The organism is Buttiauxella sp. (assembly GCF_035271705.1).
Lineage (GTDB): Bacteria > Pseudomonadota > Gammaproteobacteria > Enterobacterales > Enterobacteriaceae > Buttiauxella.
Map to the genome: position 1 here is coordinate 1 of NZ_DATERI010000140.1, position 41,715 is coordinate 41,715.

Consider the following 41,715-nt stretch of genomic DNA (forward strand, 5'->3'; position numbering starts at 1 on the left):
TTTTAGTGCATTAACGGCTTCTTCCAGGTATCGAAAGGAGCCGTTTTTTTTGGATCTTATTTCAGGAAATCTTCACGCACTGGCGTAAAGGTATCCAACAATGTGCCAGCAGCCAGGCATACGCAGCCGTGCATCACGTGAGGTTCTTTATACAATGTGTCGCCTGCGGTAACTCGGTGTGTTTCTTCACCGATAGTGAATTCAAATTCGCCGGACAGCACATAAGTTAACTGTTCATGTGGATGATTGTGCATCGGGCCGATGGCGCCTTTTTCAAAGTTAACCTGCACCGCCATCATTTTTCCATCGTGCGCCAGAATACGGCGGCTCACGCCAGCACCTAAATCTTGCAGTTGAGTATCTTTAATAAAAGTGAACATTTCTCGATCCTTTGTTATGTGAAACGCCGTTTCATTTAAATAATCGTATCCTGAAAAGCCCCTTTACGATAGTTCGCTCCTGATATTTGTAATACCGATCACGCTTTCACATTCAATAATCTCTCTGATATAACCAATGAAATGATTATAAACCGGTGACACGTGATGAAAACAATTGGTCTGCTAGGTGGGATGAGTTGGGAATCGACAATCCCCTATTATCGTTTGATCAACGAAGGGGTGAAGACCCGTTTAGGTGGGTTGCACTCGGCAAAAATCGTACTGCACAGCGTTGATTTTCATGAAATTGAAGCTTACCAGGCCAGCGGTGAATGGGATTTAGCAGGAGATATGTTAGCGAAAGCGGCACTCGGCCTGCAAAAAGCTGGAGCTGAGGGCATCGTGCTGTGTACCAACACCATGCATAAAGTGGCACATCACATTGAGTCACGTTGTTCGCTGCCATTTTTACATATTGCCGATGCGACGGGGCGCGCCATTATCGAGCAAAATGTGCAGCGTGTTGCGCTACTGGGCACACGTTACACCATGGAGCAGGATTTCTATCGCGGCCGCTTGAATGCCGAGTACGGCATTGAATCGTTGATCCCAAATGAAGAACAGCGCTTGCGTATCAATCAGATAATCTTTGAAGAACTGTGCCTGGGGAAAATTAGTGCTGATTCAAAGCATTATTATCAGCAGGTGATTGTAGCGTTGCAGGAGCAGGGTGCGCAGGGTGTGATTTTTGGCTGCACTGAAATCGGCTTGTTGCTCACTCAGCAAGATTGCCCGTTACCGGTGTTCGATACCGCGGCTATTCATGCGGCTGATGCAGTGAATTTCATGTTGGCAGAATAGTCTTTTTTTATTTTAAATTTCAAATGGTTAATGAGTAAAATAAAGTATCCTTAGTACGCGTCGGGTCACCCCCGGCGTTTTTTGTGTTATTAATTTGTTAAGCAGCGCACAGTTTTTCAAACAAGCTGCACCTCTGACATCCCCGTAATCTGGCGGTTGAGCGGCGCTCTCCCGCCTTTTGTTATTTCTGCAACCTGGAGTCATTCCATGCCTATTTCCTTACTCGCGCTGGCGATGAGTGCGTTTGCCATCGGCACGACGGAGTTCGTTATTATGGGCCTGCTACCCGAAGTGGCGGGGGATCTGGCGATTTCTATTCCCTCGGCGGGCTGGCTAATTAGCGGTTACGCGCTCGGGGTGGCAATCGGCGCACCAATCATGGCGTTACTGACGGCACGACTGCCGCGCAAACTTTCTCTCGTGCTGCTGATGGTGATTTTTATTGTCGGTAACATCCTGTGTGCCTTAGCGTTGAATTACCAATTCCTGATGCTGGCTCGCATTATTACGGCGCTGTGCCACGGAGCCTTTTTTGGTATCGGCGCGGTGGTGGCTGCCGGCCTGGTCGCACCAAATCGCAAAGCTTCGGCTGTGGCATTGATGTTCACCGGCCTGACATTAGCGAATGTATTAGGCGTGCCGATTGGCACCTGGTTTGGGCAATTATATGGTTGGCGTTCAACGTTCTGGGGTGTGGCCATTATCGGTGTCGTGGCATTTGTGGCGCTGATTGTGAATCTGCCTTCGCAAAAAGAGGAGACACCTACCGACCTGAAACGTGAAGTCAGCGCCCTGGCAAATGGCAAGCTGTGGCTGTCTCTTTCCATGACGGTGTTTTTTGCCGCCGCGATGTTCGCTCTGCTTAGCTACATTGCGCCGATGCTGCTACAGGTCACGGGAGTGACGCACCAGGGCGTGAGCTGGACGCTATTTCTGATTGGCGCGGGTTTAACGGTTGGGAACATTCTCGGTGGGCGTCTGGCCGACTGGCGCGTTTCTTTCAGTTTGATTCTGAGCTTTAGCCTGATTGCCATCTTCTCGTTGTTGTTTCGTTGGACCAGCCATGGCATGTGGCTTGCGGAAATCACGCTGTTTCTCTGGGCGATGGCGGCATTTGCGACCGTGCCTGCGCTGCAAATTAATGTCGTGCTTCACGGCAAAGATGCGCCCAATCTGGTTTCCACGCTCAACATTGCTGCTTTTAATGTCGGCAATGCATTAGGCGCGTGGGTTGGCGGTTCTGTCATTGCCCACGGTTTTGGCCTCACCGCCGTTCCGGTTGCCGCAGCTGGGCTTGCCGCCATCGGGTTGGTTATTTGCCTGATTAACTTCAGTAATGGCACCGGGCATCAACAATCCGCGACCGAGCAGTAACTCAGGCATCAAGCAGCGAATCCAGCGGTTTGATGTAGATTTGCATACTGTTTTGCAGATGTTCGCTGAAAGCGCTGACCAGCGCGGAAGCAGGGCGATGCAGTGGCCTAATCAGGCTCACGGTAAACGGTACCGCCACGCTAAAACGGCGTGCGACAACGCCACTTGAAGCATAATCCAGTGCGGTCAAAGGATTGACCACTGACACACCGACTCCCGCCCGCACCATCGCACAAACCGATGCTGCACTGTGTGTTTCCATCACCATCCGCCGCTTAACGTCGTGCTCCTGAAACAGCGAATCCAATAGCTGACGATAGCTATCGGTGCGCGACAGGCTGATGTAGTTTTCCCCTGCGAAATCCTGTGGCGTGAGAACGTCTTTGTGTGCGAGGCGGTGCCCGGCGGGTAACACGCAGACTTCGTTAAGTGTCAGCAATGTTTGGCGCTCCGTTCCCGCGGGGGTTACCGTATTTTCAGTCAACCCTAAATCGTGGCGCTGGGCTGACAGCCACTCCTCTAACAACGGGGATTCTTGCGGCACAATATTCAGGCTCAGTTCCGGGTATCGTGCCAGAAACGGTTGCACTAACACTGGCAGGAAGGATTGCGAAAACACCGGCAGACAGGCAATCGACAGCTCGCCCTGGCGGAATTCGCGCAGACTTTCAGCGGCACTCAGAATTCTATCCAGACCATACCAGGATCGCTGTACCTCTTCGAACAACCGCAAGCCCTGAACTGTGGGGTGTAACCGCCCACGGCTGCGTTCGAATACTTGCAGACCAATCAACTTCTCAAACCTTGCCAATTCACGGCTGACAGTAGGCTGCGAGGTATGCAGCAGCCCTGCGGCCTCGGTGAGGTTGCCTGCGGTCATGACTGCGTGGAAAATTTCGATATGGCGTAGCGTAATTGCGGGCATGATGGTCTCCTTTATCCATATCATATATGAATAGACTTACGAGAAATCGATATTTTTTCTTCATCTCACACTATGGCGTAATGAGGGAAATGAATGATTCCCGGAGTCCACCATGCCACGCCCACTCAATAACCCTAACACTGCTTTGAACGCGCAAAATCTACTGACACTGCCTGCTGAATTTGGTTGCCCAGTCTGGGTTTACGACGCGGATATTATTCGCCAGCAGATTGCCCAATTGCGCCAGTTTGATGTGATTCGTTTTGCCCAAAAAGCCTGTTCGAATATTCATATTTTGCGCTTGATGCGCGAGCAGGGTGTGAAGGTCGATTCGGTTTCACAGGGCGAAATTGAACGTGCGTTGGCGGCAGGATATCAGCCGCTGGAAAACCAGGATGACATCGTTTTCACGGCCGACATGATTGATCAACCTACGCTTGCGTTGGTGGCAGAGCAGCAAATTCCGGTTAATGCCGGTTCCGTCGATATGTTGCAGCAACTTGGCGAAGTCTCCCCGGGGCATCGTGTTTGGTTGCGCGTCAATCCAGGCTTTGGCCATGGACACAGCCAGAAAACCAACACCGGTGGTGAAAACAGCAAACATGGTATTTGGCATGCGGATTTACCGCAGGCGCTGGAGGTTATCCAACGCTACCAACTGCATTTAGTCGGCATTCACATGCACATTGGTTCGGGTGTTGATTACGGTCACCTGGAACGGGTTTGTGGCGCAATGGTGCAGCAGGTGGTTGATTTTGGTCAGGATCTGGAAGCAATTTCAGCAGGCGGTGGATTGTCGATCCCTTATCGTGAAGGGGAAGAAACAATCGATACCGATCACTATTACGGCTTGTGGAACGCGGCGCGTGAAAAGATTGCTCAGCGTTTGGGGCATCCGGTAAAACTCGAGATAGAACCCGGCCGTTTCCTGGTCGCGGAATCGGGTGTGCTGGTGGCTCAGGTTCGTTCAGTTAAGAATATGGGGTCGCGCCACTTTGTGCTGATTGACGCTGGTTTTAACGATTTGATGCGTCCTTCAATGTATGGCAGCTACCACCATATTTCTGCTTTGGCGGGTGACGGGCGTGAACTGGGGGCTCTACCACTGGTCGAGACCGTCGTTGCGGGGCCATTGTGTGAGTCGGGCGATGTGTTTACCCAGCAAGAAGGCGGTAAAGTGGAAACGCGCAAGTTACCGCCAGTGCAGGTTGGCGACTATCTGGTACTGCACGATACCGGCGCGTATGGTGCGTCCATGTCGTCCAACTACAACAGCCGCCCGCTGCTCCCTGAAGTGTTGTTTGATAATGGCCAGGCGCGACTGATTCGCCGTCGCCAGACGATTCAGGAGTTGCTAGCGTTAGAATTGTAGGGTGGATAAGCGAAGCGTCATCCACCATTTTCGTCAGAGCTAATGCGGCTCGTAATGCGGGCCAGGCCCTACTGATTCACGCAACACCAGCTTGCCAACAAACGGTGGAATGGCTTCGAGCGATTCACCGTTTGCCAGTTTTACTGCCTGATCAATGGCTGTGGTTATCATGTTATCGATAGGCAAGTAAACAGTGGATAATGCAGGCTCCAGCCACTGTGCGCTTGGTGCATCGTCAAAACCAAACAACGAAATATCCTGTGGGATCCGCCTACCTGCCTGATGCAGCGCTTTTGACGCGCCAAGTGCCATATCGTCGTTGCAAGCGAACAATGCGGTAAACGGCACGCGGCTTTCCAGTAAATCCTGACACAGCTTGTGGCCGACCGTCATGGTCGAATCACCGTATCTGACGCGGTCTTCGTTAAAAGCAATGCTATGTTTTTGCAGCGCTTTTCGATAACCCATCAATCGAGCCTGGCCCGTTGGTGTAGAAATCGGCACCGTGATACAGGCAATTTCGCGATGCCCTTGCTCAATTAAATAGTCGGTGGCTTTAAATGCGGCATCTTGTTGTTCGAAGAAAACGCAGCGATCGCGCGCCTGGCTCACGTCGCGGTTAATCACCACCAGCGGCACTTTGATGCTATTCATTAGCGACAATAATGTACGTTCGCTCATAAAACGGGTGTACAGCACGATTGCATCGCAATGACGGTCTACCAGCATTTGAACGGCTTCGAGTTCTTTTTGCGGCGTGTCGTGCCCGTCAGTGACAATCAGCTGTTTGCCCCATGCTTCAGTTTGACGTGAGGCTTGTTGAAGCAAGCGCCCAAAGTAAAACCCATCAAAAGTCGACACCACCAGGCCCACGCTATTACTGCTGCGATTCGCCAGCGATCGCGCCAGAAAATTAGGCCGATAGCCTAACTCTTCCATGGCGTTAAATACCTGTTCGCGGGTGCTCTCTTTAACTTGTCCAATTCCATTGAGCACGCGTGATACCGTTGCTTTGGAAACGCCTGCGCGGAGCGCGACATCCAGCATTGTGACCATCAATTCATTCCTGATTAAGACGCTGCCGCGTGGTCGCATAATTTCGCTAGTTTACCATGCTGCGATTGCGAAACATCGGGCTTGCGGTTTCGTTATGCTATTTGTCGTACCAGATCACGGTTTTATAACCTTCATACTTCAAGTTGCAGGTGTGTGGGTTGCTTTCAGTCACCCTAATCACTGACTTGAGTCAGCTCATCGGGATTCCTTCTTTTTCTGCCTTCCTGCTACTCGACGTATTTAGGGTCTATTTTTATTTGGCATACCAAAATGACGAGATTGGTCACCACTGGAATTCCAAAATAGCAATGTGGGACTTTTATCACGGAAATATTCAAGGGGAGCTACTATTTTTGGTATACCAAATCGTTAGTTACCCTTCGCTCTAAATAATAAAAAACGACATAACTGAGGTATACCCTATGGCATTGCAGGAAAAGTTAATCGACTCGCTGGGGAGTTTTGCCACTAAATTCAACAGCTACCGCTACATCATGGCGATCAAGTCCGCGTTCATTACTCTGATGCCAGTGATTATCGTCGGGGCATTTTCAGTACTGATTTCAAACATGGTATTGGATCCTAAAAATGGTCTCGCCAGTTTTTCTGCACTGTCGTTTCTGGCGCAATTAAAACCGATTACGGCGGCGATTAACTACGCCACACTGAACTTCCTGAACATTGGCGCCGTCTTTCTGATTGGTATCGAACTGGGGCGAATTAACGGCATTAAAAGCCTGTTCCCTGGTTTACTGGCGGTCATTTGTTTTATTTGCGTCACCCCAACAACCATTGAAATGATGGTCGATGGGCAAATGCATATGGTGAAAGATATTCTGGCACGCCAGTTTTCTGACACTCGCAGCCTGTTCCTCGGCATGTTTATTGCCATTTTGTCGGTTGAAGTCTACTGCTGGCTGGAAAAACGTGAGGGGCTGAAAATTAAGATGCCTGACACCGTTCCACCCAATGTTTCCGCTTCGTTCTCAGCACTAATCCCATCGATTATTACCGTCACCGGAATTGCGACCTTTGGCTTCGTCTTCCACCAAACCACCGGGATGTATCTGTATGACGCGGTATATCAGGTCGTGCAGCAACCCCTGGAAAAAGTGGTGCAAAGTCTACCGGGGATCCTGTTGCTGATGTTTGTTGCGCAACTTTTCTGGGTCATCGGTATTCACGGCAACCAGATGATTAAACCTATCCGCGAACCTCTGCTACTCGGTGCGATAACCGTCAACATGAGCGCGTTTGAGCAGGGTAAAGAGATCCCCAATATCATCACCATGCCTTTCTGGGATGTGTACATGAGTATTGGCGGTTCGGGGTTAACCATCGGCCTGCTGATCGCCGTTATGATCGCCACTAAACGCAAAGAAATGAAAGAGATAGCCAAGCTCTCTTTTGGTCCTGGGATCTTCAACATTAACGAGCCGGTGATTTTTGGTATGCCGATTATGCTCAACCCAATTTTGGCCATTCCCTTCATCATCACGCCGCTGGTCACGGGGTCTATCGGGTATTTCGCAACGGTGATGGGTTTTGCTGGCAAAGCGGTCGTTATGGTGCCGTGGACCACTCCACCATTGATTAACGCCTGGCTTTCCACTGCGGGTTCGATGGGCGCGGTAGTGACACAATTGGGCTGTATTCTGGTTTCCGTTCTGATTTACCTGCCGTTTGTGAAAATTGCCTCTCGCCGTGCAGAACAAGCGCAGTTGCAGGCCGAACAGCAACAACAAGCCAATAACGCGTGAGGAAGGCATGAGCAACGTAAAAGTCACCATTCCAAAAGATTTTATTCTCGGCGCAGCGGCTTCGGCCTGGCAAACTGAAGGCTGGAGCGGCAAAAAAGAGGGGCAGGATTCCTGGCTGGATGCCTGGTACAAAAATGACAGGCACGTTTGGCACGAAGGCTATGGTCCAGCAGTCGCCACAGACTTCATTAATCGTTATCGCGAAGACGTGGGGCTGATGAAACAGGCGGGGCTGACGCATTACCGCACGTCGATAAATTGGTCGCGTTTTTTCACCGATTACGAAAATGGCATCGTCGATGAAGAGTACGCGCAGTATTACGATAATTTGATCGATGAAATGCGCAGAACCGGCATTGAACCGATGATCTGCCTTGAACACTACGAACTCCCCGCCACGTTGTTTGAAACTTATGGTGGCTGGGCCTCGAAAAAAGTGGTCGAGTTGTACGTGTTGTACGCTGAAAAAGTCTTTGCGCGTTATGCCCATAAAGTGAATCGTTGGTTTACGTTTAACGAGCCAATTGTGGTGCAAACACGCGTTTATCTTGATGCGTTACGCTGGCCATACGAGCAAAACACCCATAAATGGATGCAGTGGAATCACCATAAAAACCTCGCCACGGCGAAAGTAGTGAAACTGTTCCGTGAGAAAGGTTATAGCGGAACCGTCGGCTGTATTCTCAACCCAGAAGTCACGTATGCGCGATCCAGTGCGGCGCACGATCAGCAAGCCGCACAGATTTACGACCTGTTCTACAACCGCGTATTTTTAGACCCGCTGGTGCTTGGAGAATACCCGCAACAGTTAATCGAACTGTTGGAAAAACATGATGTGCAGTGGGATTACACCGAACAAGAGCTGGATATCATTCGTGAAAACACGGTTGATGAGCTGGGCATTAACTTGTATTACCCACACCGTGTTAAAGCGCCGTCGCGAGCCTGGAACCCAGACACACCATTCCATCCGGCGTATTACTACGAACCGTTTGAGCTGCCTGGGCGACGCATGAACAAGTCGCGGGGTTGGGAAATTTATCCGCGCATCGTTTATGACATGGCGATGCGGATAAAATCCGAGTACCGCAATATTCCGTGGTTTGTCGCAGAAAGTGGGATGGGGACAGAAAACGAAGCGCAGTTCCGCAATGGCGATGGTGTGATTGAAGATGATTATCGCATTGCGTTTATCGGCGAACATTTATATCAGACATTGCGTGCTCGTGAAGACGGCGCAAACTGCCAGGGTTACATGCTGTGGGCGTTTACCGACAACGTTTCACCGATGAACGCGTTCAAAAACCGCTACGGTCTGATTGAAATCAATCTACAAAATAACCGCGAGCGTCGTGCGAAAAAATCGGCCCATTGGTACCGGGCATTAAGTGAATCGCGCACCTTAGAGATCAATATTGATGATGAATGGAAATAGTCTTTTCAGATGGATAGTTTGATAAACTAGAAGGTATGAATCAGCGGCAGGACACTATGCCGCTGAGAATCAACAATGCGGGTGATATTGTGGACAAGGTAGTACTTTCGCCAGATAAAAAACAATACCAGGAAATTGGTGAGGATCTGCGCGCACAAATTATGCAGGGATTGTATCCAGTCGGCTCACGTTTGCCGCCTGAACGTAATATTGCTGAGACCTACGGTGTCAGCCGCACGATTGTTCGTGAAGCGTTGCTGATGCTCGAGTTACAAGGTACGGTCGATATTCGCCAGGGATCGGGGGTGTATGTCACTCGCGTTCCGGCAGAAAACGAAGCGGAAGAAGAGGCTTTTTTCAGTAGCGATATTGGCCCGTTTGAAATGCTACAGGCGCGTCAGTTACTGGAGAGTAATATTGCGGCGTTTGCCGCAAAAATGGCCACCAAAGCCGACATCGACAACCTCAAGCGTATTCTTGAACAAGAACAGCGCGCTATTGCGACAAACGACCTTAGCCAGGATAACTGCAAGATGTTTCATTTGGTTTTGGCTGGCGCTTCGCAAAACCAAATGTTGCTGGCGACGGTGGAAAGTATCTGGCGCCATCTTGATAGCAGCCCGATGTGGCAGCAATTGCGCGCACATATCGACACCCGTAGTTATCGTCTGAAATGGCTAGGCGACCTGCAAACGATACTGGCTGCGCTGCGTCGCCGTGATGTTATGGGGTCGTGGCAGGCAATGTGGCAGCATTTAGAAAACGTCAAAAATAGCCTACTTGAACAGTCTGATTCCGATGCACCAGATTTTGACGGCTACCTGTTTGAATCAGTTCCCATCTTCCAGGGGAAACTGATGTGAAAATTCTGCCGCTTTACGCCGCTCCTCAGTATGCACAGCTCGTCACCGACTGGCTGTATCAGGCGTTTGGCACCGCAGACAGCCGTGATTTTTTTACCTCGATTGTCGAAAAAAGCCAGCGGGAAGGGGAAATGCCGCTGACATTTGTGGCTGTTGACGGTGAGAAATTGGTGGGAACAGTAGGGCTGTGGCGCTGTGATTTGATTAGCCGGCAGGATCTTTATCCGTGGCTCGCTGCGTTATACATCGATGAAAACCAGCGTGGGCGTGGGCTCGGAGCCAAACTACAAGAACACGTTATCGACTATGCTCGCCGGCTCGGCTACCCGCAGCTTTATCTCTATTCCGCCTGTAAAGAGTACTACGAGCGATTTGGCTGGCAGTACATTGGTGATGGTCTGGATTACCCGAATAAGCCAGTTCACCTCTATCGATTTAATCTTTAAACGTCATTCACCAGAATATGAAATTACCGAATGGCGGCGTACAAGCGTTGGGCTAAACATATGTGTTATCTCGGGTAATTCACGCTTTTCAGCCAGCGCCAGCGCTAATTCTGCGGCTTGCTCGGCCATAGTGATTATGGGATAACGAACCGTGGTCAGGCGCGGGCGTACATAGCGTGAAATCAACACATCATCGAATCCAATCAGTGAAATCTCTTTTGGAACATCAATACCGTTATCGTTAAGAACGCCCATCGCCCCTGCGGCCATGGAGTCGTTGTAACATGCTACCGCACTGAAATGTCTTCCGCGTCCTAACAACTCCGTCATGGCTTGCTCGCCGCCACTTTCGTCGGGTTCACTGTAAGTGACTAGCCGATCGTTGACCGATAAACCGTGTTCGGTTAGCGCGTCGTAATAGCCTTGCAAGCGGTCTTCGGCATCTGAGATTGGGTGGTTGGAACAAAGGTAACCAATTTTGGTATGGCCTTGTTGAATCAGATGGCGCGTCGCAAGCCATGCACCGTAGCGGTCATCCAGTGCGACACAACGCTGCTCGAAACCGGGAATAATACGGTTGATAACGACCATGCCAGGCATCTGTTTCATTAATGAAATCAATTCGCTATCAGGGATTTTTTTTGCATGAACCACCAGTGCCGCACAACGATGACGAATGAGTTGTTCAATCGCCTGACGTTCTTTTTGTTCGTTGTGATAACCGTTACCGATTAATAAAAAATTGCCGGTACGATAGGCCACTTGTTCGACGGCTTTGACCATTGCGCCGAAGAAGGGGTCGGAAACATCTCCCACAATCAGGCCAATTGTTTCAGTGGTTTGTTGGGCAAGCGCTCTCGCATTAGCATTGGGATGGTAATTAAGTTCTTCCATCGCGCTGTTCACTGCCTGACGCGATGCATCGCTGGCTTTCGGTGAATCATTAATGACACGAGAGACCGTGGCAACAGAGACGCCTGCTAGCTTTGCTACATCCTTTATTGTCGCCATCGAAAGTGTTCCTGAGGGGGTAAACGTTTACACAATTTTAAGTGTTACGGAAAAGCCTCGCTACTTCAAGGGTCCAACTGTAGTCGCCGTCGCAAACTCATGCAAAATGCAGCCATTTTAAGTGTAATCGTTACACTTATATTATCCCGAAATTCAAGCGCAGCGGCATCAAGAGGCATGTTCTGGATTTTTAAAGATTTCAGACCAAATCTTTGCTTACAGTTTGCATCCCGCTGTTGCTATTTCGACATGGCGAATAATCACAAGTCACTGCTACATTTGAAGTCCCAGAGGTATTGATAGGTGATGTCAGCATCTAATGCTGATCACAGTAATTACACCAACCTGCGCAGATGCGCAGGTTTTTTTTGCCCAAAATTTTCCCTTGTGTAACAGGAACAGACGTTTTAAACACCTGGTTGCACTTTCCGCTAATTCCCTTGCTTTTTCTCACTGGTGAGCCTGTCCAGAGTGCGCCACAATTCAAATCCCAGAGGTATTGATTGGTGAGAATTCTCGGTACGTTATTAAGTACAATTCTTTTGCACCAACCTGCGCAGATGCGCAGGTTTTTTTTTGCCCTGTTTCTGCCCCTGTTTCACTCTCGCGCCATCAAGGTGACTCGTGTAATCTGCTGCAACTACACTCAAGTGTCTGCACAGACTCACGACAAAGGGAGTTGCTATGCTATTTGGTTTTTTCCGTACGCTATTTCGTATTTTGTTCAGGGTGCGACTTTATGGCGATCATCAAGTCCTCTCCCAATCACGCGTTTTGATCGTCCCCAATCACGTTTCATTTATTGACGGGATTTTGTTAGCGCTGTTTTTACCGGTGCGCCCGGTTTTCGCCGTCTATTCTTCCATTAGCCAGCAGTGGTATATACGTTGGCTGAAATCACTGATTGATTTTGTGCCAATAGACCCGACAAAACCGATGTCGATTAAACATCTGGTGCGTTTGGTGGAGCAGGGCCGTCCGGTGGTTATCTTCCCCGAAGGGCGTATTTCGGTTTCTGGTTCATTGATGAAAATCTATGAAGGAGCCGGGTTTGTTGCCGCAAAATCGAAAGCGACCGTTATTCCTATTCGCATTGATGGTGCTGAACTGACTTTTTTTAGCCGCCTGAAAGGGCTGGTAAAGCGCCGCTTATTCCCACGTATTAGCCTACATATTTTGCCTCCGACCTCGGTTCCGATGCCAGACGCACCTCGTGCACGAGAGCGCCGCAAAATGGCCGGAGAAATGCTGCATCAAATAATGATGGAAGCGCGAATGGCGGTGCGTCCACGTGAGACATTGTTTGAGGCATTACTCGCCGCGCAGTATCGTTACGGCGAGCGTAAAAACTGTATCGAAGACATTAATTTCAAACCCGACACATATCGTAGTTTGCTGACCAAAACGCTGTTTGTCGGGCGTATTCTGAATAAATACACCGCTCCTGGCGAAACGATTGGCCTGATGTTGCCGAATGCGGCCATCAGCGCGGCGGTAATTTTTGGTGCGTCGTCGCGCGGACGAATTCCGGCAATGATGAACTACACAGCCGGTGTGAAAGGGTTGACCAGTGCCATCACTGCCGCACAACTCAAAACCATTTTCACTTCGCGTCAGTTCCTCGATAAAGGCAAGTTATGGCATTTGCCGGAACAACTCACTCAGGTGCGCTGGGTGTTTCTGGAAGATTTAAAAGCCGATGTTACGCTTGCTGATAAAGCATGGATTTTCAGCCATTTATTGCTGCCACGCCTGGCTCAGGTTAAACAGCAGCCCGAAGATGCGGCGATGGTGCTGTTTACCTCCGGTTCGGAAGGTAATCCAAAAGGCGTGGTACATAGCCATAAGAGTTTACTGGCGAATGTTGAGCAAATTCGTACCATCGCGGACTTTACCGCCAACGACCGTTTTATGTCGGCACTGCCGCTGTTCCACTCGTTTGGTCTGACGGTCGGCTTATTGACTCCGTTGTTCACTGGTGCTGAAGTGTTCCTCTATCCGAGCCCGCTGCATTATCGCATTGTGCCGGAACTGGTTTATGACCGTAACTGCACCGTGTTGTTTGGCACCTCGACCTTCCTCGGCAACTATGCACGTTTCGCCAATCCCTATGACTTTTACCGCCTGCGTTACGTGGTAGCGGGAGCGGAAAAACTCCAGGAAAGCACTAAGCAGCTGTGGCAGGATAAATTTGGCCTGCGCATTCTGGAAGGTTATGGCGTGACGGAATGTGCGCCAGTGGTTTCAATTAACGTTCCAATGGCGGCAAAAGTCGGCACGGTGGGGCGTATTCTGCCGGCGATGGATGCCCGTCTGATGGCGGTACCGGGTATTGAAGACGGTGGGCGGCTGCAACTGAAAGGGCCGAACATCATGAAAGGCTATCTGCGTGTCGAAAACCCAGGCGTGCTGGAAGCGCCGAGTGCTGAAAATGCGCAGGGTGAAGTGGAGCCGGGCTGGTATGACACGGGGGATATTGTCAAATTTGATGAGCACGGTTTTTGTGTGATTCAGGGGCGCGCTAAACGCTTTGCCAAAATTGCCGGTGAAATGATTTCACTGGAAATGGTTGAGCAACTGGCACTGGGTGTTTCACCTGAGAAAATGCATGCAACTGTTATCAAAACTGACGCGGCGAAGGGTGAAGCTTTGGTCATGTTCACCACGGATAACGAACTCAATCGTGAAAAACTGCTGCAATATGCTCGCGCCAATGGCGTGCCTGAACTGGCCATACCACGCGATATCCGCTTCCTGAAACAGTTACCTGTATTGGGCAGCGGTAAACCTGATTTTGTCAGTCTCAAAACGCGGGTAGACCAACCGGAGACAGAGAATGCGTGATAGCGCCGTGGAAGATACCTCTATTTGGTCCAGAGGCATGATGGCAGTCACCTGCGCGCAGTTTTTATCGGCGTTTGGTGATAATGCTTTGCTGTTTGCCACACTGGCGGTACTGAAGCAGCAGTTCTATCCCGACTGGAGCCAGCCAGTTTTGCAGATGGTGTTTGTTGGTGCTTACATTTTGTTTGCTCCGTTTGTCGGGCAGGTGGCTGATAGCTTTGCCAAAGGGCGAGTGATGATGTTTGCCAACAGCCTCAAGCTAATCGGCGCGGCGGTAATCTGTTTTGGCCTCAATCCCTTTCTTGGTTACACGCTGGTGGGGATTGGTGCGGCGACTTATTCACCGGCTAAATACGGGATTCTTGGCGAACTCACGACCGGTGACCGTCTGGTGAAGGCAAACGGTCTGATGGAATCATCGACCATTGCCGCAATCTTGTTGGGTTCGATGGCGGGTGGGGTGCTGGCAGATTGGCATCTTGTTGCGGCACTTGGCGTATGTGTGCTGGTGTATGCTGGCGCGGTAGTCGCTAATATTTTTATTCCGAGGCTTGCGCCAGCCCGTCCAGGGCAGTCCTGGCGCTTGACCCCAATAACCCGCAGTTTCTTCACGGCTTGCCGTACACTTTGGCACAATGGTGAAACACGCTTCTCGTTAGTTGGCACCAGTTTGTTCTGGGGGGCGGGCGTGACGTTGCGTTTCTTACTGGTTTTATGGGTGCCGGTGGCACTGGGAATAACCGATAACGCGACGCCCACTTATCTGAATGCCATGGTTGCCGTGGGCATTGTGGTGGGTGCGGGAACAGCCGCAAAACTCGTTACGCTTAAAACCGTGGCGCGGTGTATGCCTGCAGGCATTTTGATTGGTGTGGGCGTGTTGTTTTTTGCCATGCAAAACGCATTGCTGCCATCCTACATTCTATTAGTGCTTATTGGTTTCATGGGCGGGTTCTTCGTGGTTCCACTCAATGCGTTACTTCAGGAACGGGGTAAACATTCGGTGGGGGCGGGCAATGCCATTGCGGTGCAAAATCTTGGTGAAAATACCGCGATGTTGCTGATGTTGGGGCTTTTCTCTCTGGCGGTAAAGATCGGCGCACCGATTATCGGCATTGGGATTGGCTTCGGGGCGGTGTTTGCGCTGGCTATTGCTGGGTTGTGGGTTTGGCAGATTCGTCAGAAATAGAATGTATTCCCCTCTCCTTCAAGGAGAGGGGATTGATATATCAAGGTGCCGGGTAGGTATAAACGCGGTTCACTGCTTCCAATTCTTCAAGCACCTCTTCGCTCAAATCCAGATGCAAGCTTTCAAGGTTAGTTTTCAACTGCTCCAGTGTGGTGGCACCTAACAGCGTGCTGGCGACAAATGGCTGGCGACGAACAAACGCCAACGCCATTTGTGCTGGGTCGAGATTATGTCGCTTGGCAATATCGACATAAGCGGCGACCGCATGTTGAGCTTGTTCACCGCTATAGCGCGTGAAACGGCTAAACAATGTGTTGCGCGCACCAGCAGGTTTGGCTCCGTTGAGATATTTACCGGTCAGAGTACCGAACGCCAGGCAAGAATAGGCCAGCAACTCCACACCTTCGCGCTGAGTGATTTCCGCCAGCCCCACCTCAAAGCTGCGGTTCACTAGACTGTACGGGTTCTGGATGGTGACGATACGCGGTAAATCATGCTTTTCTGCTAATTGCAGATAACGCATTACGCCCCATGGCGTTTCGTTGGAAACACCGATGTAACGAATTTTCCCAGCGCGCTGGAACTCAGTCAGTGCTTCAAGGGTTTCAAGCAGCGTGACCGGGACGGCGTTATCGGTCCACGTATAACCCAGTTTGCCAAAACAGTTAGTGGCGCGTTGCGGCCAGTGAACTTGATAGAGATCGATATAGTCGGTTTGCAGACGTTTCAGGCTGGCATCCAGGGCATCACGAATATTTCTGCGATCCAGTATCTGATTAGGGCGAATGCCTGCGTCGTTATTGCGGCTTGGGCCGCTGACTTTGCTGGCAATAATCAGCTTCTCGCGATTCGCACGCTTTTGTAGCCAGTTGCCGACATAAGTTTCGGTTAGCCCTTGTGTCTCCGGACGTGGCGGGACGGGGTACATTTCAGCAACATCAATGAGGTTAACGCCCTGCTGGACGGCGTAATCAAGCTGTGCATGCGCGTCGGCTTCGCTGTTTTGCTCACCAAACGTCATGGTTCCCAGCCCTAGCGTACTTATTTCAAGAGAGCTGTGGGGGATACGGTGATATTGCATAGCCGCTTTCCTTATTCTTCTGACTAATCGGTCAGGCACGTGCCCGACAAAAAATGGACTAATACCCAAAATAATCCGAGCTGCATCGCGGCGGCAAGATAATGAATCCCGATGAGCTTACATAAGTAAGTGATTCGGGTGAATAAACGTAGCCAACAATGATGCAGCTTGAAGTATGACGGGTATAAACATGGCAGAGCGGAGGCAAAAGCGGAAGAGGGTAAGCGAAGAAAAAGTATTACAGGCCAGCGAGGCGCTGCGCGTCTGGTGCCCAATATATTTCAAACTTCAGGAAGGCGGCAAACGAGTCAATCCCGATGAGCTTACTCTGGTAAGTGATTATTCGTCCCATCCATGGACTTCACCCCTTCGGGACGCTGGTAACGGCGTTCAAATCTGCTCCCGGCAGATTTGTCGGGTGAGCGAGAGCAGCCAACGCATCTGCAGCTTGAAAGATGAAGGGAACCCTAGCGTTCAATGATTTGTGAAACATCATCGCGATTAATCTGCATCTCGTTGCCTTGCTGATCGCGATAGCTGACTAAGCCTGTGTCGTCATCGACTTTGGGTTTACCGTCGGTCAGGATCATACGGCCATCTTTGGTCGCCATTACGTAATCACTGCTACAGCCGGAAACCGCAAATGCCAGACCGACCGCGGAAATAAGAACTGCCCATTTTTTCATTGTTATTCGCCTCGTGTGGTATGGAATGACATATACAGTCTAGTAATAACTCGGCTTGATGAAGATGATAAGCAGTAAATTCTTAAAAGAAACAGAGGGGAAACGAGAAAGCTTCCCCTGTGTAGGTTACAGCGGGTTCTTTTTGTTGCGAATCAGGTTCAATGTTTCTACGGCGATTGAGAAGAACATCGCAAAGTAGATGTAACCTTTCGGCACATGAATATCGAAGCTTTCAAGCATCAGCGTAAAGCCGACCAGCAGCAGGAATGCTAGTGCTAACATTTTCACCGACGGATGACGTTCAACGAAATCGCCAATCGGTTTTGCGGCAAACATCATCACCATCACCGCAATCACTACCGCTGCCATCATGATGAAAAGATGATCAGACAGGCCGACGGCGGTAATCACTGAATCGAGGCTGAAAATAATATCCAGCAGCATGATTTGCACGATGGCGCCAAAGAAAGAGTGAACGTTGGTTTTTATCCCTTCTTCTTGACCTTCGATGGATTCGTGAACCTCTTTGCTCGCCTTCCAGATTAAGAACACGCCACCCAACAGCAAAATCAGGTCTCGGGCAGAGAGTTCATTGCCCAACACGCTAAACAGGGGTTTGACTAAGTGCGTCATCCAGGCGATAGACGCCAGCAGAACCAGACGCATAATCATTGCGGCACCCAGCCCCAGGCGTCGAGCTTTGGCCTGTTGAGCGATAGGAAGCTTCGCCACGATTAACGAGAGAAAAATGATATTGTCGATACCCAGAACGATTTCCAGAATCGTCAGAGTACCCAGCGCCATCCACGCATTAGGATCGGTAATCCATGCAAACAACATTAAAAAATCCTGCCTGAAATTTATAAAACGCCAATTATAAACGTCAGTCAGTAGCTGGGTGCAAGTTAAATGAATCTACAACAAGAAATGATTAGCCAGCAGAGCAGCCGTAAAGTTCTTTTTCAGGTAAAAACCGCGAGGCAACGTCAGGATGGGTGCGCCATCGGCACCGATTGCATCGGTTAGCGCTTTGCTGTTGGCGGCTTTCGGGCGTAACTGCAACACTTCCCCATGGCGGGCAGTAATGCGTTCGACCTGGCCCAGCACAATTAAATCCATCAACTCTTCCCAGTCCATACGCAACTGACGCTCTTCTGCTGCCGAAGGTGCCCAAAGTAACGGTGAGCCTATATGTCTTTCAGCCAGCGGTATTTGCCGCTCCCCTTCAACAGGGATCCACAGCACACGTTTTAACTTGTGGCGCACATGGCTGGTTTCCCAAATCACCCCAGTATTGCCCGTAAGCGGGGCGACACAGACAAAGGTGGTTTCCAGTGGGCGACCCGTTCTATCAACAGGGATCGTTTTTAACTCGATACCCAACGCGGCGAAATCTTGCTCGGGTTTGCTTCCGGCGCTGGCTCCTAGCCACAATTCGAGCAAAACGCCGATCCAACCTTTGTCGCGTTTAAGATCTTTTGGGATCGGTAAATTGGCTAACGCCGCTAATTCACCCAGCGTATAGCCAGCCAGTTTCTGGGCTTGAGCCAGTAAGATCTGTTCGTTTTCTGGAGGGGTAAGTAAAGGACGAAGTGCTTCCATTGTGCCTGACTGCTGATCGGTTAAAAAACGAACGTGGTTTGCCCACAAGATGGAAATAGTTTAGCGTGTCGGGGATAAGAATGACAATGTACTGATTTTGAATCATTTTTATCGCCAAAAATTCTCAATTTTCAATTGGGCAAAAACCTTTTCCCATTCTGGTCACCGGCAATGAACAGGATCTTACACCGGGTTATCCACAGAAAAATGGGATAACTGATAAAAAAGCTCACTACTGGTTCGATTTACAGCCTTGACTGGGGGGTAAAACCCATTTTTTCACCAGTTTGTGACTAACTTGTTGGCACAATCTGTGGATAAAAACGTCATTGGTCGATCTTTCATCAATGAGAGATCCTGGTATGTGACGATCATCACACTACCGAGTTCAAAAGTCATTATTAACTCTTTATTTAATTGAAAGTATTGAGTATTTTATTTATGAGTTGTGGCGGGGTTTTAGAGTTATCCTAAGTTGTCCCGAGAGTATTAGGTAGTTCTTCACAGTTATATCCACAGAAAAAGTGAATAAACTCCCTGCTCCAAACGGCCTAATGTTTATAACTCGGTCATATTTTGTGAGTTATTCAATTGTTATTCCTTCTGGCAACCGTTACACAGTGGTTTACCGTCTAGCGCTTGTATGAAACAATCGCCCTAATCTAAGTTTGTTTTGAGGTAGTCCGGTGATCGATGATGATGGCTACCGCCCGAATGTTGGTATCGTAATTTGTAATCGGCAGGGTCAAGTGATGTGGGCCAGGCGTTTTGGTCAACATTCCTGGCAGTTTCCGCAAGGTGGCATCAATCCTGGCGAATCCCCGGAACAGGCAATGTACCGGGAGCTTTTCGAGGAAGTGGGTTTACAGCGAAAAGATGTCCGAATACTCGCCTCGACCCGAAATTGGTTACGTTACAAGTTACCTAAACGTTTGGTGCGTTGGGACACAAAGCCGGTTTGTATCGGCCAGAAACAAAAATGGTTTCTCTTGCAGTTGATCAGTAGCGATAACGATATCAATATGCAAACCAGCAGTACCCCAGAGTTTGATGGATGGCGCTGGGTTAGCTATTGGTATCCGGTTCGTCAGGTTGTCTCCTTTAAACGCGATGTTTATCGTCGGGTGATGAAAGAGTTTGCAAGCGTTGTAATGCCGCTGCAGGAAGTTACGCCACCACGTAATAGCGCGCCTGCTTGGCGACGTAAAAGAGGTTAAGTCACGCAAAAATGCTCACCCGTTTGCGAGAAATAGTCGAGAAGGTTGCCAGTGCTCCGCGCCTCAATGAGGCGCTGGACATTCTGGTTACAGATATCTGCCTTGCGATGGACACCGAGGTATGCTCGGTTTATCTCGCAGATCATGATCGACGTTGTTTTTACTTGATGGCAACGCGCGGCCTTAAAAAGCCGCGTGGTCGCACCGTCACACTCGCATTTGATGAAGGCATCGTCGGGTTAGTTGGCCGTCTTGCAGAACCGATAAACCTTGCCGATGCGCAAAAGCACCCCAGCTTTAAATATGTTCCAGCAGTAAAAGAGGAACGTTTTCGAGCCTTCCTTGGGGTGCCAATCATCCAGCGACGCCAGTTGCTGGGCGTGCTGGTGGTGCAACAACGTGAGCACCGACAATATGATGAAAGCGAGGAGTCCTTCCTCGTCACGCTCGCCACACAAATGGCAGCCATCCTCTCTCAATCACAGTTAGCCGCCTTATTTGGCCAGTTTCGTCAGACGCGTATTCGGGCATTGCCTGCATCGCCTGGTGTTGCGATTGCTGAAGGGTGGATGGACTCAACGCTCCCGTTAATGGAGCAAGTGTTTGAAGCGTCGACACTTGATACCATACTTGAGCGGGAACGTCTTACTGCAGCACTTGAAGAAGCGTCCAACGAGTTTCGTCGTTACAGCAAACGTTTTGCGGCGGGAGCCCAGAAAGAAACTGCGGCTATCTTTGACCTCTATTCGCACCTGTTAACCGATGCTCGTCTTCGTCGAGAATTATTCGAAGAAGTGGATAAAGGCTCGGTGGCGGAATGGGCGGTTAAAAAAGTTATCGAAAAGTTTGCTGAGCAATTCGCAAGCCTCACGGACAACTATTTAAAAGAACGTGCAGGCGATTTACGTACCCTCGGCCAACGCCTGTTATTCCATCTTGATGACACCATCCAGAGCCCAAACACCTGGCCTGAACGCTTCGTGTTGGTGGCGGATGAATTATCCGCGACGACCCTTGCCGAACTGCCGCAAAACCGCCTGGTTGGGGTGGTGGTGCGCGATGGTGCGGCGAACTCACACGCAGCGATTATGGTGCGTGCGTTGGGTATCCCAACGGTTATGGGGGCGGACATCCAACCTTCGGTGCTACATCGCCGTACTTTAATTGTGGATGGCTACCGTGGTGAATTGCTGGTTGATCCGGAAGCGGTTCTGTTGCAGGAATACCAGCGGCTTATTACCGAAGAGAACGAACTTAGCCGCCTGGTCGAGGATGGCGTTGATAGCCCCGCTGCGCTGAAAAGCGGTGAGCGTGTGCAGGTGATGTTGAACGCGGGTTTAAGCCCAGAACATGAACAACTGCTTGGCAGCCGCATTGATGGCATCGGTTTGTATCGCACCGAAATCCCCTTCATGCTGCAAAGTGGTTTCCCATCGGAAGAAGAGCAGGTCGCCCAGTACCAGGGCATGTTGCAGATGTTTAACGAAAAGCCCGTCACGCTGCGAACGCTCGATGTTGGCGCGGATAAACAACTGCCGTACATGCCAATCAGTGAAGAAAACCCATGTCTTGGCTGGCGTGGGATCCGTATCACGCTTGACCAACCCGAGATTTTCCTGGTGCAGGTGCGCGCCATGCTGCGTGCAAATGCCGCCACTGGCAACCTGAGCATTCTGCTGCCGATGATCACCAGCATCGACGAGATAGACGAAGCGCGTCGGCTGATAGACCGCGCTGGGCGCGAAGTAGAAGAAGTGCTCGGCTACGAGTTACCCAAACTACGTATTGGCATAATGGTTGAAGTCCCATCCATGGTGTTCATGTTGGGGCATCTTGCCAGTCGCGTTGACTTCATCTCTGTCGGCACTAATGACTTAACGCAATATTTACTGGCAGTCGACCGTAACAACACCCGCGTTGCAAGCCTCTATGACAGCCTGCACCCAGCGATGCTGCGCGCATTGAATCATATTGCTAAAGAAGCTGAACGTAACGGTATCGATCTCTGCCTTTGCGGTGAAATGGCGGGCGACCCAATGTGCGTTGCGCTGCTCATTGGTTTGGGCTATCGCCATTTGTCGATGAACGGCCGTTCAGTGGCGCGTGTTAAATATTTGCTGCGCCACATTAGTCTGGATGAAGTGCAAATACTGGCACAGCGGAGCCTTGAAGCGCAGCTAGCGACAGAAGTGCGCCATCAAGTCGCGTCCTTCATGGAGCGTCGTGGTATGGGCGGTTTGATTCGCGGCGGACGCTAGTACCTATTCCATTAGGCTATTTCATTTGTCATTTTGAAGCTGGGCAGTGCTCACAATCCTCACGTACTACGTGTACGCTGCGGTTGTTGCGCGCTGTCCGTGTTCAAATGCCTGTAACAATAACGCCTACTGGAAAGGTGCTAAGGCACTCGTCATTTCATTTCCACCTTCGTTATTACATATCTTTTACAACTTCCGCGACTTAACCCCTGAGCCCTTTGTGCTATGATCCGCTGCTTTCGGAGCGCATTCGCACAGATGCGTACTTGCAACCCATCGTCGACTTTCGATGGGGTAACAATGGTTTGTGGTGACAGATGAATAGTGGCTATCTGCATTTCCCTGAATTTGACCCGGTGATTTTTTCCATTGGGCCAGTCTCTTTGCACTGGTACGGAGTCATGTACCTGGTCGGCTTCGTGTTTGCCATGTGGCTTGCCGGTCGTCGTGCCAAAAAACCAGGCAGCGGTTGGACGAAAGACGAAGTCGAAAACCTGCTGTATGCCGGCTTCCTGGGTGTATTCCTCGGCGGGCGTCTTGGTTATGTATTCTTCTACAACCTGCCTTCTTTCCTTGCTGATCCACTATACCTGTTTAGAGTCTGGGATGGCGGTATGTCCTTCCACGGTGGGCTGGTGGGGGTTATCTGCGTGATGATCTGGTTCGCGCGTCGAACTCATCGCTCCTTCTTCCAGGTTGCTGATTTCATTGCACCACTGATTCCATTTGGCTTGGGTGCCGGTCGTCTTGGTAACTTCATCAATGGTGAGTTGTGGGGCCGTGTTGATCCTAACTCCCAGTGGGCGATGCTGTTCCCGGGTTCGCGCGGTGAAGATATCAGCCTGTTGGCGACGCACCCTGAATGGCAGTCGTTGTTTAACGCCTACGGTGTCTTGCCACGTCATCCTTCTCAGCTTTACGAAATGGTTCTGGAAGGTATCGTACTGTTCATCATCCTTAACCTGTATATCCGTAAGCCACGTCCAATGGGGGCTGTTTCCGGCCTGTTCATGATTGGCTATGGCGCTTTCCGTATCATCGTTGAATTCTTCCGCCAGCCGGATTCACAGTTTACCGGTGAGTGGGTACAGTACATCAGCATGGGGCAAATCCTCTCGATTCCGATGATTGTGGCCGGTGTGATTATGATGGTTTGGGCGTATCGTCGTCGCCCACAGCAACAGCTTTCGTGAGGAAACATGCAACAATATCTTGATTTGATGAAACATGTGTTGGAAAACGGCACACCAAAAAATGACCGTACGGGTACGGGTACGCTGTCGATTTTCGGTCATCAGATGCGCTTCAATTTGCAAGATGGTTTCCCTCTGGTGACCACTAAGCGCTGCCATTTACGCTCCATCATTCATGAACTGCTGTGGTTCCTGAAAGGGGATACCAACGTCGCATACCTGCACGAAAACAATGTCTCAATTTGGGACGAATGGGCAGATGAAAATGGCGATCTTGGCCCAGTTTATGGCAAACAGTGGCGCTCCTGGGCAACCCCTGATGGTCGTTACATCGATCAGTTAACCACGGTGATTAACCAGCTTAAAAATGATCCAGATTCGCGCCGCATTATTGTTTCGGCGTGGAATGTGGGTGAACTGGATAAAATGGCTTTAGCTCCGTGCCATGCGTTCTTCCAGTTCTACGTGGCTGACGGCAAGCTTTCTTGCCAGCTTTACCAGCGTTCGTGTGACATCTTCCTTGGCCTGCCGTTTAATATCGCCAGCTATGCGTTACTGGTGCATATGATGGCGCAACAGTGCTCTCTGGAAGTGGGTGACTTTGTCTGGACGGGTGGCGATACTCATTTGTACAGTAACCACCTGGAGCAAACGCGTTTGCAGTTAACGCGTGAACCCCGTGCTTTACCAAAACTGGTTATCAAACGTAAACCTGAGTCCCTGTTTGACTATCATTTCGATGATTTCGAAATTGAAGGCTACGATCCTCATCCAGCAATCAAAGCCCCTGTCGCTATCTAACGTGTGACAGCCTGCCATAACCGGTGCCACTTGTGCGCCGGTTTTTTTTGCTCGCGTTATGGTGTTGCGAGTCTCCTTCCAGCACTTCTGAAACATTCAGCAACAGCACAACTTTCCTTCGAGACATCCCGAGAATCCAACCTTCTTCAGTAGCGAAGAATTTGGTGGCTGGCACACTGCCGCCATGAAGACAAAACAACATGGATTTAGCTTGATAGAAATGATGGTGGTGATGGTTATTGTCGCAACGCTTAGCGCAGGGGGTGTGTATGGCTGGCAACAATGGCAGCAACAGCAGCGAATGTGGATTACCACCCAACATATTCGTCATTTTCTCGAACAGCTTCGCAGCGATGCCAATTGGCATAATCGTGACCATTTGCTCGCGGTGAATCGCCCCGGGAAAACGTGGTGCCTATCCAGCAAGCTAATTGAAGCAAACCGATGTTTGTCTGAAGGGCGCTGGAGGTTGATTCAACCTTTTGCAGATGTCGATATTACCGAGGCAACGGCAGGACTAGGATTTTACGGTCTTAGAAATACCGCCTGGCCGGGCCATATCACGTTGCAAAGTGCGGCAGGAAAATGGCGCGTGGTGCTCTCAGTTCAGGGACGAATCCGTGTTTGTGAGGTTATCGGGAGTAACAAATGCAGTTAAACCAGCAAGGATTTACTTTACTTGAAACGCTCATCGCGATGGCATTAAGTAGCATGGTTCTGCTGGGTGCAGGTCGATTATTTCCGGTTCTTCAACGTGCTGTGTTGCAGCAGTATCAGAAAGAAACAGTGCAAGAATCGTTGTGGCAATTAGCGTTCAGTTTGGGAAAACAGTTACAGCGTGCAGGCTATTGCCACGGAAACTGCTCAGGGCAAGGACTGGTGTTGAGCAAAGGTGGGGAATGCGTTTTGTTGCAATGGGATAACAACAGCAACGGTCGCTGGGAACCTTCCAGCCATACTGAAACAGAGCAAACAGGCTTTCGGTTGAACGGTACCGATCTTGAAGCTTCGCGTGGAGCGACTCGTTGCGAAGGCGGTGGTTGGGAGAAATTATCTGACCCTGCCATGTTGGTCGTAGAGAAATTTATGGTGACCCGTTTGGCGCGCCATGGCATGTCACCCTTGTTGATTATCGACCTGTCTGGGGGCTCTAAAAATGGTCAAAACCCGGTGTCACTGCGCCATACTGTAGTGGGATATAACCTGTGAGCAGGCCATTGGAGCGGGGAAATATCACCCTTGGGTTTGTGTTGTTGCTGTTCGCTTTGGGGACCTTAATGTTGAGCGGATTACAGCAGCAGTTAAGCCATCAACGATTTCTGGTGGCCAGTGAAGTGGGTTTCCTTAAACAATATATCAGTGCTGTTTCCGCTCAGGCTTGGGGAGGCCAGTTATCGTGGCAATCTCAGCAATCCCAGCAATCCCAGCAATCTCAGCAATCCTGGCAGTGCCAGCAGCAGCCAGGAAAAGGCTGGAAAAGTTGTGTGCGGGTGGTTGAGAACAATGAAGCTGTTATGGCGGCATTCGGTATGGTATCGGGGCAAAAAATGCCGCTGATTCTTTGGGAATGGGGGACTCTGGTTAACTCGCAGTGGTCATCCGCGGCACATGGCTGGCTGGATTTTTGCCCTTTTACTGAGGTGTCACAATGTCAGCTTCCCCAGTGAAACCATCGCAGCGTGGATTTAGCCTGGTTGAAGTGCTTTGTGCTATGGCATTGTTTTCGGTGGTGATGTTGGCTCTGCTTGGCTATCACCGGGTTTTACAGCAGGGTTTTCAGTCTCAGTGGCAATTTCGGCAACTTTGGCGGCTTGCGGTGGAAATGAGTGAACCCGAATCCCCTTTACCTGCTGATGAATGGAAAGTCAGTCGGCAGCAGACATCGGTGGCTGGATGTGTCAGCATCGATGTTACGATTAAGAGTCCGGCAGGGCGAACTGGGCAGTTGTCACGGTTACATTGCCTGCAGAAAGAGAAAAGTCAGGAGTAGCGATTCTATGTTGCGTGTTTACCATTCCAACCAGCTGGATGTGCTTGAAGCAATTATGGAATTTATTGTGGAACAGCGACCCTTGCCAGATCCCTTCGAGCCCGAAGTGGTATTGGTACAAAGTACTGGTATGGCGCAATGGCTACAAATGACGCTGGCGCAAAAATTCGGTATCGCCGCCAACATCAGTTTCCCGCTTCCGGCGAGCTTTATATGGGATATGTTTGTGCGTGTGCTGCCGGATATCCCGGAGCAAAGTGCGTTCAATAAACAAAGCATGAGCTGGAAGTTAATGACGCTCATCCCGACCATGTTAGAACAGCCTGAATTTGCTTTGCTCAATCAATATCTTGAAGAAGATGAAAACGGCCGAAAACTCTCACAACTCGCCTCAAGAATTGCTGACCTTTATGACCAGTATTTAGTTTATCGTCCAGATTGGCTAAGCCTGTGGGAAAAGGGTGAACTTGTCGACAATGTGGGCGAAGCCCAATTGTGGCAGGCTCCGCTATGGGCGGCACTGGTTCGTCATACGCAAGAACTTGGGCAGCCTGAATGGCACCGTGCAAATCTGTATCAGCGCTTTATTAAAACCCTTGAATCTAGCAGCACATGTCCGCAAGGTTTGCCTTCCCGCGTCTTTATTTGTGGGATTTCAGCACTACCACCGGTTTACCTTCAGGCGCTGCAAGCACTGGGTAAACACATTGATGTGCACTTACTGTTTACCAACCCTTGCCGTTACTACTGGGGCGATATTAAAGACCCGTCTTATCTTGCTCGGTTAATCAACCGCCGCCGACGTAAACATGCTCAGGAAGACATTACATTTCCGCTATTTAAAGACGGCAATACTGCCTCTTCACTGTTCAATGACGAGGGTGAGCAAGATATTGGCAACCCTTTACTGGCTTCATGGGGGAAATTAGGGCGTGACTACACGTTCTTATTGGCCGAACTGCAACAATTCGAAGAAATTGACGTTTTCGTTGATATCGAACCCAATAATTTACTGCGCAATTTGCAGTTCGATTTGCTTGAGTTACAAAACAATGCGGTGACGGGGCTTACCCTGGAAGAGTTTGAGCACAGCCACAATAAACGTGTACTTTCACCGGAAGATCATTCCGTCACCTTCCATGAGTGCCATAGTCCTCAACGCGAAGTCGAAGTGCTGCACGATCAATTGTTGGCGATGTTGGATGCCGACCCCACGCTCACCCCGCGCGACATCATCGTGATGGTGGCAGATATCGACAGCTACAGTCCGTTTATCCAGGCTGTATTCGGCAATGCCGTAGGTGAACGTCGGCTGCCGTTTGCGATTTCTGACCGGCGTGCAAGACAAGCTCACCCAGCTTTACAAGCATTTATCTCCTTACTCTCACTGCCTGATAGCCGCTTTGCCGCGCAGGATGTTCTTGCTCTGCTTGAAGTTCCCGCACTGGCGGCTCGCTTCTCCATTAATGAAGAAGGGCTGCGCTACCTACGCCTGTGGGTCAATGAATCGGGGATCCGTTGGGGTATTGATGACGACAACGTCCGTGAATTGGATCTTCCCGCTACCGGGCAGCATACCTGGCGCTTTGGTTTAACTCGCATGTTGCTGGGCTATGCAATGGATAGCCAGGCAGGAGAGTGGCAGTCGATCCTTCCTTATGATGAATCGAGCGGTTTAATCGCTGAGCTTGTAGGGCAACTCGCCGAGTTGTTAATGCAGCTGAACAATTGGCGTCGCGAACTCTCTGTGGCGCGTCCATTGGCCGAATGGACTACCGTTTGCCGTGATATGTTGGCGAGCTTCTTCCTGCCTGATACGGAAACCGAAGGTGCGTTGGCGCTGATTGAACAACAGTGGCAAGACATCATTAAATATGGCCTCGAGTCACGTTATCAGGAGAATATCTCCTTAATTTTATTGCGTGAGGAGCTGGCGCAGCGGTTGGATCAAGAGCGTATCAGCCAACGTTTCCTGGCAGGGCCTGTCAACTTCTGCACCCTGATGCCGATGCGTTCCATCCCGTTCAAAGTCGTTTGCTTGCTTGGCATGAATGATGGCGTTTACCCACGCGCATTGGCCCCTCTCGGGTTTGATTTAATGAGCGAGAAACCCCAACGTGGCGACCGTAGCCGCCGGGATGACGATCGGTACTTGTTCCTTGAGGCGCTTAACTCAGCACAAATACGCTTCTATATCAGTTATATCGGGCGTTCTATTCAGGATAACAGCCAGCGCTATCCTTCCGTATTGGTTGACGAACTGCTGGATTACATCGCACAGAGCCATTGTTTGCCCCAGGACTCAGAACAAACCTGTGATGAAAGCAGCGAGCGTGTGAAAAAATATTTGGTTCAACAACATAATCGCACCCCATTTGAAGCGGGGAATTTTATCCCTGGCATAACGGCACAAAGTTACGCCAGGGAATGGCTGCCAGCCGCAAGCGGGCTAGGGAATCCACAGGTTCCGTTCATTCAACCCTTGCAGGAAGATAAGCAGAACGTCATTACGTTGGATCAATTACAACGTTTCTGGCGACATCCGGTTCGTGCCTTTTTCCAGATGAGTTTAGGTATCAATTTCCGTCTTGAAGAAACTGACCTCCCTGATGCGGAACCTTTCACTTTAGATAGCCTCGAACGGTTCCAGATGAATCAGGAATTGCTGAATACCCTGGTGCAGGAAGGTGACTCCCAGCAGTTATTCCGCCGTTATCGAGCTGCGGGTATCTTACCGTATGGCGCTTTCGGTGAAATTTTATGGGAAAGCCAGCTAACAGAAATGGAAGAACTGGCGCAAAAAGTGAGAGCCGAGCGACAGAATGGTAATAGCCAGGAAGTGTCGTTGCTCATTGATGGAACAAGTCTGGAAGGTTGGTTGTCGGATGTGCAGGAAGATGGCCTGCTGCGCTGGCGGCCTTCAATTCTCAACTCTGCACATGGTTTGCAATTGTGGATTGAGCATGTGGTTTGGTGTGCGATGGGGGGAAGGGGTGAAAGCCGTCTCTACGGGCGTGATTCAACCGAGTGGAAATTCCCAGCCCTTGACGCTGAACAGGCAAAAAACTATCTCCAGCAACTTATTGATGGTTATCGGAATGGATTAGTACAACCTCTTCTCCTGCTCCCAATAAGTGGGGGGGCGTGGATAAAAGCCTGTTACGAACCAGCGAATGATGCCATTTTATGGGATGAACAAACGCAGCAGAAAGCCAAAAGTAAGCTATTGGCGGCCTGGGAAGGGAATCAGAGAGTCGACGGTGAAGGGGCTGATATGTGGCTACAACGCCTGTATCGAACGCTGGATCCTGACTATTACGAAGCTATCATCACCGAGGCTGAGCGTTACTTACTGCCTTTGTATCGTTTCAACAAAGCTTAAAGATTAGTATAAAAATTGCACAATCCGGTCGGTTCATCTATGATGCGCAACTTGCTCAGGATTGGCGAAAAAAGCATCAGTAATAATAACAAAATTGTTTGAAATTTGTTAATGATGAGTGAGCTATACCCTGAGAACGTCAAGTTGCAGCCACACTCTGCAACTTGACGTTCTCAGGGTATAGGAAGTTTCGTGATTATGAGGTTCGTGAATGCCTAAATGCAGCACCTGGTTGAAACCGCTTTTCTTGTTAGTCGCTCTTTGGGCACCATTAAGTCAGGCAGACACGGGTTGGCAACCCATCCAGGAAACTATCCGTAAAAGTGAGAAAGACAATCGTCAATATCAGGCTGTACGTCTTGATAACGGTATGACGGTCCTGCTGGTCTCTGATCCGCAAGCTGTTAAGTCATTGTCGGCATTGGTTGTTCCGGTTGGATCTTTAGAAGATCCCGACGACCATCTTGGCCTGGCTCACTACCTTGAACATATGACGCTGATGGGGTCTAAAAAGTATCCTGAACCGGATAGCCTGTCGGAGTATCTCAAAAAGCATGGTGGCAGCCATAACGCCAGCACTGCAACTTATCGCACCGCGTTCTACCTTGAAGTGGAAAACGATGCACTGGAAGGTGCGGTCGACCGTTTGTCAGATGCTCTCGCTGAGCCAAATCTCGCCCCTGAATATGCCGAACGTGAACGCAATGCGGTTAACGCCGAGCTGACTTTAGCGCGTTCCCGTGACGGTATGCGTATGGCGCAGGTCAGTGCAGAGACTATCAACCCAGCTCACCCAGGCTCACGTTTTTCGGGCGGTAATCTGGAAACTCTGCGCGACAAACCTGGCAGTAAATTGCTGGATGCGCTGGTGGCTTTCCGTGATAAATACTATTCCGCGAACCTGATGAAAGCGGTTATTTACAGCAATAAGCCATTACCTGAATTGGCAAAGATTGCGGTGGAAACCTATGGGCGGGTGCCGAATAAAAATATCGAAAAGCCAGCCATTGACGTACCTGTTGTGACTGACGCGCAAAAAGGCATAGTGATTCACTACGTGCCAGCATTGCCGCGCAAAGTGGTGCGAGTTGAATTCCGCATCGACAACAATAGCGATAAATTCCGCAGCAAAACGGATGAATTGCTTGGCTATTTGATTGGCAACCGTAGCAACGATACCCTTTCTGATTGGTTACAAAAGCAAGGCCTCGCAGACAGCATTCGTGCTGATTCCGATCCACTTGTTAATGGAAATAGCGGCGTGTTCGCCATTTCAGTGTCATTGACTGATAAAGGACTCGCCCAACGTGACGAAGTCGTCGCGGCTATTTTCAGCTATTTGAATAAGTTGCGTGAAAATGGTGTCGATAAAAGTTACTTCGATGAACTCGCCCATGTGCTGGATCTCGATTTCCGTTATCCGTCGATTAACCGCAATATGGATTACGTTGAATGGTTAGCCGACACCATGCTGCGCGTGCCGGTTGAACATACACTGGACTTTGTGAATATTGCCGATCAATACGATCCGGCAGCTATCAAAGCTCGGTTGGATATGATGACGCCGCAGAATGCCCGCATCTGGTATATCAGCCCGAAAGAGCCCCATAACAAAACGGCTTATTTTGTTGAAGCGCCTTACCAGGTCGATAAAATTACCCCAGAAATGTTCAACGACTGGCAGCAAAAAGCAGCGGCAATTAAGCTGGGATTGCCTCAGTTGAACCCGTACATCCCTGATGACTTTACGTTGGTTAAACCAGAAAAAACCTACACGCATCCTGAGTTGTTGGTAAAAGAGCCGGGTTTACGCGTCCTGTATATGCCAAGTCACTATTTTTCCAGCGAACCTAAAGCAAATGTGACGATGGTGCTGCGTAATCCGCAGGCGATGGACAGCGCGAAAAACCAAGTGCTATTTGCCCTGAATGACTATTTGGCAGGTATTGCGCTTGATGAGTTAAGCAACCAGGCTTCCGTCGGGGGAATTGGTTTTTCAACCAACGCTAATAGCGGCTTGATGGTTAATGCCAATGGTTATACCCAACGTTTGCCGCAACTCTTTGAAGCGCTGTTGAAGGGCTACTTCTCCTATACACCGACCCAGGAACAGCTGGATCAGGCGAAGTCGTGGTATGCCCAAATGATGGATTCTGCAGACAAAGGCAAAGCTTACGATCAGGCGATAATGCCAATACAAATGGTGTCGCAGGTGCCTTATTTCCAACGCGAAGTACGCCGTGCGCTATTGCCAGAACTGACCTTAAAAGATGTGCTTGATTACCGCGAAGTGTTAAAAACCAATGCTAAACCGGAGTTTTTAGTGCTGGGTAACATGTCTCCTCAGCGGGCAAAAGAGCTGGCGCATAACGTACAAAACCAGCTTGGTACTAAAGGAAATGAATGGTGCCGTAATAAAGATGTGCTGGTGGATAAGCAACATTTAGTGATGTTCGAAAAAGCGGGTAGCAGCACGGATTCAGCACTGGCTGCGGTTTACGTACCGAAAGGTTTTGATGAAATCGTGAGTACCGCTTATAGCTCAATGTTAGGGCAAATTATTCAGCCGTGGTTTTACAACCAGTTACGTACTCAAGAGCAGTTGGGTTATGCGGTATTTTCCTTCCCGATGTCAGTTGGGCGTCAGTGGGGGATTGGTTTCTTGCTGCAAAGCAATGACAAACAACCCGCCTACTTGTATCAACGCTTTAAGGCGTTTTACCCAACGGCTGAACAAAAGCTGCGTAGCATGAGTGCCGAAGATTTTGCGCAAATGCAGCAGGGCATGATCAGTGAAATTATGCAGGCACCGCAAACCTTAGCGCAGGAAGCGTCGCAACTGAGCAAAGATTTCGATCGCGGGAACCTGGACTTTGATTCACGTGATAAAGTCATCGCCGAAATTAAAAAGCTGACCCCACAAAAACTGGCTGATTTCTTCCATCAGGCTGTGATTGAACCGCAAGGAATGGCTGTTCTTTCGCAAATTGCGGGTAGCAACAATGGCAAGGTAGAGTACGCCGCTCCTGAAGGGTGGAAAACCTGGAAGGAAGTCAGTGGACTGCAACAATCATTGCCGCTCGTGGACCCTAAGTAGTTTGAGTGACAGGCAGGCGACGGCAATGGAATTCACCCATTGGCTGATTTGATTCAGTCAATGGGTGATAATGTGTCGCCAACACACCTGCAACAAAGATATGGCGGATTTCAAGTTGCAGGAAGGCGGCAAGTGAATGAGTCCCAATGAGCTTAGTAAACTAAGTGATTTGGGTGAATGAGAGTAGCCAACACACCTGCAACTTGAAAGACGAAAGGTAAATAATGACCGGAACCACGCAGCCTCTTGACCCCCTAAATTTACCTTTGACAGGGGAGCGACTGATTGAAGCTTCTGCCGGTACCGGAAAGACATTTACCATCGCGGCTCTTTATTTACGTTTGCTGCTTGGTTTGGGAGGTAAAAATGCCCATCCCCGCCCACTCTCCGTTGAAGAATTACTGGTCGTAACTTTTACTCAGGCTGCGACCGAAGAACTCCGTGGCCGCATTCGCGCCAACATTCATGAATTGCGTATCGCCTGCGTGCGCAATCGTACTGATAATCCCCTGTTCCAAAACTTGTTGGCTGAGATCCCCGACCTTCACCAGGCCGCTCGAATTCTGCGTCTTGCTGAACAGCAAATGGACGAAGCGGCCATTTTTACCATCCATGGCTTTTGCCAAAGGATGCTCAGCCTGAACGCCTTTGAATCAGGCATGTTGTTCGAGCAACAGCTTATTGAAGATGAGTCGCTGTTACGTCGCCATGCTTGTGCCGATTTTTGGCGCCGCCATTGTTACCCTCTGCCCAAGCCTGTAGCGCAAGTTATGGCCGAGGAATGGGCAGGGCCTGATGAATTGCTCAGGGATATCAACAACTGGCTGCAAGGTGAGCAGCCAGTCCTGAAGCAACCCCCTGCCGATGATGAAACGCTGCTCGCACGTCATCAAAAGATCATCACAGCGATTGAAGATGTGAAAGCGCAATGGCGTGCCTGTGCGGACGACATTGCGAACATTCTCAGTGAGGCGAAAATTGACAGGCGCAGTTACAGCAGTAAAAACCTACCTAACTGGTTGAATATTGTCGGTACTTGGGCACAAACAGAAACCACGACATATAAATTGCCCGAGCAACTCGAGCGTTTCTCTCAATCAATGTTGGATGAGAAAACGAAAGAAGGACCGCCGCCACAGCATCCGGTATTCAGAGCGATTAACTCGCTATTAGGCGAACCACTGACGCTGCGTGATTTAGTGATTGCCCGCGCGATGGCTGAAATCCGCTACACCGTGCAGCAGGAAAAACGTCGCCGTGGCGAGCTGGGTTTTGACGATATGCTGGCTCGCCTGGATGAAGCTCTGCATAAACCCGGTGGTGATGCACTAGCCGCCGCCATTCGTGGCCGTTTCCCTGCAGCGATGATTGATGAATTCCAGGACACCGATCCTCAGCAATATCGTATCTTCAGGCGTCTATATATGAATCAGCCTGACACTGCGCTCTTGCTCATCGGTGATCCAAAGCAGGCGATTTACGCATTCCGTGGCGCGGACATTTTTACCTATATGAAAGCGCGTCATGAGGTTAGTGCCCACTACACGCTGGATACCAATTGGCGCTCATCTCCTGGGATGATAAGCAGCGTCAATAACCTGTTCCAGCAATTGGGTAATCCCTTCTTATTCCAGCAAATTCCTTTCTTAGCGGTGAAAGCTGCCACAAAAAACAGCGGCCTGCGTTTTACCCTCAAAGGTAAAAATCAGGCCGCGATGTCATTCTGGGCGCAATCGGGCGATGGCTGCGGAGTAAGTGATTACCAACAAACCATGGCCATACAGTGTGCGCAGCAGATCCGCGACTGGTTGAGTGCCGGGCAGCGCGGTGACGCTTTGCTGTGGAAAGGGGAAGAATCACGGCCCGTACAGTCGTCAGATATCACCATTCTGGTACGTAGCCGTGGTGAGGCTTCCATTGTGCGCGAAGCCCTGGCGAGCCTGAACATTCCGTCGGTGTATCTTTCAAACCGCGACTCGGTATTTGCCACGCCGGAAGCGCGCGAAATTTTATGGATTTTGCAGGCTGTGTTGGCTCCAGAAATTGAAAACGCGCTGCGCAGTGCGGTCGCGACCAGCATGTTGGGTCTTGATGCCCGCATGATTGAAGCGCTTAACGAAGATGAAAATGCCTGGGATCAACTGGTCGAGGAGTTTTCAGAATATCGACACATTTGGCTGCGTCGGGGCGTGATGCCGATGCTGCGTGCACTTATTGCCCGTCGCCAGATAGCTGAAAACCTGTTGGCCACGCCGGGCGGCGAGCGCCGTCTGACCGATATTCTGCACATCAGCGAATTGCTACAAGAAGAAGCTTCACAGACTGACAGCGAGCATGCGCTGGTCCGTTGGTTGGCGCAGCAAGTTGCTGAACCAGACAGCAACGCATACAGCCAACAATTACGCCTCGAAAGTGACAGGCATTTGGTCCAGGTTGTCACTATTCACAAATCAAAAGGGCTGGAATACCCGTTGGTTTGGCTGCCATTCATTGCTAACTATCGGGCGCAAAACAGCGGTTTGTATCACGACCGTTCAACATTCTCGCCGTTGCTGGATTTAAGCGACGATGCTGAGAGCCTGAGCCTCGCCGAAGAAGAACGCCTGGCCGAAGATTTACGCTTGTTGTATGTGGCTCTGACTCGTTCTATCTGGCATTGCAGCCTCGGTGTTGCCCCATTGTTTAAAGGGAATCGTGCCAAAAAAGGCGCCAGTGACCTGCATCTCGGAGCATTGGGCTATCTTCTGCAAAAAGGGGAAGCGAAAGATGCGGCGGGTCTACAGGCTTGCTTGCAAGAGCTGGCGAGCGAGTCGATTAGCATTGAAGTACCAAAGTCTGAGGATTTCACGCCCTGGCAACCGGTGAGTGCTGAACTTGCGCAACTTAGCGCCCGAATGATGAAACGCCACGTTGCCGATAACTGGCGAGTGACCAGTTATTCTGGGTTGCAACAGCATGGCAGTAGCCAAGCGCTGGATTTATTACCTCGACTGGATGTGGATGCCGCAGGTGTTGCACCGGTACAAAGTGAGTCTTTACTCACTCCGCACACCTTCCCACGAGGGGCCGGACCGGGCACATTCCTCCATAGCCTATTTGAAGGTATTGATTTTACTCAGCCACTTAACGACACGTGGATTGCCGAGCAATTGGATGCACCTGGGTTTGGCGAGGAGTGGCAGCCGATATTAAAGGAATGGTTGCGGACAATTTTACAGGCTCCGTTGAATGAAACCGGTGTGTCCCTCAGCCAGTTAACGCCTAAGGATAAACAGGTCGAACTGGAGTTTTATCTGCCAATTGAGAGTGATTTACAGGCCGTGCAATTGGACAACTTAATGCGTGAATATGATCCGCTATCGGCAGGTTGCCCACCGTTAAACTTCAAACAAGTACGCGGCATGCTGAAAGGCTTTATCGACCTGGTGTTCCGCTGGCAAGGGCGTTATTACCTGCTGGATTACAAATCGAACTGGTTAGGTGAAGACAGCAGCGCCTACACTCAGGAAGCCATGGCCGCGGCAATGCAATCTCATCGTTATGATCTGCAATATCAACTGTATACATTGGCGCTGCACCGTTATTTACGCCACCGTATTGCTGATTATGACTACCAAACTCATTTCGGTGGTGTCATCTACCTTTTCTTGCGCGGTGTTGAAAGTAACGGTTCGTCACAGGGAATATTTGCCACGCGTCCTGATGAACAGTTGATTGCGAAAATGGACGCACTCTTTGCCTTGAAAACGGGTGTTGCGGAACAAACGGACGAGGTTGCGCCATGAAAATGTCTGAGCTGTTACAGCAAGCGGTAGAGCAGAAATTGTTACGTGCTCTGGATGCGCAGTTCGCCATGATGATTACTGGTGATGAGCAACCCGCCGTCATGCTGGCGGCCGCATTAGTCAGCCATGATGCTGGTGAAGGCCATGTGTGCATTCCTCTGTCACGTTTAATACCGGAATTCTGTTTTGCCGGGCGGCAGCCCGATTTGGCAGAACAACTGTTTGCCGAGGCTTCAGTAAAATCCGGCTGGCGTGAAGTGCTGCTGGCTTCTGATGCGGTGAGTGAGCATGAAGGTGCCACGCCGTTGAAGCTGATTGGCGAACGGTTGTATCTCAATCGGATGTGGCAAAACGAACTGTCGGTTGCGCGATTTTTTGGTGAGGAAAATCGGGCTATACCTCTCGACGAAGCGCAGGTTATCAGCGTGCTGAATCAGCTTTTTGAACCGATGGCTGATACCGACTGGCAAAAGGTTGCGGCAGCCGTAGCGCTGACGCGACGCATTTCGGTGATTTCTGGTGGGCCGGGAACAGGTAAAACAACGACGGTGGCGAAGTTGCTCGCCGCACTGGTTCAACTCACCGATACGACACCTTTGCGGATTCAATTGGCCGCCCCGACAGGTAAAGCGGCGGCGCGGCTTACGGAATCACTGGGTTCAGCATTACGCCGTTTACCGCTGGATGACGCGCAGAAAGCGGCATTGCCAAACGACGCCTGCACCTTGCACCGTTTATTGGGCGCACAGCCCAATAGCCAACGCCTGCGCTATCACGCCGGGAATCTGTTGCATCTTGATGTGTTGGTGGTAGACGAAGCCTCGATGGTCGATTTACCGATGATGGCGAAGTTAATTCACGCTTTACCACCGCACGCACGGGTTATTTTTCTCGGTGATCGCGATCAGCTGGCATCAGTGGAAGCGGGGGCGGTGCTTGGGGACATTTGCCATTACGTGACACATGGCTACTCGCCTGCAAGAGCGGTGGAGTTAAGTCGACTGACGGGCTATTCACTGCTTGCGGGGGAAGGACATCAGGCGAGTGTGCTGCGCGATGGGTTATGTTTGCTGCAAAAAAGCTACCGTTTTGATAGCAAGTCCGGCATCGGGCAATTGGCATTTGCCGTCAACGCCAGCGATGTGAAACAGGCCAGAGGGGTCTTTTCCCAGGGCTTTAGTGATATTTCGAAACAGCCACTGCGTGAGAGCGAAGATTATGCGCTGATGATTGCTGACGCAGTGGACGGTTATCGTCCCTATCTGGAGTTAATACGCAATCACGCAGAACCCGCCGCTATTCTTGAGGCCTTCGGGCGCTATCAGTTGCTGTGCGCGCTGCGGGATGGACCGTTTGGCGTTAGCGGTCTGAATACCCGCATTGAACTGGGGCTGGTTCAAAAACGATTGATTGAACGGCCAAACCCGACGGTATCGCGCTGGTATAACGGCAGGCCAATTATGATTTCCCGTAACGACAGTTCGTTGGGGTTGTTCAACGGGGATATCGGGATTGCGTTGGACACAGGTGAGGGGCTGCGCGTTTGGTTCCCGATGCCTGATGGCACCATCAAATCTGTGCAACCGAGTCGTTTACCCGGGCATGACACCGCCTTCGCCATGACAGTGCATAAATCGCAGGGCTCTGAATTCGAACACGCCGCACTGGTGCTGCCAAATCAATACACTGCTGTGGTGACGCGTGAGTTGGTCTATACCGCGATCACTCGTGCACGCAGTAGGTTGTCTCTGTATGCCGATGATCGCGTGTTTGAAAAGGCGATTGTGACAAAAACGGAGCGCCGTAGTGGCTTGATGGAAAGTTTTAACTAGCCCCGACAGGGGCTAGTTTTGGATTACGCTAAGTCTGCCATCAGCACTTTTGAGCGGCGCTGATAGTTGTACATCTCTTTTTTGCTTTCCGGCAGCAGTTCGACATCGACTGGCATAAAGCCACGTTCCTGGAACCAGTGAATGCTACGGGTTGTCAGGACAAACAGCTTACTCAGCCCCATTTGCCGCGCCTGCGTAGCAATGCGTTGCAGCAATACTTCACCGCGTGATGAACTGCGATAGTCAGGATGAACCGCAACACAGGCCATTTCACCAATCCCTTCTTCCAGGAACGGATACAGCGCAGCACAAGCGATGGTCAGGTTGTCGCGCTGGATAATGGTGAACTTGTCGATCTCCATTTCCAATTGCTCCCGCGAGCGACGCACCAGGATCCCTTGCTGTTCCAGCGGGCGAATGAGCTCTAAGATGCCGCCAATATCGTTAATCGTGGCGCGACGAATTTGCTCCGCACTCTCCATCACGATTTGCGTACCGATGCCATCGCGAGAGAACAATTCCTGCAATAGCGCACCGTCTTCTTGATAGCTGATCAAATGGCTGCGACGCACGCCGCTACGGCAGGCTTTGAGCGCACCTCGTAGAAAACGCACAGTACCAGAATGGTAATCACCCGTTTCTTCCAGATCTTCAATGCGTTTTTGCGCATCGTTAGGAAAGAGTTCCGAAACGATATTGTCGTTATCGTCGATAACACCCTGGGAAGAGCAGAAGCCAATCATTTTTTCAGCTTTCAGTTTGACGGCCAATTGCGTGGCAATTTCTTCTGAGGTGAGATTAAAGCTTTCACCTGTGACGGAAACCGCAACCGGCCCCATCAACACAATCGCCCCGTTATCAAGCTGGCGGTGAATAGCTTCTTCGTCGATACGACGAACACGGCCACTGTGGCAATAATCCACACCATCATCCACACCCAACGGTTGCGCGATAATAAAGTTACCGCTGACGACGTTGATATGCGCCCCTTGCAACGGAGTGTTGCCAAGGCTCATGGACAAACGCGCAGTAATATCCAACTGCAATAAACCGGCGGCTTGTTTAACCAGCTCAAGGGTTTTCGCATCGGTGACACGCGTATGTTTGTGATAGATAGGTTCATGATTATGCGAAGCCAGATTGGCATCAATCTGCGGGCGTGCGCCATACACCACGACCAAACGAATCCCCAGGCTGTGCAACAGCCCAATATCGCTGACGATACTGGAAAAGTTCTCGTGTTCAATGGCTTCGCCGCCAAGCATAATGACAAACGTTTTTCCCCGATGGGCATTTATATAGGGAACAGAATGGCGGAATCCCTGTACCAGTTCGGTTCTACGTTCCTTCACCACGGCAAGCCCTCGTTGCATGATTATTCGTAATTTGTGTATTTTTATTCTTTTATTGCTCCTGGTGCAAGCAGCAATTGCCACAAAGCAAAAATTTCTGTGTCGCTGTCTCCAGGTGCTTGATTGCGAATGTTTACCCTTTTATGAGTGACAGTCTAAGCCTGATTCGATAAAGTTTTCGGCTCAAAAAATAAAATTGGTTATTCGGTTCACGGAAACACACCGCTCAGGAGAGCTATGTCACATTCCAGTTCATTAATTAGTCGTCGCCGCTTACTAAAGGGCGCGGGCGCTATGTGGCTATTAAGTGTTAGCCAGGTTGGCCTTGCGGCCTCAAGCCTGGTGGTGGCGGTGCGTGTCTGGCCCGCGTCGTCTTACACGCGAGTCACACTGGAATCGAACAGGGAGCTTAAATACCGGCAGTTTACGTTAAGCAATCCTGAACGGGTGGTTGTCGACATAGAAGGTGTGAATTTAAATTCAGTATTGAAAGGTGTCGGCGCCCAGATTCGTGGCGACGATCCATTCATTAAGTCGGCACGTGTGGGTCAGTTTGATCCTCAAACTGTGCGTATGGTTTTTGAACTTAAGCAGGACGTCACACCGCACCTGTTTGCGCTGGCTCCGGTGGCTGAATTCAAAGAACGCCTGGTGATAGATCTCTATCCGGCCAATATGAACAGCGAGCAAGATCCACTGCTGGCATTACTGGAAGATTACAACAACGGTAAGTTGGATAAAGATCGACAGCCCTCGCCGGAACAAGGGCCGAAGCCTGGCAAGGCGGGTCGTGACCGACCGATCGTTATCATGCTAGATCCTGGCCACGGTGGGGAAGATCCCGGCGCGATTGGGCCGAACAGGACGCGTGAAAAAGACATTGTGCTGCAAATCGCCCGTCGCCTGAAAGCGCTTATTGATAAAGAAGCGAATATGAAAGCCTATATGACGCGCAACGAGGATGTGTTCATCCCGTTAAAAGTCAGGGTCGCAAAAGCGCAAAAGCAACGAGCTGACTTGTTTGTTTCAATTCATGCGGATGCGTTTACTTCTGGTGCGGCGCGAGGCTCTTCAGTGTTTGCGCTCTCAACTAAAGGGGCGACCAGTACTGCGGCGAAATTCCTCGCTCAAACACAGAACGCCGCCGACTTAATCGGTGGGGTGAATAAGAGTGGCGATCGCTATCTCGACCATACGATGTTCGACATGGTGCAGTCATTGACCATCAACGATAGCCTGAAATTCGGCAAAGAAGTGCTGTCCCGATTGGGGCGTGTCAATAAGCTGCATAAAAACAGCGTCGATCAGGCAGGGTTTGCGGTGCTGAAAGCGCCAGATATTCCGTCCATTTTGGTGGAAACGGCATTCTTGAGTAATGTTGAAGAAGAGCGAAAGCTGCGTACAGCGTCCTTCCAGCAGGAAGTGGCGGAATCTATTTTGGCGGGAATCAAAGCGTATTTTGCGGATAGCTCGCGGCTGGCAAGATTAGGTTAATTGAAAAGATTTTTTGCCGAGTAATATAAGTTGCCACAAGGCGGTAAATGAACGAATCCCGATGAGCTTACTGTAGTAAGTGAATCGGGTGAGTGAACCAACGTAGTGGCGGCTTTAATTAAGAAGTGCAAAAACAAAAAAACACCCGTTAAGGTGTTTAAATGTTGGTTGCGGGGGCCAGATTTGAACTGACGACCTTCGGGTTATGAGCCCGACGAGCTACCAGGCTGCTCCACCCCGCGTCCGTAAACTTCTTTAGTACCCAAATGACTTTCATCATTGCGCTAAACTTCAGCGTCTTAGTTGGTTGCGGGGGCCAGATTTGAACTGACGACCTTCGGGTTATGAGCCCGACGAGCTACCAGGCTGCTCCACCCCGCGTCCGTATAACTATTTACTGCTAATGGTTTTCACCACCGCGCTAAACTC

The 41,715-nt window shown here is 50.3% G+C and carries 31 protein-coding genes and 2 tRNA genes; 22 read left to right on the forward strand and 11 right to left on the reverse strand.

Features of this window, described 5'->3' with window-relative positions:
• Positions 1–56 precede the first annotated feature (56 nt).
• The gene (locus VJY99_RS12965) at positions 57–380 is read right to left on the reverse strand and encodes a cupin domain-containing protein (RefSeq protein ID WP_324119062.1); all 324 of its coding nucleotides are present in this window, start codon (positions 378–380) and stop codon (positions 57–59) included.
• Between the two features lie 165 nt (positions 381–545).
• On the opposite strand from VJY99_RS12965, the gene VJY99_RS12970 reads away from it, so the two are divergent.
• Together VJY99_RS12970 and VJY99_RS12975 are read left to right on the forward strand one after the other, a co-directional pair.
• On the forward strand, positions 546–1,241 hold the full coding sequence (locus VJY99_RS12970) for an aspartate/glutamate racemase (protein WP_324119064.1): 696 nt from the start codon (positions 546–548) through the stop codon (positions 1,239–1,241).
• A gap of 207 nt (positions 1,242–1,448) precedes the next feature.
• On the forward strand, positions 1,449–2,615 hold the full coding sequence (locus tag VJY99_RS12975) for an MFS transporter (RefSeq protein ID WP_324119066.1): 1,167 nt from the start codon (positions 1,449–1,451) through the stop codon (positions 2,613–2,615).
• A 1-nt stretch (position 2,616) separates the two neighbouring features.
• Here VJY99_RS12975 and VJY99_RS12980 read toward each other — a convergent pair whose 3' ends face one another.
• Positions 2,617–3,540 (reverse strand): LysR family transcriptional regulator, encoded by a 924-nt coding sequence (locus VJY99_RS12980; protein ID WP_324119068.1) that lies wholly within the window; start codon positions 3,538–3,540, stop codon positions 2,617–2,619.
• Between the two features lie 112 nt (positions 3,541–3,652).
• Between VJY99_RS12980 and lysA the strand changes: the two genes are divergently transcribed.
• Positions 3,653–4,912, forward strand: coding sequence for a diaminopimelate decarboxylase (gene lysA / locus VJY99_RS12985; RefSeq protein ID WP_324119070.1), 1,260 nt, complete (start codon positions 3,653–3,655; stop codon positions 4,910–4,912).
• A 39-nt stretch (positions 4,913–4,951) separates the two neighbouring features.
• Here the strand turns inward: lysA and VJY99_RS12990 are convergent, their stop codons facing one another.
• Positions 4,952–5,968 carry a LacI family DNA-binding transcriptional regulator gene (locus tag VJY99_RS12990; protein WP_324119072.1) on the reverse strand — a complete coding sequence of 339 codons (1,017 nt, stop codon included), beginning with the start codon at positions 5,966–5,968 and terminating at the stop codon, positions 4,952–4,954.
• 422 nt (positions 5,969–6,390) lie between these two features.
• Between VJY99_RS12990 and VJY99_RS12995 the strand changes: the two genes are divergently transcribed.
• From VJY99_RS12995 to VJY99_RS13010, 4 genes are read left to right on the forward strand one after another with little or no spacing between them, the layout of a single operon-like run.
• Positions 6,391–7,728, forward strand: coding sequence for a PTS sugar transporter subunit IIC (locus VJY99_RS12995; protein ID WP_324119074.1), 1,338 nt, complete (start codon positions 6,391–6,393; stop codon positions 7,726–7,728).
• Between the two features lie 7 nt (positions 7,729–7,735).
• Complete coding sequence (locus VJY99_RS13000; RefSeq protein ID WP_324119076.1) at positions 7,736–9,163, forward strand: glycoside hydrolase family 1 protein; 1,428 nt, start codon at positions 7,736–7,738, stop codon at positions 9,161–9,163.
• Between the two features lie 56 nt (positions 9,164–9,219).
• On the forward strand, positions 9,220–10,026 hold the full coding sequence (locus VJY99_RS13005) for an FCD domain-containing protein (protein ID WP_414641595.1): 807 nt from the start codon (positions 9,220–9,222) through the stop codon (positions 10,024–10,026).
• A complete protein-coding gene (locus VJY99_RS13010) occupies positions 10,023–10,472 on the forward strand; it encodes a GNAT family N-acetyltransferase (protein WP_324119077.1) in 450 nt (149 codons plus the stop codon). The genes VJY99_RS13005 and VJY99_RS13010 overlap by 4 nt, the downstream gene beginning before the upstream one ends.
• A gap of 3 nt (positions 10,473–10,475) precedes the next feature.
• Here the strand turns inward: VJY99_RS13010 and galR are convergent, their stop codons facing one another.
• The gene (galR, locus tag VJY99_RS13015; protein WP_324119078.1) at positions 10,476–11,483 is read right to left on the reverse strand and encodes an HTH-type transcriptional regulator GalR; all 1,008 of its coding nucleotides are present in this window, start codon (positions 11,481–11,483) and stop codon (positions 10,476–10,478) included.
• A 684-nt stretch (positions 11,484–12,167) separates the two neighbouring features.
• Here galR and aas point away from each other — a divergent pair.
• Together aas and lplT are read left to right on the forward strand one after the other, a co-directional pair.
• Entirely contained in the window at positions 12,168–14,327 is a 2,160-nt protein-coding gene (gene aas / locus VJY99_RS13020; protein ID WP_324119080.1) for a bifunctional acyl-ACP--phospholipid O-acyltransferase/long-chain-fatty-acid--ACP ligase, read from the forward strand.
• The gene (lplT, locus tag VJY99_RS13025) at positions 14,320–15,516 is read left to right on the forward strand and encodes a lysophospholipid transporter LplT (RefSeq protein WP_324119082.1); all 1,197 of its coding nucleotides are present in this window, start codon (positions 14,320–14,322) and stop codon (positions 15,514–15,516) included. The genes aas and lplT overlap by 8 nt, the downstream gene beginning before the upstream one ends.
• Before the next feature lie 40 nt (positions 15,517–15,556).
• Here the strand turns inward: lplT and VJY99_RS13030 are convergent, their stop codons facing one another.
• The 4 genes from VJY99_RS13030 to mutH form a co-directional block, all read right to left on the reverse strand.
• Positions 15,557–16,597 (reverse strand): NADP(H)-dependent aldo-keto reductase, encoded by a 1,041-nt coding sequence (locus tag VJY99_RS13030; RefSeq protein ID WP_324119084.1) that lies wholly within the window; start codon positions 16,595–16,597, stop codon positions 15,557–15,559.
• Positions 16,598–17,064: 467 nt separating this feature from the next.
• Positions 17,065–17,283 (reverse strand): YgdI/YgdR family lipoprotein, encoded by a 219-nt coding sequence (locus VJY99_RS13035; protein ID WP_064543789.1) that lies wholly within the window; start codon positions 17,281–17,283, stop codon positions 17,065–17,067.
• Between the two features lie 126 nt (positions 17,284–17,409).
• On the reverse strand, positions 17,410–18,123 hold the full coding sequence (locus tag VJY99_RS13040; RefSeq protein WP_324119086.1) for a TerC family protein: 714 nt from the start codon (positions 18,121–18,123) through the stop codon (positions 17,410–17,412).
• Between the two features lie 75 nt (positions 18,124–18,198).
• The gene (gene mutH, locus VJY99_RS13045) at positions 18,199–18,885 is read right to left on the reverse strand and encodes a DNA mismatch repair endonuclease MutH (RefSeq protein WP_324119088.1); all 687 of its coding nucleotides are present in this window, start codon (positions 18,883–18,885) and stop codon (positions 18,199–18,201) included.
• Between the two features lie 686 nt (positions 18,886–19,571).
• On the opposite strand from mutH, the gene rppH reads away from it, so the two are divergent.
• From rppH to recD, 12 genes are all read left to right on the forward strand, one after another.
• On the forward strand, positions 19,572–20,102 hold the full coding sequence (rppH, locus tag VJY99_RS13050; protein WP_324119090.1) for an RNA pyrophosphohydrolase: 531 nt from the start codon (positions 19,572–19,574) through the stop codon (positions 20,100–20,102).
• Positions 20,103–20,113: 11 nt separating this feature from the next.
• A complete protein-coding gene (gene ptsP, locus VJY99_RS13055; RefSeq protein WP_324119092.1) occupies positions 20,114–22,360 on the forward strand; it encodes a phosphoenolpyruvate--protein phosphotransferase in 2,247 nt (748 codons plus the stop codon).
• 317 nt (positions 22,361–22,677) lie between these two features.
• Complete coding sequence (gene lgt / locus VJY99_RS13060) at positions 22,678–23,553, forward strand: prolipoprotein diacylglyceryl transferase (RefSeq protein ID WP_324119094.1); 876 nt, start codon at positions 22,678–22,680, stop codon at positions 23,551–23,553.
• Between the two features lie 6 nt (positions 23,554–23,559).
• Positions 23,560–24,354 (forward strand): thymidylate synthase, encoded by a 795-nt coding sequence (gene thyA, locus VJY99_RS13065; RefSeq protein ID WP_324119096.1) that lies wholly within the window; start codon positions 23,560–23,562, stop codon positions 24,352–24,354.
• Positions 24,355–24,538: 184 nt separating this feature from the next.
• Positions 24,539–25,012: a prepilin peptidase-dependent protein gene (locus VJY99_RS13070; protein ID WP_324119098.1), complete on the forward strand. Its 474-nt coding sequence runs from the start codon at positions 24,539–24,541 to the stop codon at positions 25,010–25,012.
• Entirely contained in the window at positions 25,003–25,563 is a 561-nt protein-coding gene (locus VJY99_RS13075) for a prepilin peptidase-dependent protein (protein WP_324119100.1), read from the forward strand. The genes VJY99_RS13070 and VJY99_RS13075 overlap by 10 nt, the downstream gene beginning before the upstream one ends.
• Positions 25,564–25,631: 68 nt before the next feature.
• Entirely contained in the window at positions 25,632–26,021 is a 390-nt protein-coding gene (locus VJY99_RS13080; RefSeq protein ID WP_324119102.1) for a DUF2509 family protein, read from the forward strand.
• Positions 26,003–26,344, forward strand: a complete 342-nt coding sequence (locus tag VJY99_RS13085) for a prepilin-type N-terminal cleavage/methylation domain-containing protein (protein ID WP_324119104.1) — start codon at positions 26,003–26,005, stop codon at positions 26,342–26,344. Before VJY99_RS13080 ends, VJY99_RS13085 begins: the two co-directional genes overlap by 19 nt.
• Positions 26,345–26,351: 7 nt before the next feature.
• A complete protein-coding gene (gene recC, locus VJY99_RS13090) occupies positions 26,352–29,726 on the forward strand; it encodes an exodeoxyribonuclease V subunit gamma (RefSeq protein WP_324119106.1) in 3,375 nt (1,124 codons plus the stop codon).
• Positions 29,727–29,937: 211 nt separating this feature from the next.
• Complete coding sequence (ptrA, locus tag VJY99_RS13095; protein ID WP_324119108.1) at positions 29,938–32,823, forward strand: pitrilysin; 2,886 nt, start codon at positions 29,938–29,940, stop codon at positions 32,821–32,823.
• A 224-nt stretch (positions 32,824–33,047) separates the two neighbouring features.
• Positions 33,048–36,608 (forward strand): exodeoxyribonuclease V subunit beta, encoded by a 3,561-nt coding sequence (gene recB, locus VJY99_RS13100; RefSeq protein ID WP_324119110.1) that lies wholly within the window; start codon positions 33,048–33,050, stop codon positions 36,606–36,608.
• Positions 36,605–38,440 (forward strand): exodeoxyribonuclease V subunit alpha, encoded by a 1,836-nt coding sequence (gene recD, locus VJY99_RS13105; protein ID WP_324119112.1) that lies wholly within the window; start codon positions 36,605–36,607, stop codon positions 38,438–38,440. Before recB ends, recD begins: the two co-directional genes overlap by 4 nt.
• A gap of 23 nt (positions 38,441–38,463) precedes the next feature.
• On the opposite strand, the gene argA is transcribed toward recD, so the two are convergent.
• The gene (gene argA, locus VJY99_RS13110; protein WP_324119118.1) at positions 38,464–39,795 is read right to left on the reverse strand and encodes an amino-acid N-acetyltransferase; all 1,332 of its coding nucleotides are present in this window, start codon (positions 39,793–39,795) and stop codon (positions 38,464–38,466) included.
• 234 nt (positions 39,796–40,029) lie between these two features.
• Here argA and amiC point away from each other — a divergent pair, with 234 nt between their 5' ends.
• Complete coding sequence (amiC, locus tag VJY99_RS13115) at positions 40,030–41,286, forward strand: N-acetylmuramoyl-L-alanine amidase AmiC (protein ID WP_324119114.1); 1,257 nt, start codon at positions 40,030–40,032, stop codon at positions 41,284–41,286.
• A gap of 165 nt (positions 41,287–41,451) precedes the next feature.
• Here the strand turns inward: amiC and VJY99_RS13120 are convergent.
• Both VJY99_RS13120 and VJY99_RS13125 read right to left on the reverse strand, forming a co-directional pair.
• Positions 41,452–41,528, reverse strand: a tRNA-Met gene (locus tag VJY99_RS13120).
• Between the two features lie 62 nt (positions 41,529–41,590).
• Positions 41,591–41,667, reverse strand: a tRNA-Met gene (locus VJY99_RS13125).
• Positions 41,668–41,715 lie beyond the last annotated feature (48 nt).

Excerpts from the sequence above, each read along its gene's own strand:
- recD (WP_324119112.1), top strand. The coding sequence starts at position 36,605 with ATGAAAATGTCTGAGCTGTTACAGCAAGCGGTAGAGCAGAAATTGTTA.
- VJY99_RS13030 (WP_324119084.1), bottom strand. The coding sequence starts at position 16,597 with ATGCAATATCACCGTATCCCCCACAGCTCTCTTGAAATAAGTACGCTA.
- VJY99_RS12975 (WP_324119066.1), top strand. The coding sequence starts at position 1,449 with ATGCCTATTTCCTTACTCGCGCTGGCGATGAGTGCGTTTGCCATCGGC.
- VJY99_RS13070 (WP_324119098.1), top strand. The coding sequence starts at position 24,539 with ATGAAGACAAAACAACATGGATTTAGCTTGATAGAAATGATGGTGGTG.
- recB (WP_324119110.1), top strand. The coding sequence starts at position 33,048 with ATGACCGGAACCACGCAGCCTCTTGACCCCCTAAATTTACCTTTGACA.
- aas (WP_324119080.1), top strand. The coding sequence starts at position 12,168 with ATGCTATTTGGTTTTTTCCGTACGCTATTTCGTATTTTGTTCAGGGTG.
- lplT (WP_324119082.1), top strand. The coding sequence starts at position 14,320 with ATGCGTGATAGCGCCGTGGAAGATACCTCTATTTGGTCCAGAGGCATG.
- VJY99_RS12965 (WP_324119062.1), bottom strand. The coding sequence starts at position 380 with ATGTTCACTTTTATTAAAGATACTCAACTGCAAGATTTAGGTGCTGGC.
- VJY99_RS12990 (WP_324119072.1), bottom strand. The coding sequence starts at position 5,968 with ATGGTCACAATGCTGGATGTCGCGCTCCGCGCAGGCGTTTCCAAAGCA.
- VJY99_RS13040 (WP_324119086.1), bottom strand. The coding sequence starts at position 18,123 with ATGTTGTTTGCATGGATTACCGATCCTAATGCGTGGATGGCGCTGGGT.
- recC (WP_324119106.1), top strand. The coding sequence starts at position 26,352 with ATGTTGCGTGTTTACCATTCCAACCAGCTGGATGTGCTTGAAGCAATT.
- lgt (WP_324119094.1), top strand. The coding sequence starts at position 22,678 with ATGAATAGTGGCTATCTGCATTTCCCTGAATTTGACCCGGTGATTTTT.
- VJY99_RS13080 (WP_324119102.1), top strand. The coding sequence starts at position 25,632 with ATGTTGAGCGGATTACAGCAGCAGTTAAGCCATCAACGATTTCTGGTG.
- thyA (WP_324119096.1), top strand. The coding sequence starts at position 23,560 with ATGCAACAATATCTTGATTTGATGAAACATGTGTTGGAAAACGGCACA.
- ptrA (WP_324119108.1), top strand. The coding sequence starts at position 29,938 with ATGCCTAAATGCAGCACCTGGTTGAAACCGCTTTTCTTGTTAGTCGCT.
- VJY99_RS13000 (WP_324119076.1), top strand. The coding sequence starts at position 7,736 with ATGAGCAACGTAAAAGTCACCATTCCAAAAGATTTTATTCTCGGCGCA.
- VJY99_RS13005 (WP_414641595.1), top strand. The coding sequence starts at position 9,220 with ATGCCGCTGAGAATCAACAATGCGGGTGATATTGTGGACAAGGTAGTA.
- galR (WP_324119078.1), bottom strand. The coding sequence starts at position 11,483 with ATGGCGACAATAAAGGATGTAGCAAAGCTAGCAGGCGTCTCTGTTGCC.
- mutH (WP_324119088.1), bottom strand. The coding sequence starts at position 18,885 with ATGGAAGCACTTCGTCCTTTACTTACCCCTCCAGAAAACGAACAGATC.
- VJY99_RS12995 (WP_324119074.1), top strand. The coding sequence starts at position 6,391 with ATGGCATTGCAGGAAAAGTTAATCGACTCGCTGGGGAGTTTTGCCACT.
- VJY99_RS12980 (WP_324119068.1), bottom strand. The coding sequence starts at position 3,540 with ATGCCCGCAATTACGCTACGCCATATCGAAATTTTCCACGCAGTCATG.
- amiC (WP_324119114.1), top strand. The coding sequence starts at position 40,030 with ATGTCACATTCCAGTTCATTAATTAGTCGTCGCCGCTTACTAAAGGGC.
- VJY99_RS13035 (WP_064543789.1), bottom strand. The coding sequence starts at position 17,283 with ATGAAAAAATGGGCAGTTCTTATTTCCGCGGTCGGTCTGGCATTTGCG.
- VJY99_RS13085 (WP_324119104.1), top strand. The coding sequence starts at position 26,003 with ATGTCAGCTTCCCCAGTGAAACCATCGCAGCGTGGATTTAGCCTGGTT.
- VJY99_RS12970 (WP_324119064.1), top strand. The coding sequence starts at position 546 with ATGAAAACAATTGGTCTGCTAGGTGGGATGAGTTGGGAATCGACAATC.
- lysA (WP_324119070.1), top strand. The coding sequence starts at position 3,653 with ATGCCACGCCCACTCAATAACCCTAACACTGCTTTGAACGCGCAAAAT.
- ptsP (WP_324119092.1), top strand. The coding sequence starts at position 20,114 with ATGCTCACCCGTTTGCGAGAAATAGTCGAGAAGGTTGCCAGTGCTCCG.
- VJY99_RS13075 (WP_324119100.1), top strand. The coding sequence starts at position 25,003 with ATGCAGTTAAACCAGCAAGGATTTACTTTACTTGAAACGCTCATCGCG.